This window comes from Alicyclobacillus acidiphilus NBRC 100859 (assembly GCF_001544355.1).
GTDB lineage: Bacteria > Bacillota > Bacilli > Alicyclobacillales > Alicyclobacillaceae > Alicyclobacillus > Alicyclobacillus acidiphilus.
In genome coordinates this window covers 1-43,177 of record NZ_BCQI01000024.1, presented here as the reverse complement: position 1 = coordinate 43,177, position 43,177 = coordinate 1, and the positions used below count along the sequence as shown (strand labels likewise).

Here is a 43,177-nt window from a genome sequence, read left to right as displayed (position 1 = left end):
CCCGAGCTGCCCGCATACAGTGCCAGGTTGTTCGAGAACGATTCCTTTCGTAAGATTCCCACGATAATACCCACGTTTGCCACTTTGCATAACCCTCAAAGGTGTTGTAAAGATTTCTCGACAGCGCGATTCATTCGAGATCGTGCGTCTGTGTCTCATCGTTCCGCCATAGCAAAGAATCGTGTGCAAGAAATGGAATGAGCGGAAGGTGTCAAAAGGACAGGGATGGAGAATGCTCAGAAATGCGATTTCTCAGGTTGGATCGATATTTGGACGGGGACGTCTTGTGTATTTTTCGGAAGACCCGCTCGAAGTGCGTGATATTGCTGAAGCCAACTTTTTCTCCGATATCGGCGACAGGCATGTCGGTCTCCCTCAACAGCCGTTCCGATTGCTGGATACGGATTCGGTTTACATATTGGACTAAGGTATTCCCTGTGAGTTTTTTAAAAAGACGGCAGAAGTGACTTGCACTAACATTGTACTGGTTGGCTAGACTTGGAACTGTGATTTTTTGGTCCAAGTGGTCCTGTAGATACTGCAAAATCCCATCTAGTGGATGGATAGTGTATGTGCGACGTTGCGCGAATCCGGCACTTCGCGTGTCTTGAAACGAATATCGAACGACATTGGAGAGGATGCGAAACAACTCTGATTTTACCGACAACTCATAAGCGAGAGGCTCTAGAAAAAATTCATTGGCGAGGCGCTCGATTGAAGCTACCACTTCGCGATTCAACGAGTGCCGATGATCCAGGAAATTTGATAGCCTAAATTCTTGATTCAAAATGGGCTGAATATATCGGTATTCTGTTAGATCGAGGTTTCCATTGCAAATAAGGCGTTGGTTGAACACGATCGCCACAATCACGGTGTCAGGCGATTCATTGGTCGTCGAGTGAATCTGTTTCGAATTTACAAAAATGACATCGCCGGCATATACCTTCGCGAATGTGGTGTCGATCTGCATGGTTGCGGAACCAGCCATGATATACACCAGTTCTAGGTGTTCATGCCAATGAACGTGCATGTAGTTTTGAAACGAATCACTCTTGTGCTGAAGCATGAAGACGTTGATAGGAAACGACTCGTCCCGCAACTCCGTATACTCTCTCAACCTGGTTTCCACAAAATCACATCCTCCCTAGGACGTTGACCGATTACACGGAATTCCATGTCGTCATTATACTCAAGCAACCATCCATATCAGCCTAGTTTCCATACCTGTATGTGGCACGAACCATCAACATGATAAGATACGTCGATTTCAGAGTAATTTATGGCTAATTGTAAGTAGTAGACGGGTCATATAATACCCCTGAAAGCGCTAACAGGTATGGGGGCGAGGAAAACTATGAAGAGGCGTATTCTGGCGACCTGTCTTTCTGTGAGTACTGGTGCCGCGTTTGTTTTGGGAGGTTGCGGGACGGGCAACGGAAATCAGAGCGGGAATGTACAAGGCAAACGGATCACCATCAATTTCATGACGTGGGCGTCTGGTCAGGAATTGACTTCGCTGCAAACGGCATTTTCGAATTTTGAGAAGCTCCATCCAAACATCACGGTCAAGGCAGATGTGGTTCAAAACGCAAACTACGAGACAAAGCTCTCGACACTCGTCGCTGCCGGTTCCGCTCCGGATATCGCCTATATGGATTACCCTCAGCTGTATGGCGAAAAGGGGCAACTTACGGATTTGACCCAAGACATTGAGAATATGAAAGGAATTAACTACACAAAGAGTGGGAACGGGTTTCTTCCTGGTCTGATCTTCAAGGACAAAGGGCATGATTGGGGCGTCTCGATTGGTCCCGAAATCCAAATGCTCTTCTACAACAAAACTTTATTTCAACAGGCTGGTATTCAACCTCCGTCGGCGGACCCGGCACACCCGTGGACTTGGGACCAGTTACTTGCGGCCGCCAAGAAATTGACCGTCGACGAAAATGGCAAACATCCAGGAGAGCCAGGTTTTCAGCCGTTGAAAATCAAGACGTATGGAATTGAAGTGAATTCTGGAGCTTGGGAGTTTCTCTCGCAAAGCAATGGAGGAGGCGTGGTCTCCAGAGATGGCAAGCACCTGTTGATCAATCAACCCGCCTCGATTCAAGCCGTCCAGGCGCAGGCGGACCTGGCTCTCAGCGATCACGTCGCACCGCCGCCCACCGCGACGTCGACGATGCCTTCCGGTCCCACGATGCTTGAGAATGGGCAATTGGCGATGCTGCTGGACGGTCAATACGATGTTGGGACCTTTTATCAAGACAAATACACGCCGGGATATGCGGCGGTTCCGATGTTCAAAACGCCGAAGGATGTGGTGTGGAGCGCGGGTATTTCCATCTTTAAGAGCAGTAAGTACCAAAAGGAAGATTGGGAGCTTCTTAGTTTTCTATTGAATCCGAAAAATATTTTAAACATGTATGAGACGGGTGTCTGGATTCCTCCGTTGACGAGTTGGTATACCGATCCGAAGTACACGAAATTATGGGCCGACAATCCCATTCATGGCGGCAATTACATGCAAGTGGTCAAAGGAACCGTAACGAACCCCAAGATCGCTGAATCTCCGTACTATATCTGGGCCAAGAACAATCAAGAAATTACCAACACCTTAGATCAAGTATTAGGGAGCGTATGGACTGGCAAGACGACCGCCCAGAAGGCCCTGACTCATGCCGCGCCGCAGCTTCAATCGTTGCTGCAGGGTGCCTATCAGTAAGGGCATGTCGTACATTGGGCTGTTTCGTCGCATTCAAACGGAAAGGAGAGATGTCGTTGTTGGAGAAAGCCGTTCTAAACCGGTCTTTGGCAAAGAAGATTCGACGCAAGATCTCTCATGAAGAAAAGGCGCGTTTGAAGTGGGGATATGTCTTCATTGCCCCAACCATCTTCGGGATGTGTGTCTTTGTGTTGGCCCCGGTTGTGTTTGGCCTGATTATCAGTTTTACGCACTGGGACATCATTACTCCTATGCGGTGGGCTGGACTGAGCAACTACAAGAAAATTTTTACGTCCGATCCGCTGTTTTATCAGTCGTTGCGCGTGACTTTTTACTACGCCATAGCAAGTGTCATCCTCACCAACATTTTGGCGCTGTTTTTGGCAACGTTGCTCAATGCCAAGATCCGATTCAAGAGCTTCTTTCGCACGGTGTTCTACATCCCTACGATCGTACCTTTGATTGCAGCTATCGTGATTTGGTCGTTCATCTACAATCCGGAATACGGATTGTTGAACTCGCTCCTTGGTTTGTTTCACATTCCTCCCCAGAATTGGCTGTACAATGCTCGGTTAGTGATCCCAGCCATGATTGTCATGAGCATGTGGGGAGCAGGAAACAATATGGTGATTTACTTGGCCGCGTTGCAAGGGGTGCCGAGACATCTCTATGAGGCTATCGATGTCGACGGCGGGGGTGCGTGGCGGAGATTCTGGAATGTTACGCTGCCCATGATCAGTCCGATGATTTTCTTCAACTTTATCACGGATTTTATCAATAGCCTTCAGACATTCGCTCAAGGCCAGATCATGACGGACGGCGGCCCAAACAACGCAAGTCTGTTTTACATCCTGAATGTGTACAATCAGGCGTTCACCAACAATGCCATGGGATACGCCGCCGCCTTGGCCTGGGTATTGTTCATTATCGTCGCCATTTGCGTAGGGCTGATTTTTCGATTTTCAAATCGTTGGATCTACTACGAGGGAGGGGAGGCATGATGGTCGAGTTTCGTCGTCGACAGAACTTGGGTGGCAAGATAGGACTCTATGCGTTGCTGATCATATGCACCATCATGATGCTGTTTCCGTTTTATTGGCTGTTGCGGAGCGCCTTTATGAGTTCACGCGAAATCTTTTCCGTTCCAATGAAATGGTGGCCGTCACATTTGCTGTGGTCAAATTTCGTGGACACGTTTCAGGACGCGCCGTTCGCGTTGTATTTTCGAAACACCATTTTTCTGGTTGCGGTCAACTTGATAGGGGCGATTTTCAGCAATAGTTTTATCGCGTTTGGATTTGCGAGAATCCGGTTTAAAGGCCGGAACTTTTGGTTCGCGTGTGTGTTACTGACGATGATGATTCCATCGATTGTGATGTTTATACCACAATTCATAGGATGGAAAGAACTTGGCGCGTACAATTCGTATTGGCCGCTGACGCTGCCTTCGTTTTTTGGGAACGCGTTTTTTATCTTCTTGTTGAGGCAGTTCTATATGACCATCCCGATTGAGTACGACGAAGCCGCGTTCATGGATGGCGCGAATTACTTCACCATCTATCGAAAGATCATTCTACCGCTGTCAAAACCCGCCTTGGTGACGGTCGGTGTGTTCACGTTCATGGGAACGTGGAATGATTATTTCAATCCCATGTTGTACTTGAACAATCAAAAGCTGTGGACGCTGCAATTGGGACTCCAGTCGTTCATGGGCCAATATACCTCCAGTTGGCAGTTGATCATGGCAGGGGCGTTAATCACTTTGCTGCCAATGCTCATTGTATTCTTCTTTGCTCAACGAGCGTTTATCGAAGGGATTAGCTTGTCTGGCGTCAAGGGCTAACCGCGTGCGGGGCGCGCTGTCGCGGGCAAACGAATCGCTGGGTTCACGCTTCGGGTACCCCAGGATATGACATTGAAATTGGAGGTTGGACGATGGGGACTGTACAGAAGACAGAACACATTCGGATTGGCACCTTGGTGGCTGGTCGTGATGCGGTGAGGGTGCTCCCGCAGATTACGCCATATGGATTCGAATCGTACAGCTTAACGTTTTGGCAAACGACCGGAACGACAGATTTGCGAGAGTTGGCCAGGCAAGTTAGAGAAATCCTTGAACCACATGACGTGGTGATTTCAAGTCTATCTATCTTCGGAAATGCGCTCACAGGTGAAGGGACAAATTCGGACACTTACGCGAGTTGGGAACGGCTGATCGACGTTGCCGAAGAGTTCGGTACAGATCTGGTAACCGGCTTTACGGGAAGATTGCCTGGGGTTATCGAAGACTCCATCCCTCGCTATCGGGAAGTGTTTGGTGAGTTGTCGAAACGGGCGACACACAAAGGCGTTCGTCTAGCGTTCGAAAACTGCGATATGGGAGGAACGTGGTATCAAGGCGACTGGAATATCGCTCATAACCCGGCAGCTTGGGAGATGATGTTCAATGCGCTTCCAGCGGACAATATCGGACTTCAATGGGAGCCTTGCCATCAGATGGTCAGCCTGATCGATCCCATTCCTCAACTGCGCAAATGGTTATCGACAGGAAAAATATTCAATGTTCATGGGAAGGACGCAACCATTGCTTGGGATATTGTTCGGGAGTGTGGGATCCACGGGCCGAAACAGTTCGTTTGGCATCGTACACCGGGCTTTGGCGATACAAATTGGACGGACGTGATCTCGATTCTGCGTCAGCATGGGTACGGAGGATCCATTGATATTGAAGGATTCCATGATCCGGTTTATCGCGATGAATTGGAAATGACAGGGCAAGTGCACGCGCTCAAGTATTTGAAGCAGTGTCGAGGCGGTGATTTTGTCCCCAATCCGTCGTGACATGAGCTCGATACCAACATGAAGGAGCGATGACCGTGATCAAACATAAAGTGGTGGTTGCTGGTTGCGGGGGCATGTCCAACACTTGGCTGGATTATGTGGCGCAACGGGAAGATATCGAGATCGTTGGCTTGGTCGACATTGCTATCGACAGCGCGAACGCGATGGCGCAACGACGTGGATTATCCGTACCGACATTTACCGACTTGGAACAGGCCATTCGCCAAACGGCTCCCAATCTGGTCTTTGACATTACGGTGCCGGAGAGCCATCGGCAGATTGTGACCACCGCGCTTCAGGCTGGATGCCACGTGTTTGGAGAAAAGCCGATGGGAAAATCGATGGAGGACGCGGAGGCTATGTTGTCGGCTGCGGAACGTTCCGGAAAGCGGTACTCCGTCATGCAAAATCGACGGTATTTGAAACAAATACGCGCAGTTCAGACGACCTTGCGCAACAACGTGATTGGTCCCGTTGGATCCATTTACGCCGATTTCTTCATTGGCGCTCACTTTGGTGGATTTCGCGATGCGATGGACCATCCATTGATCCTTGATATGGCCGTTCACACCTTCGATCAAGCGCGCTTTATTCTGGGCGCCGACGCGGTCTCCGTCTACTGTCACGAGTTTAATCCAGTTGGATCTTGGTATCAGGGCAACGCATCCGCAGTTTGCATCTTTGAGATGAGCGATGGTTCGGTCTTCTGCTATCGAGGTTCATGGTGTGCGGAAGGCTTCAACACGTCTTGGGAATCCGAATGGAGAGCAATTGGTCAGCGCGGCACGCTCCTCTGGAACGGCAAAGACGATCCAGTGTGCGAGATCGTTGACGAAGCCCAACCGGGAGGATTTATCAGCCGCACGAAGACGGTTGAGATACCCGTTGACTGGATAGGGCGAGAGGGACATTGGGGCTGCCTGGATGAGATGTTCAAATCCGTCGACGAGGACCGACCGGCGGAAACGGATTGCACCGACAACATCAAGAGTGTGGCGATGGTGTTTGGCGCGATTGAGAGTGCAAGTTCAGGCAAAAAGGTGTTGCTTTAACAAAGTTGCAAGCGCGGCGGGCGGAGGAGCCGTGGAGCAGATAAGCGGCCGTGGGCCGGTTATTTGCGGGAAAGGGTCGGATGGTCGGCAAATAGGCGACCCTGGGCGGCTTATTTGTCGATCGCGGCGCCGAAGCGGCGGGGCGCGAGTCCCTTTAAGCGGTCCACGGCCGCTTATTTTGGCCGAATGAGATAATTCGACACACTTAAGCGGCCGTGCGCCGCTTATTTCGCCAGTGATCCTGGGATCTGCGGCGTGATCGCGATGGTAGGGTAGTCTGATCCCGGTGACGGGCGACGGTTGCGGGCCGCTTATTTCGACTGTGCTGCTTGGACTTAGCGATAGCCATCGTTATCGCCATCCCCATTCGGGGCGAAGCGCAGCAAACGACACAACCGTACGGGAATTCGATGTGAGTCGATTGGACCGATGGCTATACCGGTCAATCGCTCTGTTTAATGCAAATCGATTCGTATGTTCGCGTTCTTCGAAACGCTCAAGTATTTTACCGACACCCCTGCTATCAACCCCCGAGTCAGCCTGTTTCTGAATTCCAACCCACGCCGCTTTGGTTTCGAATCAACGATGTCCAAGGCGGAATACAGAACACCCAGAATCGGCTCTGATTCACCATAAACAATATTCACTGAAGAAATAAAGATGGAAAATAGATTTTTAGTTGGGTTTTTTGAAAGCTTGGAAGCTAATCCCTAAATTGCTGATACATAAGGATTATAGTCCTATTTCACACACTTTATCGGCATCTATGAAAACGCTTTACTTTATTCGATGAATGTAGTAAAGTTTCGAAACATAAAAACATGGTTTAGTTGAGCTGCTTGGATGTGTGCTACAACGCAAAACAAATTGGGGGGATTTGGCGTGAAAAGAAGTCGATTGATCGGCGTGGCAGGAGCACTGGTAGCCATTGGAGGAGGGCTCGCTGGTTGCGGGATTGCCCAATCGGGATCGGAGACGAATACTTCGACCGCTTCGACGGGCAATGCGAGTGTCGCTCCTATCACTATCACATTTTGGAACGCGTATTCCGAAACGGATAGTGAGGAAAAGACCATTGTCAACAAAATCATTCCGGAGTTTGAAAAGACGCATCCTGGAATCACTGTGCAAAACGTCACACTGCCCTACAGCAACATGCAGCAGAAGCTGTTGACGTCCGCTGCGGGCAACCAATTGCCGGACGTGGCGCGTCTCGATATCATCTGGATGCCTCAGTTGGCCAAATTGGGTGTCTTGGTGCCGCAGCAGAAGTTGTCTGGGTGGACGGCGCTCAGCAAGAAAGTGTTTCCGGGTTCTCTATCGACGAATTATTACAATGGCCAATATTATGGTTTGCCGCTTGACACGAATACGAAAGTGCTATTCTCCAATCCTGCGGTGCTGAAGGCCCATGGCATTCAGAAGCCGCCTGCTACCATGGCGCAGTTCATCGCGGACATCAAGAAGGTGTCTGGCGGGACAGGGAAAAATCGCGTCTACGGTTATGACATCGGGGGAGACAGCTTATGGAATCTGGTGCCGTGGATCGATTCCTACGGCGGTTCGGTGCTCAGTCCCAATATGAAAACGGCGACTGGTTATCTGAATGGGCCAAAGACGTATCAGGCCATCAACACGCTGGTGAGCCTTTATAAGGCGGGCGACATTACCGGCGTACTGCCAGGAGCGACAGGTGATATGGACGGCCTGGCCAAGGGTGAGTACGCGTTTATCGACGAAGGACCGTGGGATGTTCCTTCGATGGCCCAGACTTATCCGAAGGTGAAATACAACATGAGCCTGTGGCCAGCCGGACCAGCTGGATCTGTGCAAGTTGTAGGCGGCGAGGATATTGGCATCTTCAATACGGACCCTGCGCATGAAAAGGCTGCCTGGGAATTTGAACAGTTCATGCTGTCGACAGAAGCACAGACCCAGATGCAGGCGGTTGGGCAAATGTCCGTCCTGAAGACGTTACCGCAGTCGAATTTGTTGAAAGGTCTAGATTATTTCAACATCTTCCGAAAGCAGTTGGCGACGGCGAAGGCTCGTCCGTCCGTGCCGCAGTTCACTCAAATTGAGCAGGACATTGAAACCGAAGTCACGAAGGCGATTCAGGGCAAAGAGACCGTGAAACAAGCACTGGACAATGCTACGAAAGAAACGAACGAACTTCTGGCAGAATAAGCTCCACAGCGCGGGACTGATGGGGCGGTTTCCGAAAGGTTTCGGCCCCCCTCTTTAGATTGGATGGAAGGGTTGTTGTCTATGGGAATTGCGAAGGCAGATCGCAAATTGATGCGAGAGATCAATAACATGCATGTTCTTCAACTTATTCGTGTCAACGGCCCCATATCACGACCTGACCTGGCGGAGCAAACAGGACTCGGTTTGTCGACGATTTCCAATATCGTAGGGGAGCTGTTGGAAAACCGACTGATTCGAGATGTCGGCGAAGGTGACTCCAGTGGAGGACGTCGTCCCAGCTTATTGGATATTAACGAATCCGCGCGTTACACCTTTGGCGTCAAAATTGGTCCGGGTAACGTTTGGGTCGCTTTGTTCGATCTGCGTATCCGCCCGGTCGATGTCGAAGAACTTAGTTTCCCGCCAACGGCTTCGCCGGACGTCGTGTTGTCAGAGACGACAGCGGTGATTGAACGCTTGCGCAAGAAACACCGCATTCCGAGGCGAGATGTGCTAGGCATTGGTGTCAGCACATCGGGACTGATCGATGCAGAAAGCGGCACCTGTGTCTACAGTCCAATTTTGAAATGGGAGCACATTCCCATCAAGCAGATCTTGGGCCAATCGAGCAAGCTGGACGTCATGGTCGAAAATGATGTCAATGCGTTCGCGTACGGGATGCTGTTGCACGAACCGAATATGTCGATCAAAAACATGATCTGCATCACCACGGGCCCAGGTGTTGGCGCGGGGATCATTTTGGACAGGTCATTGTATCGAGGGAGCCGCGGCGGTGCCGGAGAGTTTGGTCACATGTCGATTGATCAGCATGGACCGCTCTGCTCCTGCGGACGCCAGGGCTGTCTGGAAGTATTGGCGTCAGATCAATTTCTGCTTGCCCGTGCGCGGGAACTGGTCTCGTCTGGACAGTCTTCGATCCTGCAGATGATGAGCGAGGATAAAGATCTGTCTCCCACTTCGTTGCTCTTTGCGGCAGAGTCGGGTGACGAAGGCGTGCGGGACATCTACCGTGAATTGGGCAGAAACTTGGGATGTGGCGTGGCGAATCTGATTAATCTGTTCGATCCGGACAAAATCGTGATTGGCGGCGAGGGTGCAGTCGCTGCGAATTTCTTCATCGAGACGACGCGCGAGATCGCGTACAAGTATTCGTTTCCGCATCTGGCCGATCACGTCGAAATCGTCGTGGATGACGGCAGTGAAGATGTCTGGCTGCAAGGCGCGGCTGCCCTTGTCGTGGAGGAATTCTTTAAAGTTCCGTTTGCAAGTTGAATGTATGGGGGTGGGAAAATGATCAAGGCAGATGTTCTCGGAAAGGCTTCCGTCGCCTCCACAAAGCGCAGTAAACTTCGCAAAAGTCTGCTGCACCACGCGGGGATCTACCTGTTCCTGTTGCCTGCCATCGCTTTCTTTGTTGTCTTCTCCGTCTATCCAATTCTCTATTCGTTTATCAAGAGTTTTACAAATTGGCCGGTCTACGGTTCGTCCCAGTTTGTTGGGCTGCAAAACTACAGTCAGGTCCTGCACGATCCCGTTGTCGGAACGTCGCTCGTCAACGCCTTGTTCTACATGGTGGTCTCGGTGCCAATTCAGGTCGTTCTGGGGCTGCTTGTGGCAATTGGCCTCGACAGACCCATGCGGGGGCGTGCGGTGTTTCGTCTGATGTATTACATTCCGGTTATCACTTCCTGGGTTGTCGTCACACTTCTGTTCGAGTATCTGTTCAATACGGATTACGGAATTATCAATTGGGTGTTGGAGTCCCTTCATATTACTCACACGGCCATCCCTTGGTTGGCCGATCGCTATTCGGCGCTGACCGCCGCAGCCATTTTGGGTGGATGGAAAGGCATCGGCTGGGCGATGATGATATTCCTCGCGGGTTTGCAGGGTGTGCCGGACGAACTGTACGAATCGGCCGCTATCGACGGTGCTGGAAAATGGCAGCGTTTGTGGTCGATCACGCTGCCGATGATCCGCGGATCGTTCTTCTTCGTCACGGTTATGCTGGTAATGGGCTCGTTCCAGGTGTTCATATCAGTATTCATTTTGACCGGAGGGGCGCCGGCGAACGAGACTCAGGTTCCTCTCGTGTGGATGTACCAACAGGCGTTCACCAACCTCAACTTTGGCTACGCGGGCGCGTTCTCTTGGATTATCACCGGCATCATTATCGTTCTCACGGTGATTCAGTTCCTGATCTTTAAACCGCGCGGCGCGAAGGAGGCCTAAACGTCGTGATTAATTCCGGAGGCAACAAGACTCGCTTCATCGTCGTTGGACTGTTCGCTCTGGTGATGGTGTTTCCATTTTATTTCATGGTCGTGCTTTCGTTTTCCCCGAACAATGCGACGCTGAAATACCCGCCGCAGTTGTTGCCAACCAATTTTACGTTCAGCAATTACGTCGAGGCCTGGCAGTCGAATGATTTCCAGCTCTATTTCCTGCACAGCATCTGGGTGTCCATCATCTCGACGGTGCTGGGCACCATCATTGCCTGCGGGGCCGCGTTCGTCGTTTCGCGTTACAATTTTTTCGGACGAAAGCTGATTTACCGAATCTTTCTCGGGTCCATGATGGTGCCCAGCATGACGTTCATACTTCCACAGTTTAAAGAGATGGAACACCTACATTTGCTCAACAGCCTGAACGGGCTGATCCTCGTCTATACGGCCGGAATGATCCCATTCACCACATTTTTGATGAAGGGGTTCTTCGACGACATTCCAGTGGAGTTGGAGGATGCGGTGATGATTGACGGCGGTGGCAAGTGGACACTGTTTTGGCGCGTCATGATGCCCATGGCTATGCCATCTCTCGTCACGGCTGTCTTATTCAACTTCATGGGCGGTTGGGACGACTACACGATGGCGTTGACGTTTATCAACGACCCAAACAAGTGGACCCTGCCGATTGCCCTGCAGCTGTTCCAGGGTCAACACAGCAGCGCTTGGGGTATGGTGTTTGCAGCCTCAGTGATTCAGATTGTTCCGATTATCGCGATATTTATCGTATTCCAGCGGCACATCGTCAAAGGTCTGATGGCGGGCGCTGTCAAGGGGTGACTGTCGAACCATGGAACCGGCTAATCTATTTGATATCTATCCGACCCAGTCACAGTTCGGGTCGGGTCAGGAAGTACATCTGAACGTCGAGATGACGGGTTGCACGGATGAAGCGTCCGTCGAGATCGAAGTGTACCAGCGGCAGCGAATGGTTCAAGCCGTGTCCAGGACGGTTGGCCAAATCCGGGAACACCGCATGGTTGTCTCATTGGGGAACTTCGACGACGGCGGCTACAGAGTGGTCGCCACACTCCATACGGAGCGCATGCGGGTGGCGAAAACCGCGTTTGATGTACGGAAACACTGGCGTGAAACGCCTCGTTACAGCTTCTTGAGCGACTATGGGCCGAGGGGCTCCTATCAGGTCATCCAGAACTTCTTCCTGAAATTTCACCTGAATGTCGTTCAGTTTTACGATTGGATGGAACGGCACGACGCGCTCGTGCCGAAAACGCCAGAGTTTGTCGATCCAATGGGACGAAAAGTCGCAACAGAAGGTATTTTGTCCCGGATCGCGGCAATGAGGGACATTGGGACGACTTCTATCGGCTATGCTGCGGTGTATGCTTCGCTGGTCGACTACGCTCGTACGCATCCCGAGGAAGGTCTGTATGATAACCAAGGTGTACAGTATTCGCTGATTGATCGCTTTTTCTTGATGGACATTTCAACCGGGTCCACGTGGAGAGAGCACATTTTAGAAGAGTTTTCGCGCGTGATCGAGTTTGGTTTCGATGGGTTGCACCTGGACCAGTACGGCTACCCCAAATCCGCTCGGCGATTCGACGGATCGACCGTATGGATGGACGAAGCGTATCCTTCCTTTATTAATGCGTGTCGGGCGAAGCTCGGAGACGAACCTGGGCTGATTTTCAACGCTGTATCGAGTTATCCCATTCACTCGGTTGGGAAGGCGGCCCAAGACGTCATATATATTGAAGTTTGGCCGCCGATGGTTCGTTACCGTCATCTGCTCGAAATTATCGAGCGAGCCCGCAGTGCGTCGGGTGGAGAAAAGCAGATCATTTTGGCTGCGTACCTCAAGCCGTTTCGGGAAAAACGGGACGCCGATCCCGTCGCGGTCGCTCGCAGCGCCTTGTTGGTTACGGCAGTGATCTGCGCGAGCGGGGGCTACCATCTGGTGCTGGGCGAGTCCGAGGGAATGCTCACGGAACCCTACTACCCAGATTATGTGCCGATGGTGCCGCACCTTGTGGAACCGCTGCGACGTATGTACGACATCGTCACGGCAGACGCCGATTTGCTCTCGGGAGCCGATGTGGTTGATGTGACCTGGAGTTTCGTCGGCGGGATCAACGATCACGTTCTCGTCGACGGAGCCCCGATATCCGTTGAACCAGAATCGGGCGCAGTTTGGGTCCGTGTCACGACGACAGCCCGCGGACTGGTCATCCATTTGGTGAATCTGCTCTGGACCCATCATGACGAGTGGAACGCGATTCACGACGAACCGTTTACGGCGGTGCCGCCGCTCGATGTGTCCATCGAATGGAATCACCAGGTCGAGGACGCATGGGTGCAGCGGTCCGAAGATGGTGTCTGGACAAAAGCGGATTGGAGCTGGACACAGCACGTGCGGGGTGAAGCGATTCGCGTGGCTGTTCCTTCGTTCGACGTTTGGTCGATGATTTTTATCCCCTATGACGGTCAGTGAGGAGTGCGAACGATGAAAGCCAAGATACGCATGGGTGTCGTTGGACTCGGAGGCATTTCCAACGTCCATATCCAAGGAATTCTTCGCAGTGTTGACGCCGAGTTGGTTGCGATCTGCGACACCAACGCCCAGTTGCTGCAGGCGACAGGGGATAAGTACGGAATCCCCGCGCAACGGCGGTTTTCTGAATTCGCCGAGCTCATTGGTGCGGACTTCGTCGACGCGGTATCGATTTGTACACCTAACATGCTTCATTTTCCGATTGCGATGGAGGCTGTCCGGCAGAAAAAACCATTTTGTTTGGAGAAGCCAATTGCGCTCAACGCCAAGGAGGCTGAACAACTTCGTGACGCCTGCAGGACGGCGAATGTGCCGAACATGATCGGCTTTTCCTACCGCTACAAGCCAGCCGTTCGATACGCTCGTTCGCTCGTCCAGGAGGGGCAGTTGGGCCGGATTTACCACGTCTATGGGCAATATCTGCAATCGTGGGCCAAGCCTGATGTTCCTATGTCGTGGAGATTTTCCAAAGCTATGTCCGGTTCCGGCGCGCTGGGCGATCTCGGTTCCCACGTGATCGATTTGACCAGATTCATCGTCGGCGACATCAAACGGGTCACGGGGAATGCTGGCATATTGGTCGGTGCCCGTCGCAATCCAGGGAGTGATACGCAATCCACGGTGGATGTCGATGACTATGTGCATTTCCTCGCCACCATTGAATCGGATATTTCTGGTGTGTTCAGCATTTCTCGATTTGCGTATGGACGCGGCAACTACCAACGACTTGAGATTTATGGGGACAAGGGGGCTCTCGTCTATTCGCTTGAAGCCGACGATTCTCTTGAGGTTTGTATCGGTTCGGTGTACGAGCAGAGCCACCAGTTCGTGGAGGTGCCGATACCGGCTCGATTCCATCAGGACCAGATGCAAAGCTTCTTTGACTTGGTTCGCGGGGTTGATGACGGCCTAAACGCGACGCTTGACGACGGCGTCTTCAACCAAAAAGCCTTGGATGCCATCGAGGAATCCTTTGAATGCGGGAAATGGATCGAGATCGACTGACCCATGATGCGGCTGATGCGGCGAAACAGAGAAACGAGTGAGGGAGGTCGGTACGGTATGGAGACGGAACATAACGCGTGGTGGAAAGAAGCGGTAGTCTATCAAATCTACCCACGAAGTTTCATGGATGGAAACGGTGATGGAATCGGAGATCTGAAAGGGATCATCGGTAAACTCGATTACTTGCGATGGCTCGGCGTCGACGTGATTTGGCTTTGCCCGATTTACAAGTCTCCGAACGACGATATGGGGTATGATATCAGCGATTACCGCGCGATTATGGACGAGTTCGGAACGATGGACGACTTTGAACAAATGCTCGTGGGCATCCACGAGCGCGGCATGAAACTGGTCATGGACCTCGTTGTCAACCATACTTCCGACGAGCACGAGTGGTTCGTCCAATCGCGGGCGTCCCGGGACAATCCCTATCGCGACTATTATATTTGGCGAGATCGACCCAACAACTGGGCGTCGTTCTTTGGCGGCTCCGCCTGGGAGCTGGACGGACGGACAGGCCAGTACTATCTGCATCTCTTCTCGCGCAAACAGCCGGATCTGAACTGGGAGAATCCGAAGGTCAGGTCGGAGATTTACGACATGATGCGGTGGTGGCTGGACAAGGGCGTCGACGGCTTTCGGATGGACGTCATCAATTGTATTTCCAAGGTTCCCGGTCTTCCAGACGCACCGGGAGAGGGCGGCTTGGCATGGGGAGGTGCATTTTTTCTCAATGGCCCGCGCGTTCACGAATATCTGAAAGAGATGCATACGGAAGTGCTGTCGCGCTACGATGTGATGACTGTGGGAGAAACACTCTCTGTCACACCGGAACAAGCCCTGGAGTATGTGGGATTCGATAGAGCGGAATTGAACATGGTCTTCCAGTTCGAAATGATGGATATCGACGCTGGCCCAGGTGGAAAATGGGACTTAAAGTCCTGGAAACTCAGCGAATTCAAGCGGATTTTCAGTCGCTGGCAGACTGCTCTGGCGGGCAGTGGCTGGAACAGTCTTTACCTCAACAATCACGATCAACCGCGACTCGTATCGCGCTTTGGAAATGACGGTAGGTACCGAATCGAATCGGCCAAGATGCTGGCCACTTTGTTGCATACATTGCAAGGCACGCCGTTCGTGTACCAAGGTGAAGAGATAGGGATGACCAACGTCCACTTTGATTCGATCGATCAGTATCGGGATATCGAGACTATCAACTGGTACAACGAGCAGGTGGCGAAAGGCGAGCGGTCAGTGGACGAGATCGTGAAGAGCATCCACGCGAAGGGGCGGGACAATTCGCGCACTCCCATGCAATGGAGCTCCGCGCACAATGCCGGATTTTCCGACGGACTGCCGTGGTTGCAGGTGAATGAAAACTATCGCGAGATCAACGTTGAGCAACAATTGGCCGATCCCGATTCCGTCTTGCACTATTACCGCAGGCTGATTCAGTTGCGCAAGCGGCATCCGGTGATGGTGTACGGCAATTACGATTTGCTCTATCCGGCGGACGAGAAAATCTATGCGTTTGTCCGCGAATTGGGAAACGCCGCGCTGCTGACTGTGTTAAATTTCACGGACGAGCAGCAAGTCTTTCTATGTCCGGAGCATCTTTGCCCAAAGGGTTTTGAGCTGGTTCTGTCCAATTACGAAGTCGGCGACGCAAATCTTCCGACACGGTTGTCGTTGCGTCCGTACGAAGCCCGCGTGTTTATCGCGTCACCCGCCAGCGGACGCGTGGATGTTTGAATAAAAACAGATGAACCATCTTGCCGCTTACCAAAGGGTGAACCAAACGTGAGCGGCAAGATGTCTTTGTTCCTTCATCACCCCGATGATATCCAAGCTGTTGTTGCGTTTCCCCTCCAATTCCCTGCATTGTTCTGCTCCGATAGAGTCTTGCACAAACACTTGCTTGTAAATCGCAATAATAATTATTTACACGTGTGTAAATCTGGAATACAATGATGAATCGTAAGTATTACGATTTGTTGTCTTTCGTTCACAATTGCTCGTCCATTTTGGATGTGTTGGAAAAACTATGAATGCAATTGGCCGTGGCTACACCGACAAACCCTGGAGGGTGGATGAATTGCAAACAGAGCATTCGATTCAAAAAGCGTACGATGTCGCCGTGGTGGGCGCCGGCGCTTCTGGAATAGGACTTGGCGTTGTCCTAGCCCAGCTTGATGTGAGAAACTTCGTTGTCCTTGAACGTGAAACAATCGGGTCCTCGTTTCAAAAATGGCCTCAGGAAATGCGCTTGATCACGCCGTCATTTCCAGGCCAGGGCTTTGGAGCATTGGATCTCAACGCCATCGTCCCAGACAGCTCACCGGGCTACACGTTCGCGAGGGAACATCTTTCCGGTGAGGAGTACGCTGAATATCTACAAGCCATTGCTGAGCACTTTGCGGTCCCTGTCGCTGAATATACGGATGTGACCTGCGTGGAGAAACAGGGGGAGTTTTTTGTCCTGCAGACGAGCAACGGAACTGTACGATGCCGTTACCTGGTTTGGGCTGCAGGGGAATTTCAGTACCCGCAGGACGCTTCCTTTGAGGGCGGTGAACATTGTTTACACAGCAGCCGCGTGCGCAGTTGGGCGGAGTTGGAGGGCGATTCTTTCCTGGTGATCGGCGGTAACGAGAGCGGGATGGACGCGGCGTACCAGTTGGTTTGCATGGGTAAGCAGGTGAAGATCGTCACAGCGGGCAAGAATCAACTGGCTGAAGACGACGATGCGGTCGACCCCAGCCTCACGTTGTCCCCATTTACATACCAAAGGATGGAGGAAGTAATGCAAACCGGACGTTTGTCGATCACGGCGAACTGTTCCGTTGTGCGCGTCGAGAAACATACGGACGGATATGTCGTTCACTTGGCCAACGGTGAGGTGCTGCTTCAGCCAACCAGGCCGATTTGCGCGACTGGATTCGCTGGAGGATTGTCTGTGATTGCGGAACATTTTGATTGGCTGAGCGACGGATCGGTTGATTTGAGCCTGAAAGATGAATCGACGAAGAGCGAAGGGCTGTTCGTGGTCGGGCCAAACGTTCGACATGGCGATGTTATCCTATGCTTTATCTATAAATTTCGGCAGCGGTTCGCCGTGATCGCCGAAGAAATCGCGCACCGTCTTGGAGTTTCGATAAACGACGCGGTGATTGAATACTATCGGGCAAACAACATGTATCTGGACGATCTGAGTTGCTGCGAGGTGAAATGTGAGTGCTAGAGGCGGAGTTGACAGCAGTTCTGGTGGGGATGGAGTCGGCGGGAAAATCGACCGTGTTTGCAAAATTGACGCATTACCACACGGGTGAAGAAACCAATTTTCGCGGCTCCACAGTCGTTTGTCGGCGCGGGAGCATTCATGGAACAAACATTGTATTGGTCGACACACCGGGGATCCGCCAACAGGCGGATAGTCGCACGACAGCAATGGCGCTCGATGAAGTCGAGCGCGGGGATGTCATTGTTTTCGTTGTCCGGGGGACGCATGCGGTCTCGGAGTTAAACCTGCTTTCACGGATCGTGGGCCACCTGGAGAATCGAGTGGCTGTCATTTTCACCTTTGAGGACAAAACGCCGTTTCAGATTCGGGAGGCCATTGAGCGATTTTGCAGCGTCTACGGTATTTCCTTTCTCTCCGTCAACGCTCGAACGTTCGCGGGCAACCAACTGGAGACGGCTGTGGCGTCTGTCCGCAAGGCGAAGCGGCCAAGTCGACCGTTTCACGAACTGCTCGACTTGGAACTATCCGAAATTGAACCTCCGGCTACCATTTTTGATCTGAATCGGATTGGCCCGTGGGTGTCGCTGCTTTTCATTGTCTTGCTGTTTGGATTGCCTGTTTTGGCCGCCTATCTGCTTGCGAACGTCACTCAGCCGTATTTGGATGCATTTGTTCTCGATCCGCTTCGTCATGCCTTTCAGACGGCTCCCGGATGGCTCCGGGCCCTCACGGTTGGCGACTACGGCGTGCTGACCCTGGGGCCGTACTCATTCCTTTGGGCGTTCCCGGTTGTCTTGTTGATTGGAGTCACCGTTGCCGTCACCGAAGAGAGCGGGCTCAAAGATCGAATTGCGGATTCGCTCGATCCGTGGCTCCAGAAAATTGGACTCGAGGGCCGCGACTTGATCCCTGTGTTGACCGGTTTTGGCTGCAATGTCGTCGGTGTGCTGCAAAGCCGTGCTTGCGGTCAGTGCACGCGCACGCAGTGTGTGTCCCTTATCGCGTTTGGATCGGCTTGCAGTTACACCATTGGTGCGTCGCTCTCGCTCTTCAGTTCGGCACACCACCCGCTATTGTTTCTCCCATATATCAGCGTGGTCTTTCTTGTAGGAGCCATTCATACGCGCATTTTCAACCGCAGCGCGACACCGCTTGCGGAAAGGCGGCGGACCTTCCTGCAGCAACCAACTTGGAAAGGGATTGGCTTTCGCGTGCGCTCGGTCGTCAAGCAATTTCTGCTGCAAGCCATGCCAACATTTGTCATCATATGCTTTGTTGCAGCGCTGCTGGACTATTTTCACGTCGTCAATTGGGTTGCGCACGTGACGTCGCCTGTCTTCATCCTGTTTCATTTACCTTCTTCCGTAGCGCCAGCAGTGATCTTTTCCACCATCCGCAAAGATGGCATGTTGGTGCTCAATCAGACAGATGTACTGGATTCGCTCTCGATTAGCCAGTTGTTTGTCGTTGTCTATCTCGCCTCGACATTGTCGGCGTGCATGGTTACGTTGTGGACTATTGGTAGAGAATTCTCTTGGCGGTATGCCCTGCGCATGGCAGGAAGGCAAGCGGCGACTTCCGTCGTGAGCAGTCTCGCGCTGGCCTGGACGCCACTGCTCCTGCATAGCATTGTGTGATGGATGATGGAGCCCCCTCCCGCCTACGCGGACTGCTTGAGGTAATTCAACCACTTGTCTATCGACTTGCGTATCAGTTCGCCAGGCATCAACAGGATGCCGAGGATATCACCCAAGAAGTGCTTTACAAGATTTGCAGCAAGCTCTCGACCTACCGCGAAGATAGTTCATTTCACAGTTGGGTTTACGCGCTTGTGGTCAACACGTTTCGTGACATGTATCGAAAGCGCGTGACCGCATCCTCGCAAGTCCTGCTGGAGCCAGTCGCTGTCGGTCAATTGTTTGAATCGGCCGCGATTGCCAGAATGACTTTGGAACAGATTTTAGAATCCTTGGACCCGGAAAGCAGAATGCTCCTCACCTTGCGATTTCACTCCGAACTGACCGTCCGGGAAATCGCCGAGGCGATGAATCTAACGATCTCGAACGTCAAGACAAGATTGTTTCGGATACGCGAAAAACTGCAACGTTCGAGTCGATTCGGGAGGGGATGTTCGATGGTTTGCGATAGGGTAATCGATGCTTTGTGTGGACAGGTGAGGAGATCGATCTCGATGTCGAGCAACATGTCATGACGTGCCCGGTTTGTCGCGCTGAAGCGGACATGGTTGGTGCTGTCACCGCGTACTACGGGCAAAAGGCGGTGCTGAATCCAACTCGCCAGATGTTGCCGAACCGACGTGAGATGCAGCGGGCGCGATTATCCACAAGTGCGAGCACGTGGCAGTCCAAATTCTCCACATTTGCTGCCGGGTTGGCAGCCACAGCTTGCGTCGTTGTGGGGGCATGTATGTCAGAGGCCATCACAACTCTATCGTGTACCACTTGCGCCAATCAACCGTAACGCACCGAACAGTTGCAGGTTGGTCTCGCGTCCACGCTCGGCCAGGAAGGGCAAACTGTAAGTGACATTGCGAGGAATATCACGCGATTGCGACGGTAAATGCTGGCGATTCAGATAGTTCAGCATATGATGAACCCTTGGGGATCACCATGCATCGCGGTAACGTCGTCGCAAACGGTTCGTGGGAAGACCTTTCGGCGAATGAGCGTACTGTGATCGGACTGACCAAACAGGGAAGGTTGGTCGTCGGAAACGAGTCCGTCGCGCCAACCTCGAATATCGGTTGAAACGCGTCAACCGTCATCGGTCAAAGCGCAATTGGGACTCTGATATTTATCGAAACGGACGGACGCTTCGCGACTGGCAGCCATGATATCGGGCCTTCGCAACAGGATCTCGTCCGTCTCATGCGAAAATATGGCGCGGTGACGGCTGCTTGCCTGTCTGGGGGATCGAATTGCACCATGTATGCGCATGGGAAGATTCTCAACCATCTGCAGATAGACGACGAATTGTGAAGAATCCGTTACAATGATGAAGCGGACCCGATGTGGTCGTCCACTGTTGGCAGACGTTTTAACGGCAGGCGAATCGTTCGAATGGCGGAGGTCATGTAACCTCAAAGGAGGCCCCTTGTGCAACACTACGTGTCTATCATCATCATTATTGCTTTGGTTCTCTTTGGAATGTATCGACGAGTCCGTCGGACGGTCGGCTTTCAGTACTTGGTTCGCGGCCGACTGACCACCCGCGTGGTGATATTTTCTATCCTGGCTGTCGTGATCCTAGCCGCCGGTATCAGCAATCCGCTGTCCTATGCGTCGGATGCGCTTGGTCTGGTGATTGGAGGCGTGATCGCCTACGTTTCCGCTCGCACCACGAGATTTGAGATGAGGAACGGGCGGTGGGGATATATGCAGCACATGTGGATTGGCATTGGTCTCATCGTTCTATTCATTGGCCGGTTGGCGTTCCGATTCATTGAACTATCTCAACAGGTCGGCGAACTTCAGCAACAACGTGGTTCGGGTCAAAATGGAGTGTCCGCCCAAAGCTTTTCCGATCCGTGGACGGCAGGCATTTTTATGTTGTTGGTGGCGTATTACATTGGTTACTTCACATTCTTGCTTCGCAAGGCGAAGGCGTTGGAGACGCAGCAGCCGTCCGTCGGGATCGATGAGAGTTCGAACTAGATTCGGATTCCCGAAGGTGAGCACCGCAAGGGGCTGGCCGTCGCCGCATGATTGACGAAGCTCGATTTCAAGTTGAGGCATGTCCGTGGTCGGGCATGTCTTTGCTGCATTGTCCAGTCAACGCCGACTAATAAGCATATTAATCCGATGGATAAAGTGGTATTATGGTTTGAAAATACGGAGCATCGACCTTTGAGAGATGGGGAACCAGAAATGAAGACGAGCGTACCGCTGTATCACCGGCTAAAGAGTGATTTAATTCGAGACATCCAATCGAACAAGTGGAACGTTGGCGATAAGATACCGTCAGAAGCGGATTTGGCTGTCGAACATGGCGTCAGTCGCATTACCGTCCGCCAGGCCATCAGCGACTTGGTGTCGATGGGCTATTTGGTGAGGCATCAGGGGAAAGGAACGTTCGTGGCGAAGCGCCGAACTTCCGTCGCCGTATCGCGGCTTCAAGGATTTGCCGAAGAACTTCGGACGAGCGGGAAAGACGTGGCCCTTACTGTCAAACATGTTCAGATGGTGGCATGTTCAGAACGAATTTCTAAACAATTGGAAGTGCCCGAAGACACGAAGTTGATTCGAATTTCGCGTGTGGCGTCAGTCGACAACCTGCCTGTGTTTCGAGAGACGTCGTTTCTTTTGCCACCGACGGAGGGGGCGTTCGAGGAACTGGTGAATCACCCGGAATTGCACAACCACATCTACGGATTCTTTGAACGCCATGGTGTCAGAATTGCCTATGGCAAACAAGAAATTTACGCGGAGCGAGCCAATTACGACGACAGCCAGGAACTGAATATCGGATTTGACGAACCCGTTTTGGTGGTTCAGCGCGTGACTTCGGACGACACGGGCACGCCCGTGGAATTCTCGGAGGTCAGGTATCCTTCAAGCAGATATCACTACAATGTGAACTTGACCAGGGGAGACGTGTGAGGAATTTGATTGTTATAACATTATACACGATTCCTTGATTTGGTCCTGTATTATCTGTTTTTTCATTGACGCTCATTCGTTGGGTCCCCTATAGTGTTGTTCATAAGGAATTAAACCGATTTGGATACTTGGATTCAATGGTTCCGAACAGCTAGGGGGGACTGATGTTGGAACGTGCGGGCGCTTATGGACGAGATATGATTGAACGAATCGTTCAAGCACTGGATGGATTGGAGTATGGATCGGTCCACATCACGGTGCATGACGCACAAATCACGCAGATTGATCGAATTGAGAAGCAGCGATTTTCCCTCGGGCCATCTTCAACGAAGGAATCGAGTCCGAGGAGACGTCCGACTGCGCTCTAATAGCCGATTATAAATGAAATATGTCGACCAGACCGCTGGAGACCACCGATATTGCGCTGCCTTGGCATGCGCTGTAGAGGGGTCTCCATTTGTATTGAAGGGGGGAGAACCATGCCTAAGGTCACCTTGATCTATGGAAGTCCGTCGAAGAAATCAACGAGTGCAAAGATATTGACCTATCTCGACAATAGGTTGAAAGAAGCCGGGGTGGATACGCGCTGGATCTCCGTCAGGGATTTCCCCGCTGAAGATTTGCTGCACGCCAATTTTGAGAGCGCGGAAATACGACAGAGCGTGAATTGGATTGAAGAATCGGATGCCGTCGTGATCGCTACGCCTGTCTATAAGGCGTCGTATACGGGGCTGTTGAAATCATATTTGGATTTGCTTCCCCAGACCGCGTTGGCTTCGAAAGCGGTTCTCCCCATCGCGGTAGGCGGATCGCCTGCCCACTTGCTCGTGATTGACTACGCATTGAAACCCATTTTGTACGCATTGGGCGCGCGGGCCATTTGCGGAGGCGTGTATGGCCTCGATTCGCAAGTCACCTCGCATGCGGACGAATCCGTATCGTTTGAGGAATCGTTTCAGCGTCGATTGGACAGCAGCGTCGATGAGGTTCTCGACTTGGTGCAGAACAAAGTGACGCAGACCATCTGACAGGGCCGACACGGGATTCGCAGCCAGCCGCTTTGTTCAGAACTGAAGGGGGACAACGGGATGAATGTATTTTGGTTTCTTCCTACACATGGAGACAGCAGGTATCTGGGAACGACCAAGGGTGCCCGAGCCATCGACTTCGCGTACTTGCGACAAATCGCGCAAGCGGCGGACTTATTAGGGTTTGGAGGCGTGCTTCTGCCAACCGGAAGGTCGTGCGAGGACGCGTGGGTGGTGGCTTCGTCGCTCATCGCGGTGACAAACCGCTTAAAATTCCTGATTGCGATCCGGCCCGGACTCATGTCCCCCACCTTGTCGGCGAGAATGGCCTCCACGTTTGATCGGCTTTCGAACGGCAGACTGTTGATCAACGTCGTCACTGGCGGAGATCCGGCAGAACAGGCTGCGGATGGCGTGTTTTTCGATCACGACGAACGATATCGCGTGACGGATGAGTTTCTCTCCGTGTGGCGGCGGACGCTGAGCGGCGAGATCGTCGACTTCGAGGGTGACCATATTCGGATTCAGCAAGGAAAGGTTCTGTTTCCACCGGTTCAGCAACCTTACCCACCCTTGTACTTCGGCGGTTCATCCAGAATCGGTCAAGAGATTGCGGCGAAGCATGTCGATGTCTACCTGACCTGGGGCGAACCGTTGGAGCAGGTCAAGGAGAAGATAGACACGGTCCGGGCGCTCGCGAAGGCCCAGGGGCGCGAAGTTCGCTTTGGCATTCGGTTGCACGTGATTGTGCGGGAAACGTCCGAAGAGGCCTGGCAGGCGGCGGATCGTCTCATCCAGTACGTTGACGAGACAACCATTCAGCAGGCCCAAAAGGTCTATGCCCAGATGGACTCGGTTGGCCAAAAGCGGATGAGTGAACTGCACCGTGGGGATAAATCACAGTTGACCATTGGCCCGAACCTGTGGGCTGGGGTCGGGCTAGTCCGCGGCGGGGCAGGGACCGCCTTGGTCGGTTCGCCTGACGAAGTCGCCGAACGCATGAAAGAGTACGAAGCGCTGGGCATCGACACGTTTATCCTGTCTGGCTATCCACATCTCGAAGAGGCATATCGCGTTGCTGAACTGCTGTTTCCGAAGCTGAACCTGCAGGCTCAAGCGACTCCGGAGTCCAACGCTGCTGTCAGGCCGCTTGGCGAGATCATGGCAACCGGAATACTTCCCCCGAAAGCGGTGAGTGTGGCTCCATGACACAACCTACGGCAGTCATCTTGGCAGCGGGCATGTCATCGCGTTTGAGACCATTGTGCGATGATAGGCCGAAATGTCTGTTGCCATTGGGGGATCGGACGATTCTGGATTGGCAGGTGCAGGCCCTTCAGGCCATCGGCGTTCGCGACATTGTCATGGTCGTCGGCTATCTGAAGGACCTGATTCAAAAGCATATCGCCGATCACTATCCAGCGCTATCCGTACAATTTGTCGAGAATCCGCTCTATCAATCGACCAACACCTTGTTCTCACTGCGGCAGGCACTGGAGATTGCCACAGGCGACTTCTATTACCTGAATGCCGATGTGGTGTTTGACCGAGAAATTTTGGTTCGACTCGCGTCTGAGGTCGACGGCGGATACTTGGCAGTCGACAGAAAGCAGTGTCGGGACGAAGAAGTGAAAGTCATCGTCGAGGCGGGTCAGGTCACACAAATTGGGAAGCACTTGAACTCTGCGCTTTGTTTTGGCGAATTCATTGGCGTTGGCAAATTTTCAGGTGAATTCGCGGATCGGTTTCGGTCAAACGTCCATGCTGAAGCGAGGCCCGGAAATGAAATGGCATTTTTTGAACATGCTCTAGACACATTATCAGATAAAGATGGGCTACGGGCAGTCGATGTCACTGGATTGCCCTGTGTGGAAATCGATTTTCCGGAGGACTACACGTATGCAGTTACGGAGGTCCTATCTCGATTGACGATGGAGCGTTGACCGTATATGGGCGAACTGAGCAAAATCAACGCTTGTGCCAAACGGCCGATTGACATTTGGACGAATTATTTGTACTACCCGATGTCTATCGCGTTCGTCTACCTCATCCGCAAGACCCCACTGTCTCCCAACGGGGTGACGGTGTTGTCGCTTGTCACTTGCCTGGCAGGATGCGCTGGATTTTTCCTAGGCACGCGAACCGACGAGATCGCAGGACTGATTGTTACCCAGATTGCCTACGTGTTCGATTGCGCCGATGGACAACTCGCACGTTACCGCCAGCAGTTCTCCTCCATCGGCGGCTGGCTGGACCAGGTCGCGGACAGAGTGAAGGAATTCGCTATCTACTTCAGCCTCGCCTACGGTTACGTGCGAAACCATCCCGGCGACACGTCGGCCTGGCAATGGGCGACGCTTGCGGTCTTCGCGCTCTACCTGCTCGAATACTTCGGTCAAATCCGTTTGAAGTCGGCAGACAGCGCGTCACAGGTCGGTGCCCGTGGAAGAGACGCTGATCAAGCCGGGGCGCTGTTGGCGGAACAAGCCAGTCAATTTGCCAGATTGCAGAGATGGCGAAGCTTCATTCCATTTCGTGGCTTCATCATCGGTGAACAGTACTTCGCGATGCTTGTCTTTCTCATGTTTGGGCTGAGACTGCAGTTATTGATGTTCGTCTCCGTATTGGGGCTCACGATGTGCGTCTATCGCCCCATCGTGCAACTGTACAAATTTCAAAAGCGGTTGGCGTGAGATGAGGAGGGGCTGACTTGCAAGAGACGATGACGATCACCGCTGAGAATTCGGTTCTCGCAGCCAGTATCGAATTGCCGAATTGGCGTGACAGCAAGCGCGGCGTCCCAGTGGTGGTGATATGCCATGGGTTCGTTGGGAATCGAATCGGCGTAAATCGAATCTTTGTCAAAGCCGCACGATCATTCGCCGAAGCTGGGCACTGCGTGGTCAGGTTCGACTTCAGCGGTTGCGGGGAGAGCACCGGAGAGTACGGCAGCGGCGGACTCGACGCGATGGTCGACGAGACGTTGCTTGTCATCGATTCCATCGTCGAGCGGGTGGAATTTCCCATATCGTCGATCACGCTGATCGGCCACAGTCTGGGCGGCCCTGTCGCGATTCGGGCAGCGGCGCGCGATCCCCGAGTGTCGAATCTCGTCCTGTGGTCCGCAGTCGGCAACCCGTTCGAGGAAATCGTTCAAATCACCGGTATTTCGACCTACGAAGAAGCGGTTCGGACAGGCAGCGCGGACTATCTGGGCTATCGACTCGGCCTTGGCTTCTTTCGCTCTCTCGCGAAATTCCACCCATATCGCGAGGTTCGCGAGTTTTCAGGAGATGTGCTCGTGTTGCATGGATCCGCCGACAACGACATATCTCCTGGCAATGCCGTCTTGTACGAACAGGCGTTGGCGCCTCGTTCCCGCGGCGACTACGTGGTCGATAGGATCGCCGGCGGGGATCACACATTTTCCGGCGAACCAGCCGTCAGCGCCTTGCTTGACAAGACGCGGACGTGGTTGAGAGAGCGCAGGCAAACCGGGCGAATCCTCACGACTTACAGGGCGTTCAATTCCAACACGATAGGGCAGTGATCGCTGCCCATCACGTGCGATTCGATGGACGCCCCGACAATGGCGGACTGCAGGCGGGACGAAACGAGAAAATAGTCGATCCGCCAGCCGATGTTTCGTTCCCTGACCCTCGGCATGTTGGACCACCACGTGTACGCGTCGGTCCGATCCGGGTACAGATAGCGAAACGAGTCGATGAACCCGGAAGCGAGCAGCGAGGTCATCTTCTCACGTTCCTCGTCCGTGAAGCCGGAATTGCCGCGATTGCTCTTCGCGTTCTTGATGTCAATCTCTTGGTGTGCGACGTTCAAGTCGCCGCATAGAATCACTGGCTTTTTCGAGTCCAACTCCGACACGTACGACCTAAAACGGTCTTCCCACTCGAGCCGATACGGCAACCTGGACAAATCGCGCTTGGCGTTTGGCGTGTACACGGTCACCAGATGGAACGACTCAAATTCCAGCGTGATGATGCGTCCTTCCGGCTCGCTCTCCGCCTCCATGCCATAGCGCACGGAAAGCGGCGGAATTTTCGTGAACACGGCCGTTCCGGAATAACCTTTCTTCTCTGCGTAATTCCAATACTGCTGGTACGCCTCGCCAATCCCGAGTTGGATCTGCCCCTCCTGCAGCTTGGTCTCTTGCACGCAGAAGATATCCGCGTCAATCTCGTTGAAGTAATCGTAAAATCCTTTATTGACGCACGCTCGCAAGCCGTTGACATTCCACGATACCAGTTTCAGTGTCACAATCCCCTTTTTTCAACTACTTCGTACATACCGATTCTATTTTCCTTCAGTGTAACATACATCGCCAGTGTGCGAGTCGTGATAGACTGGATAGGAGGATGGTGGAATCGATGAGATCTGACACGGACGTGAATCATCTGCTGGAATTGCGATCCGTTCTCGAGGCGGTCGCCAATCGCCTGATTCCCAAAGACGATTGGCCTTCTGGGACGGACGAAGGTGTTGTGGAATACCTGGAACATCGAGCCCAGGAGGAGCCAAACACTTGGATGCATCTATTAGAACCGGGACTCAGGCAACTTGATTCGGAGGCAATCACGAGATACGGATTGCCGTTTACCCATTTGGAAACCAACGGACAAGACGCGCTGCTGCAGGCTGTCGAACACGGAGAAGTGAAGGACTGGCCGGTTTCAGCGAAAAGCTTCTTCGCGACGCTGCTCGAGTTTGCGATGGAGGGTTACTACGGCAGCCCTCTGCAGGGCGGAGCTCGCGAGCGAGCATCCTGGAAGATGGTCGGCTTTCGCCCTGGACCGATTTCGGGAACCGACCTGCCCGTACCGGAGACGGACTTGCCGCAGCGTTCGTTCGATCAACTGCGGGACAGCTACGACGCGGTGATCGTTGGCGCTGGTGCCGGAGGTTCCGTCGCCGCGGCGGTGCTGGCGGAAGCGGGCATGAAGGTCCTCGTCGTCGAGCGAGGGCGCTGGCTTCGCTACGACGAGATCGGCGAGGATCACGTGCGCAACCATCGTCTCAGCCGCTATGGCCACAACACGGGTCCCGACTTGGCCGGCTATCCGCGAACGTTTCTCACGCCGAGCGGCGAGGAACGCGTGACCCAACCGCACGAAAACGATTATCACAACAACGCCATGACCGTCGGCGGCGGGACGCGCGTGTACGGCGCACAGGCGTGGCGGTTCCACCCGGACGATTTTCGGATGGCGACGCGCTACGGTGTTCCTGACGGAAGTTCACTTTGCGACTGGCCGATTCAATATGACGATCTCGAACCCTACTACGACAGGGCCGAGTGGGAAGTCGGTGTCTCCGGCGATAGCGGCGCGCACTTGACTCGCGGACACCGTCGGCGTCCGTACCCGATGCCGGCTTTGTCGCGGACGCTGGAGGCGGATCGATTGGCCCAGGCGGCGAAGAAACTGGGCTGGGACGCCGGGGCGGTGCCGCTGCTTATCAATTCGATCCCGCGCGACGGCCGACCAGCCTGCGGCCGCTGCGGGCAATGCGTTGGTTTCGCTTGCCCCACCAACAGCAAGAACGGCGGCCACAACACGATGTTGGTGAGAGCGCTTGCAACCGGAAACTGCGATTTGGTCTGCGAGACCATGGTCGAACGCATCGATACCGAGGGAGGAAAGCACGCCACGGGCGTTCGCCTGGTCCGCGAGGTGTCGGGACAGATCCAACGACGCCGGGTTCGGGCGGGCCACGTGGTGGTGGCGGCTGGCGCTATCGAAAGCGCGCGGCTGTTGCTCAACTCGGCCAGCGTCGAGGAGCCGGACGGGATCGGCAACCGCAACGGACTGGTCGGTAAAAACCTGCAGGGCCATGTCTATTCAGGCGCCTATGGGCTGTTTGACGATCCGGTGCAGGACGGGCTCGGGCCTGGCGTGAGCATCGCCACGCACCAGTTCGCGCACGGAAATGCCGGAGGCATTGTCGGCGGCGGGATGCTGGCAAACGAATTCACGCGTTTGCCGATCATCCACTGGTATCGCGCCCTCTCTTCCGATGCGCCGCGTTGGGGGTTGGCAGGCAAGGCCGCGATGCGCGAAACGTATTCGCGCACAGGCCACGTTCAAGGTCCCATTCAGGAGATCCCGACGCCCATCGCCCGTGTGCGGATATCCCCGACGGTCAAAGACCGATTTGGCATTCCCGTTGCCCAATTGTCGGGAAGTGTGCATGAAGAATCGATTCGCGCTGGCAAGCTGCTCGCGGAGAAAGCCGAGGAGTGGCTGTGGGCCGCTGGCGCCGTCCAAGTTTGGCGCGTTGGGCCATGGGGTGGGCTGAGCGCAGGTCAGCACCAGGCCGGGACGCTTCGCATGGGCTCCGATCCCGCCGCATCCGTCACCGATCCACTGGGCCGCGTGCATGGCTACGACAATCTGTGGGTATGCGACGGCTCCGTACACGTGACCAACGGCGGCGTGAACCCCGTGCTCACGATCCTTGCTCTGGCCTTCCGCACGGCCGATCATTTGGTGAAACAATGAACAATACAAGGAGGGACGCTATGTTCGCGAAATCGGTCATAGAGGAAGTACTTGAAGCGGCTCTTTCCACAGGCGGAGATTTTTCTGAAATTTTTGTGGAAGATCGGCGCAGTAATCGCTTGTTGCTGCAAGGCGGCAAAGTCGAGATCAGCAACTCGGGTCGCGATTTTGGCATTGGAATCCGTGTCTATCACGGTTTAAACAGTGTCTATACGTATACGAACGACGCTTCCAAAGAAGGTATGTTGAAAGCTGCCAGAAACGCCGCGGCAGCTGTACAAGGGGATGAACGAGCATCGGTTGCTCCGCTGGCGGATCGATCCATCCCTTCCATTCACCCCATCCGATGGAACCCGCTTGACGTCGCCAAGTCGCGCAAGGTCGATGTCATGCGCCGCGCATACGAGATCGCCTACGGGTACCACGAGAAGATTCAACAAGTGATGATTTCGTCCTTTGACGAGGAACAAAACGTGCTTGTCGCCAATTCGGAAGGAACGTTCGCCGAAGACAAGCGGATTCGCAGCCGCCTGGCGATTCAATCGATCGCGGTCGACGGCGAGAAGTACGAAACAGGATTCTATGGTCCGGGCGCTCACCAGGGATTTGAATTCCTGGAGGGGCTGGATCTCTATCATTACGCCTCGGAAGCGTCCCGCATCGCCGTCACCATGTTGGGCGCTGAGCCGTGCCCGAGCGGCAATTTTCCTGTCGTGATCGACAACGAGTTCGGCGGCGTGATTTTCCATGAAGCGTGCGGACATGGGCTCGAAGCGACGGCGGTCGCGAAGAACAACTCGGTCTTCGCGAATCGAATTGGCGAACAGGTGGCTCCGGAGATTGTCACGTATATCGACGACGGCACGATTGCGAACGAGTGGGGATCGTTGACAATGGACGATGAAGGCGAACCGACGCGAAGGAACGTCCTGATTGAAAACGGGATTCTGAAGGGCTATCTCATCGACAAGTTGAACGCGCGGCGGATGGGCATGAGCCCGACTGGCTCCGGCCGCAGACAATCCTATCGATTTGCGCCGACATCGCGCATGACCAACACGTTCATCGCGCCTGGACGCTCGACGCCTGAGGAGATCATCTCCAACACCGAGAACGGGATCTACGCGAAATACATGGGCGGCGGACAAGTGAACCCGGCGACGGGGGACTACAACTTCGCCGTGATGGAGGCCTATCGGATCGAAAACGGCAAAGTTACAACGCCCTTGAAGGGCGCGACGTTGATTGGCAATGGGCCGAAGACCTTGCAGAAGGTCGACATGGTGGGCAACAACCTTGGTCACGGCGCTGGCATGTGCGGATCGTTGAGCGGCAGCATACCTGTCAATGTTGGACAGCCCATGTTGCGCGTCAGTGAAATCACGGTGGGCGGAACAAAGGGGGCTGAATAAGGTGGATCTCAACCAGTTTCAGGAGCGCCTGTTCGAGGCTGGACGGAACGTGGGCTTTACGGACATGGAATGCTATACGAGGAAGCGAGAGCAGTTCTCGTGCAGGTTGTTCGAGGGCGCCATTGACAGTTACGAGTCCGCCGAACTGTTTGGTCTGTCGTTCCGCGGTATGTTCGCTGGCAAGATGGGTTACGCGTTTACGGAGCGAATTGACGAGGAAGCCATTTCGTATCTGCTGGAGAATGCCAAGGAAAACGCGTTGATATTGAAAATGGACGACGAAGAAGACATATTCGAAGGCAGTTCGGAGTATCGGGCTGACAACTACCTCTCCGAAGCGCTTCAAGAGGTGACACCACAGGAGAAGATCGCCTTCCTCATGGATGTCGAGCGGCAGGTGCGGGCATACGATCCACGGGTGACCGGCATCCCATATTGCACGTTGGGCAGTTCCAGCCAGGAGCGTAGCATTCGCAACACTCGCGGCTTGGCGTTGCGCGATGCGAAGAACGAGATCTATGTGGCTGTAGGTGTCAAGGTGGAAGCGAACGGTGAGGTGAAGTCGGGATCAGTGTACCAGGCGACCATCGACTTCGAATCGCTGAACGCGTCGGAGATTGCGCGCAAGATTTGCGAGGAGGCTCTGGGACAGTTGGGATCGAAGGTGATTCCAAACAAGACGTATCCGGTGCTGTTCCGAAGCGATGTCGCGGCAGCTTTGCTTGCGACGTTTGTTCCCATCTTTTCAGCGGAGAACGTGCAAAAGGGAAGATCGCTGCTGGCGGGCAAGCTGGGCAGTCGGATTGGCGTTGATGCGTTGACCATCGTCGATCACCCGTTTCTCCCCGATGGACTGGCCAGCCGCAATTTCGACGACGAGGGCTTCGCATCCCGAGAATTGAAAGTCGTCGAGAAGGGAACGCTGCTGTCCTTTCTGCACAATCGAAAGACAGCCAAAAAGGACGGTGTCGAGTCGACCGGCCACGCTCGCAAAGCCCAGTTCAACGGTTCCGTGTCGATTGCGCCCAGCAACTTGTATATTGAGCCTTCCGACACAAGCTGTGACGATCTCGTCGCTTCGATCGACGACGGCGTGCTCGTCACGAGTCTGTCAGGCTTGCATTCGGGGGCGAACCCGGTGTCGGGCGAATTTTCCCTGGCAGCGCACGGATACCACATCGCAAACGGGCAAATTGCGGAACCGCTCAATCAATTGACAGTCGCGGGCAATTTCTTTGCGGTGTTGCAAAGCATTCAAGCAATCGGTGCAGATCTTGAGTTTCACCCAGCGGCAGGCGGTTCAGTCGGAGCGCCGTCACTCGTGATTCAGGAACTGAGTATCACGGTGGAAACTTGATCAGAGATCGATATATAAAACGGTGCCTGCAGGCGCGGGTCTTCCTGTGCCTGCCTGGCACGCCATCCTCCAATCAGCACTGAACCTCCACCAGTCTTCAAAATCCATTGAATAAACAAAGTGGATACGGCTTCACAGGACGCCAAAGTCCGGTTGCCGTACCAAGGTGCGAAAAATATTGATAAAGACAACTTTTTGCATATGAAAACCATGAAGTACCCGCAGGATTTTGTGTGCCATCTACGAATAACTCAATATCTTTGTTTAACATTCAAATTAATAATAAGGGGGATGCAAGGTGAAAAAGTCAACAATTCAGTGGATGACAGGGGCGAGTGCGGTAGTTCTCACAGGCGCTTTGCTGGCTGGATGCGCGACGGCGCAGACGGGATCGGCAAACAATGCCAATGTTGACGAGCAGGGTGCGGCGAGTTCATCGCCTCAGCAAAAGATCACCATCTGGGATATTCAGACGGGCGCGTCGCAACAAGTGGTTATAAATATGTCCAATAATTTCAACAAAACGCATCCGAACATTCTCTCGCAGGTGCAATTCTTCGAGAACGATCCGTATAAGCAAAAAATCCAAATCGCCATGGGGGCGCACAATCCGCCGGATATCTTCACTGGTTGGGGCGGCGGCACATTGGCGGCGTATGTCAAAGCAGGAGACGTGTACAATTTGACTTCTGCGCTGAATGCCGATCCGGCTTGGAAAAACCGTTTTCTTCCGTCTGTTATGAAACCGGTTACAATCGGCGGGAAGATTTATGGCGTTCCCAACGATGGCGTGCAGCCGGTCATGATGTTCTATAACAAGCAGGTGTTCAAGCAGTACCATGTTACGCCGCCGAAGACTTGGACCCAGTTGCTGGCCGACGTCAAGATCTTCAAGAGTCACAACATCACGCCCATTTCGTTGGGCGGCAAGGACGAATGGCCAGATCTGATGTATGAAGAATATTTGGTCGATCGGATCGGCGGGCCGCAGGTGTTTGACAACGTCATCGCCGGTAAGAAAAACGCGTGGTCGAATCCTGCGTTTATCAAAGCCAACACGATGATTCAGCAGTTGGTCAACGCAGGCGCATTTGAGCCGGGATTTAGTTCCGTGAGCTCGAACGAAGGCGAGGACGCTGCGCTGCTGTACACAGGAAAAGCCGCGATGTGGCTGATGGGCAGTTGGGGCTTCGCGTCCGTGCTTTCGGATGACAAGAGTTTCATTCAGCAAGGAAACTTGGGCTGGTTCGCGTTCCCGAAGGTTCAGGGTGGCAAAGGCAATGTCAACGATATCGCCGGAAACCCGTCGAACTACTATTCGATTTCCAGTGTATCGAAGAATAAGCAGGCGGATGTGACATTCTTGAAAGACGCCGTGCTGAGCCCGCAAAACGTCAAGGACTGGATTAGCATCGGTGACGTCCCACCGGTCAAAGGCATCGATTCGGAATTGAAGAAAGCGACCTACGGCGACTACTTGTCGTTCACCTACAATATGGTCAAGAACGCTCCGAACTTCCAAGCGTCCTGGGATCAGGCGCTGCCTCCGGCTGAGGCGCAGGAGCTGTTGACGGATCTGAGCAAGCTGTTCCTCAACCAAATGACGCCGCAGCAGCTATCGGCTGACATGAATAAACACATGTCCTGAGTTTCGCGTCTGGGCGCCTCGTGTTTGGGGGCGCCCAGCCAAACATCGTTTGGAGGAGCGTGAAGGTATGGGAACAGGCATGAATTGGCAACGTTGGGTCATGGTCGCGCCAGCTGTTCTCTTTTTCGCAGTCTTCGCATTGTTCCCGATGATTGTCGCGGTGTACTACAGTGGGCTCAATTGGAACGGCATCGGGATAGCCAAATGGGTAGGCGGACAAAACTGGGCGGAACTGTTTTCTGATGGCGAGGCCTTGATGTCGCTCAGGTTGACGGTGGAGCTGATGGTTCTCTCTTGGGTCTTTCAGACCCCCATCAGCCTGTTGATAGGCGTCTTTCTGGCTGGCCGCCAGAAGCATCGGGCTGTGTTTGGCGTGTTTTACTTCGTGCCACTGCTCTTTTCCTCTGTAGCGATTGGCGTCACATGGTCGTATATTCTCAATCCCAACTTCGGATTGGTCGATGCGCTGTTGAAGGCTGTGGGCATTGGCAACGGCGAACAAAACTGGCTTGGCAACACGCATATCGCGATGCTCGTCGTCAGCATGATCATCGCATGGCAGTTCATTCCATTCCATTCGCTCCTGTATCAGAGCGGTGCTAAACAAATTCCGGATTCCTTGTACGAGGCCGCGAAGATCGATGGGGCCGGACCTTGGAGTTCGTTTTTCCACATCACCATACCTCAATTGAAATATACCGTGGTTACCTCGTCGGTCTTAATTCTTACAGGATCGCTGACGTATTTCGATTTAATTTACGTTCTCACCGACGGTGGACCTGGAACTTCGACGACGGTGCTCGCCATGGATATGTACAAACAGGCATTTTCCAACCAGAACATTGGATACGGAAGCGTGCTCGCCGTGATTTTGGCCGTGGCTGGCGTCGTTTTGTCCATTCTGACGTTGCGCTTTACCGGTTTCAATCGCATGGAGAGTCAATTGGAGGGTATGTGATGCTTGCGACAAATGCCGCCAACTTGGACACTGCCCCTGCGGTGAACTCGCGATTTCGCCGCGGGCCGACGTGGTACAACGCATTGTTCACCTTTCTGGGGTTCATCTGGTTGATCATCGCTTTCTATCCGGTGCTGTACATGCTGATGACCAGTTTGCGCTCGGAACAAGGATATTTGCTTGGCATTCCCTGGCTGCCTTCCTTGCACCCGACGCTGGAGAATTATGCCACGGTGGTACAGGCGGGATTTGCCCACTTCTTTCTCAACAGTATCATCGTGTCGCTTTGTTCGGTTATCCTGATTGTGGGATGCTCCATTCTCTGCGCTTACGTCGTCGTGCGCAGCCGAAATCGGGCAGTCCGAGTGATTTTCAACGTGTTTTTGGTGGGATTGGCGTTGCCCATTCAGGCGGCCATCATCCCCATCTACATTCTCATCACGGACATGGGGCTGTACGACAAACTGATTGGTATTATCTTGCCTTCTGTGGCGTTTGGCCTACCGCTCACAGTGCTGATTCTGGTTAACTTCGTCCGGGATATTCCGAACGAGCTCTACGAATCCATGGGTATGGATGGCGCCAGCGATTTTCGCATACTCCGCCATCTCGTGCTGCCGCTTGCTACGCCAGCGCTCGTCTCGGTCTCTATCTACGATTTTGTTCAAGCGTGGAACAACTTTCTGTTTCCGCTCGTGCTCACAGAAAGCACGAATTCCCGTGTCATGCCGCTGGCGATCGTGAGCTTTCAAGGGCAGTATACGATGAACGTGCCGGTGACGATGGCCGCGGTCATCCTGTCCGCTTTGCCGCTCATCTTGGCCTATATCTTTGGCCGGCGCTGGCTTCTCCGCGGCATGTTTGCCGGTTTTGGCAAATAGCGAAGAAGACAGGCGCCCCAAATTTGTGTATAATGGAAGTGATAAAGCTGGTATTTCGTGAATTGTGCGCTGGTTGTAGTCCCATTGCAAAGTATTCAACGCGGCAGGATATAGATTGCATCAGGCGTGGTCATTGGAGCCACATGGCCGCAAGAGAGGCAGGGCTTGCGGCGAGTCTACCACACACCACTTAAATACCCATGTAGTCGACGTGCGGCGGGCACGGTTTCTATTTTGTCAAGACTTTGTCATATCAAGGGCTGTTCCAAGTCCAGGTCGTTGGATTTGAGAACAGTCCTTTTTCACGTGTGTTCCATGGTCGCATCCCAGCGCGCATGGTTCGTGGTCAAAAGGTAAGTACGCGTATCGAAGAGTATATAGGGATGGAATCGAGTACATGTGATCACTGACGGTCACAGGGCTGTATGAAGTTACTCAGCGAGGTGACCATCGTGAAATCTGATCATCGAGATCGGAAGCCTGAAGAGCGCCGACGTCGGCGAAGAACCTGGATCCTGTATGGGACAGGTGGGTTGCTGGTATACGCGGCGATCCTGTCGGCGGTGCTGTACGGCGCACGCAAATGGATGTTGACGGCTGCGACGTTCAACCCGGCTCCTTTGGAAAAGCAGCCCAAAGAGGCTCAGGCTACCGTGATCTACGCGGGAGACGGCTCGGTCTACATGCGGATTCCGCCAGTCGGAGGCCCCAATCAGGTCAAATACCAACACATTCCTAAAGATTTGCAGAACGCGGTTGTCGCCATCGAGGACCACACATTCTGGACGCGCAAGGGGCTGGATATTCGGGGAATCGCTCGTGCGACTTGGCACGATTTGTTGACGAACAGCCGATCCGAAGGCGCCAGCACGATTGAAGAACAATTGGCGAAGATGGTCTACCTGACGGACGATAAGACGTTCAAATACAAGATCAAGGAAATCATCTATGGTCTGCAGATCGATCGCGATTTCACCAAACAGGAGATTCTGACTCAGTATTTGAACCGGGTTTTCCTAGGCGAGAACTGCGTCGGCGTCGAACAGGCAGCCGAACGGTATTTTGGCGTCAATTTGGCGAAGGGGCAGACGCTCAGCCTGACGCAGGCCGCATTGCTGGCCGGATTGCCGCAAGCGCCGAGTGAGTACGATCCCATTCGGCATCCCAAGGAAGCTCTCGCGAGACGCAACCAGGTGCTCGAGGCGATGGCGAAGTACGGATACATATCCGAAGCCCAGGCGCGGACTGCGCAGAAAGCGCCGCTTGGTGTGAAGTATCATAGCTTGTCCGATAATGTTTGGGATAAGAATCCGTTGTTCACCAATTTTTTGTTGGACTCGTACGCCAACCTGGGATTTTCCCGCCAAACATTATTTCAAGGCGGCCTGAAGATTTACACCACGATTCAACCATCTGTACAGAAGGCCGTCAACGCAGTCTTTTGGGGAACCAAGTACAATTCGGCCTTTCCCGCTCCTGTGGCAGGCAAGCCCGTCGACGCGGCGGCAATTTTCGTGGATCCAAAGACGGGCGGGGTGCTTGGCGCTGCCGGAAGCCGAAAATCGGACTATTCTCCAGATGGATTCGACAGGGTGTATGCGTATAGTCAGCCGGGATCGTCGATTAAACCGGTACTGGAATATGGTGCGGCGATTCAAAGCGGAAAATTCACGCCTGCCTCGATACTCGACAATACGCCGCACGATTTTGGCGGAGGCTACGTTCCACAGAACGATTCCGCAGCGCCAGATTGGGTAACGCTGCAATATGCTTTGGTGAACTCGGAGAACGTCGCTTCTGTGTGGTTGTTGCAGCAAATTGGCATGAACGCTGGGATTCAATTCGCACAGCGCGATGGCATTTCGTTCACGGCGGGGGACAAACAACACCTCTCCATCGCCATTGGCGGCATGGAAAAAGGCGTAACGCCGTGGGAGATGGCGCAGGCTTACGAGGCATTCGACGATCACGGTGTGCAGAACAAGGAGCACTTGATCACGCGGATTGTGAACGCGAACGGGAAGACCATCTATCGTTTTAAGCCTGTCTCCAAGACAGTGATGAGCGCGCAAACGGCAAGCACGATGACGAGGTTGATGATGGACGTCGTCAAGGACGGAACCGGTCAAGACGCCCAAATCCCCGGTTGGGACACAGCTGGGAAGACAGGAACCGTGCAATTCGACGAGGGTCTGTCAGGCGCTCATCCGAATTGGATCTCGCGAGCCTGGTGGGACGGTTATACGCCGAATATCGTCGGTTCCATCTACATTGGCTACGACGATCCGCGAAGCACGACGTACCATCTCAACTGGAATTCGGAACCGAATCACTACTGCGAACTGATTTTCCGCGACGTTTTGGAAATGGCGTTGCGGGGTGAGAAACCGCAGAGCTTTCAGCTTCTGCCCGACACGACGGGAACGGTCTCATCGCCGCCATCGAGTCCGAAGCTGCCCGCGATCCCGCCAGTCAGTCCGCAAGGAGGACCGCATGGTTCCAAGGCCGGAGCGAACGGACCGGGATCGCAAAACCCACCCGTGCCGTGGAACGGTCCGTGGTTTGGCCACGGTGGAGCGGGATGGGGACGAGGCCGCCATGGGCGGTAACTTTGCGACGGGTGGGCGCGGGTGTTGCGCGGTTGCACAGGCGTTTCAGTTTCCGTTCGGAAGCGAGATGGCGGCTTTGAACAAGTCGCCGTCGATGCCGATCTGCAGCGAGCCGTCGTGGAGATCGACAATCGATTTTGCAATCGCCAGCCCCAAGCCGGAACCCTCGGTATGGCGCGACTCGTCTCCTCGCTTGAAGCGTTCGAACAATTCGTCGATGTCGCCGTTCAGTTCGTACTTTGCGATATTTTTGAAGATCAACGTCGTCGTCGATGGATTCGTCTCGACCGAGATGTAGACTCGCGTGTGTGGCAAGGAGTATTTCAGGATGTTGCCAATCAGGTTATCGAACACGCGCCACATCTTTTGCCCGTCGACGACGCAGTACACGGGCTCGGCCGGCTTCGACACGCGAACGTCGAGATGCGATTCGACGATGGCTTCGTCGCGCTCGGCCAACGTTTGTTGCAACAGTTGTGTGATATCGATTCGCTCCTTGACGAGTTCCACGTTGCCGCTCGCCATTTTGGAAGCTTCGAACAGGTCGTCAATCAGGATTTTCAGGCGCTGCGATTTTTGATCGATCACGTCCACATACGCGGCCCGGTCCTGTTCATCGAGATCGGGTTGTTTCAGCAACTCCGTGTAGGTGATGATGGAGGTCAGCGGCGTCCTCAGGTCGTGGCTGACGTTGGTGATGAGGTCCGTCTTGAGCCGCTCGCTCTTCGCTTGCGCGGCTTGCGACAACTCGACGCCGCGCTTCAACCGGTTGACGTTGCCTGCCAGCTTGGCCAGTGTGGAAGAACCCTTCGCGGCCAAATCAGGCGGCATCAATCCGGCAACCAGCATCGACGTGTTCTCGGTGATGCGGTTGAGTCGTCCCGCACGCCTGCAAGCGGCAATCAGCGTAGGAACGGTGAATATGACGAACAGCGGCACGTACAAGGCCCACGCTCCTGAATACGACAGGGCGACCATGAGGCCGAAGCCGGATGCGAAGAAGACGCCGAGCGTCCAGAACAATTGCAGACCGAGGCTCCGGTACAGAAATGAATCGCGGACTGCGCAGGCGCAGCGGACCATGACACTTCCACGCCAAGCGATGTTCCACTCGGCTGGTTCGCGGATCACATCGTATAGGAAGATGATTTGCACCATGGTCAGCAGGACGAGCACGGTAGACGTGACAAGCGCTTGCAGGAAGTAGACGACATTGAACTGGATGGCGGAGAGATTGATGTTCAATTTGGCCAAGGTGCATATGACAAAGATGAACAGCGCCAGCGCACGCACGTCGAGCGGCACTTTGTTGTAAATCTCCTTCCAGGGCCGATAATTGAGGCTCTCGATGACGCCCACCTTCACCATCGTGTACAAACTCGCGGCAATTGCCGCCAAACCGCATGCCGTATACGCGTACAGCACGAGAGGATTCTCGTAGTAGCTGCTGACAAACAGGGGGCGTACACCGGTCAATCCAAAGGTAAACAGAAACAACCAGCCTATTTTTTGCACGTCACTTTTCCATCTTGTAGCCAACGCCCCACACCACCTTTAAATGTCTTGGATTCTTCGGATCGATCTCGATTTTTTCCCGAATCTTGCGCACGTGCACGGCGACCGTGTTGTCCGCATTGTAGTAAGGTTCTTGCCAAACCCGTTCATAGATTTCCCGAATCGAAAACACGCGTCCGGCATTCGTCGCGAGCAACGCAAAAATCTTGTACTCCATCGGCGTGAAGTGGACAGGTTCGCCGTTGACGGTGACCTGGCGAGCGACAGGATCGAACGTGATCCCGTGCAATTGAACGACCTTGTCTCCACGTTCCTTGTCTTCACTTTCGAACGTGCCCAGACTCATGTATCGGCGCAGCTGCGCCTTTACACGGGCAATCAACTCCAACGGATTGAACGGTTTGGTCATATAATCGTCCGCGCCAATTTGCAGCCCTAGCACCTTGTCAGCATCTTCGCTCTTCGCACTGAGCAGAATAATCGGGATATTTTGTGCCTCGCGAATTTTGAAAGTCGCCGCGATCCCGTCGAGCTTTGGCATCATGACATCCAGGACGATCAGGTGCACCGTATGGCACCGCAGCAACTCCATAGCTTCCAGGCCGTCCTTCGCATGCAGCACATGCAGTCCTTCGTTTCGCAGGTAGATTTCGATAGCCTCCCGAATCTCCTTGTCGTCGTCCACCACGAGCACACATTGCGAGTCCACGACATCACCTCCTGGGCCGTTCCTGGACATTCCGATCTCGCACGACCATTGTAGGACGACCATTGTAGGACGAACCTCGTGTGCGTGTCTATAGTGTAGTGGACATTTCTTAATAACGAGGGGAGCAAATTCTGAAGGTTTTCTGAAGATCGAGTCGATGATTGTGCAGGGGCGGATAAGGCGGCGTGGTTGGGACGGGGGAGATGGGCGGACAAGGTGGCGAGGGCCGCTTCAGTGTGCGCGATCCATCCAATGGTCCTGCGATCCCGACAGCTTTCGAGTGCCCTCATTTCGGGCGTTGGGCCGATGTTGTCGTCGGGATCGAGGGACATGGCTGCCTAGTTCGAAGGGTGCCGTCGCCGACGCGATCAGGGCGAACCCGACAAATCAGGCTGCTGGTTGATACCGGGGACCATGCTCATAAAGGTGTAATGTTCTGCAGCACCCAAATTCCCTTCGGGCCTTGGTCGACAGGTTGATAGAGATCCAGCAAGAACGAACATGGGCCGTGCTCGACCCGTACGGTCGCATGCCGCAATCCGGAACCGCGTTCCGTGTATTTTTGAACTAAAGTATACCTATCCGTCTCGTACAATCCGAACAATCTCCCAACGACTTGCGCGGTGCGGATTGGATCCAGCCTCCACAGATTTCTCCCTCTATCAACCGTCTGCTGAATTCGAATGTAATCTTCGTTTGGAATTTCAACGTAACCCGTTGTCACATCCGTACATTCGGCCACGCGTATCCCTCCTCATGCTTCAAGGTACTTCAGTGTATGGGTGAATATCGCCCATTGACGAGGGCGGATGCCCAGAGTGAACGCGGCAAGAAGGTATTGGTTGCTTCAGCAGAGAATGGATCGTAGCTAGTCGACTCGATTGGAGGCGGAATACGTTTGCGAACCAAGAAAATCATTCTTACATGTGCCTTCATCGTCCTGTCCGTGACATGGGGAGTCAACGTCATCTTTCAAATTTTGACGGAAGTGGTTCACGTGATCCGGGCGGTCTGGTTGATTCCCGTTCAAGATGTCATGGGGTTTGCAGAAAGTCTCGGCCTCCTAACCGTCATATGGTGCGCTGCTTTTCCCGCCCGAGCAGACTATTCAAAGCTCACGCGCACATTGGGACGTGTGACCTTCGGGCTTGTGGTCATTCAAATCGTCGTCAGTCGCGTTATTTTGATGTTGACGTTGCACAGGATAGTGGCGTAGGTGTCGGCGGGATTCGGCTGCAAGATATGGCTGCCGCGATATGGCTGTCGCGATCGGCGAGATGAAGAATCACAAACATTGGCGGCGGGCGAGCGGCCTATTGCGCGGTGACGGAGGGAGTTGCAGTCGACAGGCTGCTCATGTAAGGAGCTGGAACTGGTTAAGCGTCGTCCAACTGCGGTTCGGCTTCGGTGCGGTTTCGGCTCGACTTGGTCGATCCGCGTTCAAAGCGGCACTTCAACAGGGACACTTCATCCGGATATTCGAACCCTGTTCCGCGACAGTGGGCTTCGAGAGGGATTCGCGGGCCGGGGGCATCAGTAGCCGGGGGCATCAGTACTTTTGATGGATTTCAAACCTGCCGACAGAAGCCGACGGAACAAATGTATTCGCGGAGCGTCAACAGACCAGCGCATCCATGATAGAATAACGTCGACGTGGCAAAGTCAAGGTGGCAAATGGCGTGACACTCGCCGGCCGGGTGAAGGTATTAGCAAGAGACCAGGGGAGCCGGGGCAGAATACGTTCGGGCCGAACAAATGGGACTTGATTGCAGCGCGATTGTCGATGGATTGCACCGCGCGAACCGAAAATGATGGCAAAAGGGGCGGGGGGTTCTCGGATGGCGAATTCAGCGCGAATTGGCGAATTTGAATTGTTTCTCGATTGGATGTATTCGCCGCAGGACCGACATATGCGCGGGTTCGCGCATTCGCTCCAACTCGTCGCGCCGCGTCTGGGATGAGAACGCCGCCGTAACTCCGCAGGGATCGCCTGCGGCTCCATTGAAGCTTGGTAAACATTACCCTTCAGTACGGTTAATCTCCGTAACTCCGCA

General features: G+C 53.7%; 38 protein-coding genes. 33 read left to right on the top strand and 5 right to left on the bottom strand.

Annotated elements, in window-relative coordinates; translation table 11 throughout:
• Positions 1-211: 211 nt before the first annotated feature.
• Entirely contained in the window at positions 212-1,129 is a 918-nt protein-coding gene (locus tag AAC01S_RS10565; protein ID WP_067621756.1) for an AraC family transcriptional regulator, read from the bottom strand.
• A 225-nt stretch (positions 1,130-1,354) separates the two neighbouring features.
• Between AAC01S_RS10565 and AAC01S_RS10560 the strand changes: the two genes are divergently transcribed.
• The 24 genes from AAC01S_RS10560 (at position 1,355) to AAC01S_RS10450 (ending at position 27,066) form a co-directional block, all read left to right on the top strand.
• Positions 1,355-2,722, top strand: a complete 1,368-nt coding sequence (locus AAC01S_RS10560; RefSeq protein ID WP_067621754.1) for an ABC transporter substrate-binding protein — start codon at positions 1,355-1,357, stop codon at positions 2,720-2,722.
• 56 nt (positions 2,723-2,778) lie between these two features.
• A complete protein-coding gene (locus AAC01S_RS10555) occupies positions 2,779-3,723 on the top strand; it encodes a carbohydrate ABC transporter permease (RefSeq protein ID WP_067621752.1) in 945 nt (314 codons plus the stop codon).
• Positions 3,723-4,565, top strand: coding sequence for a carbohydrate ABC transporter permease (locus AAC01S_RS10550; protein WP_067621750.1), 843 nt, complete (start codon positions 3,723-3,725; stop codon positions 4,563-4,565). Before AAC01S_RS10555 ends, AAC01S_RS10550 begins: the two co-directional genes overlap by 1 nt.
• Before the next feature lie 92 nt (positions 4,566-4,657).
• Entirely contained in the window at positions 4,658-5,563 is a 906-nt protein-coding gene (locus tag AAC01S_RS10545) for a sugar phosphate isomerase/epimerase family protein (RefSeq protein ID WP_067621748.1), read from the top strand.
• Between the two features lie 35 nt (positions 5,564-5,598).
• The gene (locus tag AAC01S_RS10540; protein ID WP_157071133.1) at positions 5,599-6,615 is read left to right on the top strand and encodes a Gfo/Idh/MocA family protein; all 1,017 of its coding nucleotides are present in this window, start codon (positions 5,599-5,601) and stop codon (positions 6,613-6,615) included.
• 882 nt (positions 6,616-7,497) lie between these two features.
• On the top strand, positions 7,498-8,802 hold the full coding sequence (locus AAC01S_RS10535) for an extracellular solute-binding protein (protein ID WP_067621744.1): 1,305 nt from the start codon (positions 7,498-7,500) through the stop codon (positions 8,800-8,802).
• Between the two features lie 129 nt (positions 8,803-8,931).
• A complete protein-coding gene (locus AAC01S_RS10530) occupies positions 8,932-10,095 on the top strand; it encodes an ROK family transcriptional regulator (RefSeq protein WP_169794032.1) in 1,164 nt (387 codons plus the stop codon).
• A gap of 18 nt (positions 10,096-10,113) precedes the next feature.
• A complete protein-coding gene (locus tag AAC01S_RS10525; protein WP_067621741.1) occupies positions 10,114-11,055 on the top strand; it encodes a carbohydrate ABC transporter permease in 942 nt (313 codons plus the stop codon).
• A gap of 5 nt (positions 11,056-11,060) precedes the next feature.
• Complete coding sequence (locus tag AAC01S_RS10520; protein WP_067621739.1) at positions 11,061-11,888, top strand: carbohydrate ABC transporter permease; 828 nt, start codon at positions 11,061-11,063, stop codon at positions 11,886-11,888.
• A gap of 10 nt (positions 11,889-11,898) precedes the next feature.
• Complete coding sequence (locus tag AAC01S_RS10515; RefSeq protein WP_067621736.1) at positions 11,899-13,563, top strand: glycoside hydrolase family 66 protein; 1,665 nt, start codon at positions 11,899-11,901, stop codon at positions 13,561-13,563.
• A gap of 12 nt (positions 13,564-13,575) precedes the next feature.
• Complete coding sequence (locus AAC01S_RS10510; RefSeq protein WP_067621735.1) at positions 13,576-14,628, top strand: Gfo/Idh/MocA family protein; 1,053 nt, start codon at positions 13,576-13,578, stop codon at positions 14,626-14,628.
• 57 nt (positions 14,629-14,685) lie between these two features.
• The gene (locus tag AAC01S_RS10505; protein WP_067621733.1) at positions 14,686-16,380 is read left to right on the top strand and encodes a glycoside hydrolase family 13 protein; all 1,695 of its coding nucleotides are present in this window, start codon (positions 14,686-14,688) and stop codon (positions 16,378-16,380) included.
• Positions 16,381-16,723: 343 nt separating this feature from the next.
• The gene (locus AAC01S_RS10500) at positions 16,724-17,869 is read left to right on the top strand and encodes an NAD(P)/FAD-dependent oxidoreductase (RefSeq protein WP_245630174.1); all 1,146 of its coding nucleotides are present in this window, start codon (positions 16,724-16,726) and stop codon (positions 17,867-17,869) included.
• On the top strand, positions 17,863-19,506 hold the full coding sequence (locus AAC01S_RS10495; RefSeq protein WP_067621731.1) for a nucleoside recognition domain-containing protein: 1,644 nt from the start codon (positions 17,863-17,865) through the stop codon (positions 19,504-19,506). Before AAC01S_RS10500 ends, AAC01S_RS10495 begins: the two co-directional genes overlap by 7 nt.
• Positions 19,506-20,081 (top strand): RNA polymerase sigma factor, encoded by a 576-nt coding sequence (locus AAC01S_RS10490; protein ID WP_067621729.1) that lies wholly within the window; start codon positions 19,506-19,508, stop codon positions 20,079-20,081. Before AAC01S_RS10495 ends, AAC01S_RS10490 begins: the two co-directional genes overlap by 1 nt.
• 571 nt (positions 20,082-20,652) lie before the next feature.
• Complete coding sequence (locus AAC01S_RS20225) at positions 20,653-20,868, top strand: phosphodiester glycosidase family protein (protein ID WP_083511699.1); 216 nt, start codon at positions 20,653-20,655, stop codon at positions 20,866-20,868.
• 117 nt (positions 20,869-20,985) lie between these two features.
• The gene (locus AAC01S_RS10485; protein ID WP_067621727.1) at positions 20,986-21,543 is read left to right on the top strand and encodes a CcdC protein domain-containing protein; all 558 of its coding nucleotides are present in this window, start codon (positions 20,986-20,988) and stop codon (positions 21,541-21,543) included.
• 213 nt (positions 21,544-21,756) lie between these two features.
• On the top strand, positions 21,757-22,488 hold the full coding sequence (locus tag AAC01S_RS20100; RefSeq protein ID WP_067621726.1) for a GntR family transcriptional regulator: 732 nt from the start codon (positions 21,757-21,759) through the stop codon (positions 22,486-22,488).
• Positions 22,489-22,652: 164 nt separating this feature from the next.
• Positions 22,653-22,856: a YezD family protein gene (locus AAC01S_RS10475; protein WP_067621724.1), complete on the top strand. Its 204-nt coding sequence runs from the start codon at positions 22,653-22,655 to the stop codon at positions 22,854-22,856.
• Between the two features lie 111 nt (positions 22,857-22,967).
• Positions 22,968-23,516, top strand: a complete 549-nt coding sequence (gene ssuE / locus AAC01S_RS10470) for an NADPH-dependent FMN reductase (RefSeq protein WP_067621722.1) — start codon at positions 22,968-22,970, stop codon at positions 23,514-23,516.
• Between the two features lie 60 nt (positions 23,517-23,576).
• Positions 23,577-24,725 carry an FMNH2-dependent alkanesulfonate monooxygenase gene (ssuD, locus tag AAC01S_RS10465; RefSeq protein WP_067621721.1) on the top strand — a complete coding sequence of 383 codons (1,149 nt, stop codon included), beginning with the start codon at positions 23,577-23,579 and terminating at the stop codon, positions 24,723-24,725.
• The gene (locus AAC01S_RS10460) at positions 24,722-25,459 is read left to right on the top strand and encodes a phosphocholine cytidylyltransferase family protein (RefSeq protein WP_067621719.1); all 738 of its coding nucleotides are present in this window, start codon (positions 24,722-24,724) and stop codon (positions 25,457-25,459) included. Before ssuD ends, AAC01S_RS10460 begins: the two co-directional genes overlap by 4 nt.
• A 6-nt stretch (positions 25,460-25,465) precedes the next feature.
• Entirely contained in the window at positions 25,466-26,209 is a 744-nt protein-coding gene (locus AAC01S_RS10455) for a CDP-alcohol phosphatidyltransferase family protein (RefSeq protein WP_067621717.1), read from the top strand.
• A gap of 17 nt (positions 26,210-26,226) precedes the next feature.
• Positions 26,227-27,066 carry an alpha/beta hydrolase gene (locus AAC01S_RS10450; RefSeq protein WP_083511697.1) on the top strand — a complete coding sequence of 280 codons (840 nt, stop codon included), beginning with the start codon at positions 26,227-26,229 and terminating at the stop codon, positions 27,064-27,066.
• Here AAC01S_RS10450 and AAC01S_RS10445 read toward each other — a convergent pair.
• The gene (locus AAC01S_RS10445; RefSeq protein ID WP_067621764.1) at positions 27,030-27,788 is read right to left on the bottom strand and encodes an exodeoxyribonuclease III; all 759 of its coding nucleotides are present in this window, start codon (positions 27,786-27,788) and stop codon (positions 27,030-27,032) included. The two genes, AAC01S_RS10450 and AAC01S_RS10445, sit on opposite strands and share 37 nt — an antisense overlap.
• A 116-nt stretch (positions 27,789-27,904) precedes the next feature.
• On the opposite strand from AAC01S_RS10445, the gene AAC01S_RS10440 reads away from it, so the two are divergent.
• From AAC01S_RS10440 to AAC01S_RS10410, 7 genes are all read left to right on the top strand, one after another.
• Complete coding sequence (locus AAC01S_RS10440) at positions 27,905-30,034, top strand: GMC family oxidoreductase (protein WP_083511707.1); 2,130 nt, start codon at positions 27,905-27,907, stop codon at positions 30,032-30,034.
• Between the two features lie 20 nt (positions 30,035-30,054).
• A complete protein-coding gene (locus tag AAC01S_RS10435; protein WP_067621709.1) occupies positions 30,055-31,446 on the top strand; it encodes a TldD/PmbA family protein in 1,392 nt (463 codons plus the stop codon).
• 1 nt (position 31,447) lies between these two features.
• Positions 31,448-32,803 carry a TldD/PmbA family protein gene (locus AAC01S_RS10430; RefSeq protein WP_067621703.1) on the top strand — a complete coding sequence of 452 codons (1,356 nt, stop codon included), beginning with the start codon at positions 31,448-31,450 and terminating at the stop codon, positions 32,801-32,803.
• Positions 32,804-33,101: 298 nt separating this feature from the next.
• Entirely contained in the window at positions 33,102-34,451 is a 1,350-nt protein-coding gene (locus AAC01S_RS10425; protein ID WP_217997828.1) for an extracellular solute-binding protein, read from the top strand.
• Positions 34,452-34,518: 67 nt separating this feature from the next.
• Positions 34,519-35,409, top strand: a complete 891-nt coding sequence (locus AAC01S_RS10420) for a carbohydrate ABC transporter permease (RefSeq protein WP_067621699.1) — start codon at positions 34,519-34,521, stop codon at positions 35,407-35,409.
• On the top strand, positions 35,409-36,290 hold the full coding sequence (locus AAC01S_RS10415) for a carbohydrate ABC transporter permease (protein WP_083511696.1): 882 nt from the start codon (positions 35,409-35,411) through the stop codon (positions 36,288-36,290). Before AAC01S_RS10420 ends, AAC01S_RS10415 begins: the two co-directional genes overlap by 1 nt.
• Before the next feature lie 452 nt (positions 36,291-36,742).
• On the top strand, positions 36,743-38,899 hold the full coding sequence (locus AAC01S_RS10410) for a transglycosylase domain-containing protein (protein WP_067621697.1): 2,157 nt from the start codon (positions 36,743-36,745) through the stop codon (positions 38,897-38,899).
• 45 nt (positions 38,900-38,944) lie between these two features.
• On the opposite strand, the gene AAC01S_RS10405 is transcribed toward AAC01S_RS10410, so the two are convergent.
• The 3 genes from AAC01S_RS10405 to AAC01S_RS10395 form a co-directional block, all read right to left on the bottom strand.
• On the bottom strand, positions 38,945-40,438 hold the full coding sequence (locus tag AAC01S_RS10405) for a sensor histidine kinase (protein ID WP_157071129.1): 1,494 nt from the start codon (positions 40,436-40,438) through the stop codon (positions 38,945-38,947).
• A complete protein-coding gene (locus AAC01S_RS10400) occupies positions 40,416-41,123 on the bottom strand; it encodes a response regulator transcription factor (RefSeq protein WP_067621695.1) in 708 nt (235 codons plus the stop codon). The genes AAC01S_RS10405 and AAC01S_RS10400 overlap by 23 nt, the downstream gene beginning before the upstream one ends.
• A gap of 418 nt (positions 41,124-41,541) precedes the next feature.
• Positions 41,542-41,865: a hypothetical protein gene (locus AAC01S_RS10395; RefSeq protein WP_245630172.1), complete on the bottom strand. Its 324-nt coding sequence runs from the start codon at positions 41,863-41,865 to the stop codon at positions 41,542-41,544.
• Between the two features lie 156 nt (positions 41,866-42,021).
• On the opposite strand from AAC01S_RS10395, the gene AAC01S_RS10390 reads away from it, so the two are divergent.
• The gene (locus tag AAC01S_RS10390; RefSeq protein ID WP_067621688.1) at positions 42,022-42,339 is read left to right on the top strand and encodes a hypothetical protein; all 318 of its coding nucleotides are present in this window, start codon (positions 42,022-42,024) and stop codon (positions 42,337-42,339) included.
• Positions 42,340-42,961: 622 nt separating this feature from the next.
• Positions 42,962-43,084, top strand: a complete 123-nt coding sequence (locus tag AAC01S_RS20095) for a hypothetical protein (protein WP_281178127.1) — start codon at positions 42,962-42,964, stop codon at positions 43,082-43,084.
• Positions 43,085-43,177 lie beyond the last annotated feature (93 nt).

What these genes read in the sequence shown, in the direction of transcription:
- AAC01S_RS10560 (WP_067621754.1), top strand. Translation starts at nt 1,355, where the DNA reads ATGAAGAGGCGTATTCTGGCGACCTGTCTTTCTGTGAGTACTGGTGCC.
- AAC01S_RS10460 (WP_067621719.1), top strand. Translation starts at nt 24,722, where the DNA reads ATGACACAACCTACGGCAGTCATCTTGGCAGCGGGCATGTCATCGCGT.
- AAC01S_RS10420 (WP_067621699.1), top strand. Translation starts at nt 34,519, where the DNA reads ATGGGAACAGGCATGAATTGGCAACGTTGGGTCATGGTCGCGCCAGCT.
- AAC01S_RS10510 (WP_067621735.1), top strand. Translation starts at nt 13,576, where the DNA reads ATGAAAGCCAAGATACGCATGGGTGTCGTTGGACTCGGAGGCATTTCC.
- ssuD (WP_067621721.1), top strand. Translation starts at nt 23,577, where the DNA reads ATGAATGTATTTTGGTTTCTTCCTACACATGGAGACAGCAGGTATCTG.
- AAC01S_RS10455 (WP_067621717.1), top strand. Translation starts at nt 25,466, where the DNA reads ATGGGCGAACTGAGCAAAATCAACGCTTGTGCCAAACGGCCGATTGAC.
- AAC01S_RS20100 (WP_067621726.1), top strand. Translation starts at nt 21,757, where the DNA reads ATGAAGACGAGCGTACCGCTGTATCACCGGCTAAAGAGTGATTTAATT.
- AAC01S_RS10505 (WP_067621733.1), top strand. Translation starts at nt 14,686, where the DNA reads ATGGAGACGGAACATAACGCGTGGTGGAAAGAAGCGGTAGTCTATCAA.
- AAC01S_RS10440 (WP_083511707.1), top strand. Translation starts at nt 27,905, where the DNA reads ATGAGATCTGACACGGACGTGAATCATCTGCTGGAATTGCGATCCGTT.
- AAC01S_RS10525 (WP_067621741.1), top strand. Translation starts at nt 10,114, where the DNA reads ATGATCAAGGCAGATGTTCTCGGAAAGGCTTCCGTCGCCTCCACAAAG.
- AAC01S_RS20095 (WP_281178127.1), top strand. Translation starts at nt 42,962, where the DNA reads ATGGCGAATTCAGCGCGAATTGGCGAATTTGAATTGTTTCTCGATTGG.
- AAC01S_RS10515 (WP_067621736.1), top strand. Translation starts at nt 11,899, where the DNA reads ATGGAACCGGCTAATCTATTTGATATCTATCCGACCCAGTCACAGTTC.
- AAC01S_RS10475 (WP_067621724.1), top strand. Translation starts at nt 22,653, where the DNA reads ATGTTGGAACGTGCGGGCGCTTATGGACGAGATATGATTGAACGAATC.
- AAC01S_RS10490 (WP_067621729.1), top strand. Translation starts at nt 19,506, where the DNA reads ATGGATGATGGAGCCCCCTCCCGCCTACGCGGACTGCTTGAGGTAATT.
- AAC01S_RS10550 (WP_067621750.1), top strand. Translation starts at nt 3,723, where the DNA reads ATGGTCGAGTTTCGTCGTCGACAGAACTTGGGTGGCAAGATAGGACTC.
- AAC01S_RS10530 (WP_169794032.1), top strand. Translation starts at nt 8,932, where the DNA reads ATGCATGTTCTTCAACTTATTCGTGTCAACGGCCCCATATCACGACCT.
- AAC01S_RS10545 (WP_067621748.1), top strand. Translation starts at nt 4,658, where the DNA reads ATGGGGACTGTACAGAAGACAGAACACATTCGGATTGGCACCTTGGTG.
- AAC01S_RS10435 (WP_067621709.1), top strand. Translation starts at nt 30,055, where the DNA reads ATGTTCGCGAAATCGGTCATAGAGGAAGTACTTGAAGCGGCTCTTTCC.
- ssuE (WP_067621722.1), top strand. Translation starts at nt 22,968, where the DNA reads ATGCCTAAGGTCACCTTGATCTATGGAAGTCCGTCGAAGAAATCAACG.
- AAC01S_RS10415 (WP_083511696.1), top strand. Translation starts at nt 35,409, where the DNA reads ATGCTTGCGACAAATGCCGCCAACTTGGACACTGCCCCTGCGGTGAAC.